This is a genomic window from Halobellus litoreus, from assembly GCF_024464595.1.
GTDB classification, from domain to species: Archaea; Halobacteriota; Halobacteria; order Halobacteriales; family Haloferacaceae; genus Haloquadratum; species Haloquadratum litoreum.
Map to the genome: position 1 here is coordinate 56,784 of NZ_JANHAW010000005.1, position 57,671 is coordinate 114,454.

Sequence of the window (57,671 nt, forward strand, 5' to 3'; positions counted from 1 at the left end):
CAACATCATAGACATCCCAGGGATTGACCTCATACAGCTCGGCAGTTAGCTGTTCGATCGTGAGTTCGATTTCACCGCCAGTTTCACGGATGTCTCTGAACCAGTCACGATTCTCCTTCGCTTGCGGGATGTACCAGACGTGGGGAGTCTCCGGTTCGTCGATTGCGTTTCTTCTCAATTCGAGAGGGAACTGTTCTGCCTCCGAGAACCCCACGCCGATCCGGTCTGCAGCAGCACGGACGACCTCTCGGAGGTGTCCTCCGTCGTCCCACCAGACGACTCGAACAGCTGTCGCGTAGTCGTCAGGAAATTCATCTTCTAGATGAGCTTTCGCCTGGTCTTCGAGTGTCGTCGTCGGTTGCGATTTCATCGGTCTGCCTCCTCTGTATCGATAACCACAATAGTACCCTCACCTGGTTCGGTCACATCTGCCCAGAGCTCGTCGACAGATGGTCCGTCGTCATCTTGGCCATCATCGTCTTCATCATCCTCATCATCATCGTCCGTTGACTGGAGCTTTGCATCGGCCTGTTTCACCAACGCTTCTGCTCGAGACGGTGTGACGAGGTCTGGTCCACTTAGCGCACGCTTCACCTGCTTCGTGATGAACGCCTCAGAATGTTCTGGGTTGAGTTCCTCGTACCGAGATTCGAGCTGGTTGTAGAGTGGACCATCTGGTTGATCCTCAAGTAGTCCTCGTGCCTCCTCAAGCTGGCTAGCTTCGCTGACTGCGTTCCCGGATGCGATATCGGATTCGGAGATTTCATCCGCGGATTCAGCGATCTCATCGAGTTCTCTGAGTGACTCGAAATTCACTCCTGGAATCGTCTCGGTGACGGTGTCGATTTCCACGATTATGTCTTGATCCAGTAACGCTTGCTCGACCGCTGAACAGAGCTCCGAGATCGAATCCGCTTCAGGTGCGGTTCCCGTGAGAAGGTGGTAGAGTTCACTAATCTGTGAGGTACGGAAGTCCTGAGCCTCTGTCTGGTGCTTAGTCAGGCTCTCCTTGGATGGGATGCGCGACCCATCGACGGCGTCCTCCATCTTGTAGGTAATCGCAGCATCTGGGTACAGTGATCGCATCGTCTCGAGTGTACTGTTGAACTCATCCCAGAGCGGCTCCTCGCCCTCGAATAATGGTTCAGCTTTGTGAAACCACTCTGCCTGCGTTGGTACTGGCGATTCAGTCAGTACTGCATCGTCGAGTTCGCTACCAGCCATCCCTGGTTCTAACGCGTCACGGAGCGCATCCAGCGTGATTTCTTCGTCAAACTCGAGATCCACACGAGCACAGATGTTCCGAATACCCGAACTATTCTTTTCTGCCCATGATGCGAGATTGGAGAGCCAAGCGGTCGGATCGTTCCCTTGTGGAGCGAATCCTCGGAGAGACTGATAGACCGCTTTTAGATTGCTACTTCCCTCAATGTCCACGGGATCGAATCCAATATCGATGTCACGGATATCGGAAAGACGTCGCATCACGCGACCGATTTCGCCCGGGTCTTCGATACGGACCCCATCACGTCTGATCTCGATTTTGTTTGCTGCGGCAAGCGTGATCAAAAGCGCCGCCAGTGCCTCGCGTGGCGTCCCGAGATATTTCCCCCGTCGACCAGCGATTTCTTCGAGGACAGTCTCTCCACTCACTAATTCCTCTCCAGCGTAATCGTTGAGGAACTCTTCAGCCCACCCGTCACTAATCTCTCTCGGAACTGTCTTGACCCCGAGCATTTCTGCGTCGTCGCTTGAGAACGGCCACGTACCATTCCCGTTGAAGAACTCGAAGAGGGTCCGAGCGTCGTCAACCTCCTGCAGCCGTGTATCGAGTGTTTTCCTGTTCTCGAATTTCTCTCTGACAGCATCAGCGAGCACACTATCGATGTTGCTTAGATACGTCCCTCGCGTCGTGTTATGGTCCGGCGTATAGAGCTTCGCGCCATAGAGGAGTTCCTCGATCTCATCTTCGACGGTCTCCTCCTCCTGTTGTTGCTCGATACGGAGTTCTGCGCTAGCCCCCGGCTCCAATAACTTATCCAACGCAATCAGATGCCGAATACTCTCGCGAAGGCCCTCTGAAAGCTCAATAACGATAAGGACGTCTTCAACGCCTTGGTCACCAACGTTCGCCTCCTGCCATCTTGTTCGTGACTCTTCTATTGTATCCGGGTCAGCCGCTAGTACCCTGGCAACTACACCATCGAAACGAGGTTCCGGTGAGGAGTCGACTTGGTCTAATACAGTGTAGCGGAACGTATACGGGGCGTCGGAGATCCCATCGATATTCCGCGTTCGGAGTGAATCATCCGCGGTCAACCGACCACGATCCGCCTCCCGAAGAATGTCCTCAATATTGTACCGGACTTGATGTTGAGGAAGCCCTGCTGCCTCCCGGTGAATCTGATCCCAGAACTCGACAATCTCCTTCGACAGGATTCTATACGTCTGCGGTTGGACACTCTCGTCGGTTCGAACGAAGTTGTCCTCCATCAGCGCTTTGAGGGCTTCCTCAACATCGCTTTCGAGCTGATCGATGTCAGTATCTACTGAGCTAACCAGCAGCCGTGTGATGTTCTCCTTCGTTGTTGGGACGGCGTCGACCTGACCAAGGAGATAGAGAACTTTCGCGACACTCACCCCCATCTCGTCAGTCGTGTTCTCGACTTTCTGGATCTGGTCCTTTGCCCACCCCGGAATGTCCGTTGTTTCGCGCTCAATCAAATCATAGATTTCATCCCACGCAACGACCGCTCCAGGCTCTTTCTGGGACCAATCAAAGCTGGTGAAGAGAGAACGAACGAGAATCAGCAGCGCTCGTCCCTGAACATACTCTCTGTCCACTTCCAAGTCTTCTTTCTTAAGACTCTGCATGACCTCGCGGAGCAACCAGAGGTCGTGTTCACGGAAGGGATACGCCTCTACGGGCTCTCCGACGTCGGTGTATTCTGAAGCGTCGGCAAGTTCTAACTCGAAGTCAGGAGCCCGTTCGAGCAAGTCGTGTACTGTGTTCGCCCCGGAATCTGACTTTCGGAGCCACCGCTTTCTGACTATGATCTCGGTATCGGCACCCCGGAGCGGAATTTCGTTCGTGTACCACGCCTCAGGATCGACCTCTCCCATGAAATCCTGCTGCATGTCCCGCAGCGACCACTGTCCTGTTCCCAAAATTGGGGGGTTAATGTCGGCGATGAGTGTGTCGACCGTCTCCAGGAACTCTCGATAGCGGTGTTGCTGGTCACCGACGTAAATGGCGACTTCGTCGAGCCCGATGAGGAACTCGTACGTTTCGCCTGATTCCTGTAAGTAGCGCTTCGTTCGGTCCAGCCGTTCTACGAGTTCATCGGGTGTGAACGCCTCAGTACTGATCCGTCCCGTGGCTTGCTCGATTGATTCCCTGACGCCATCTTTTGTTGCATAGGACGTGCCGTCAGTCTCGTCCATCTCGGGAAGTGCTTCATAGAGCCATGGACGGAGCGCAGCCTTGTCTTGTGCTGCTTCCTCTATCGACATTCCATCGTGTTCTACAGAGCGTACGGCTTCCCAGAGCCCATGCTCGATCTCTAGTGTCCACGCCCACTCGAGTAACCAGAGTGGGTCAGTCGGGTAGTTGAGCTGATTCCCCAACTCCTCGTAGATCAGGAGCGAGAGCGTTGAGTCACGAACCTTGTCCCGGTCGAGAAGGTTCATGAACAGGGGGACCAGGTGGTCGATGTGGGACGAATTGAGCCGGTCTCTGAATTCCTTGAACCCAGAGAATTGGCTCGACAGCTTTGGAGCGACCGTTTCGAGCCCCTCGATCTCGCCGGTCGCGATTCCGATCAGCTTCAGAAGGTGCGTTTTCCCGGATCCGAAGGTGGCATGGACATACCGGAAGCGTGGCTGTGATCCTGTACTGTTGACGACTTCTCCAAGTTCTGTGAGTACCTTTCGAGCGCTATCAGTCTCGTAGAACTCGTCGATGTCGCGTTCGGCTTGGCCGATTTCGTTGACTTTCTGTACTTCTTCGAGTTCTCGCGTCGGCGAACGAGCAAACAGTGATTCAAGTGTCGTATCAGTCATCGAGATACACCTCGGTGATTTTCTCGTCAATTCGGTGGGCCGGGTAGTAGTGGCGTGCGTCCTCGTTGAAGAAGCTCAATTTCCCGCCTCTAATCGAACCCGGGAACGGGATTCCGATTGTAGTATTCACGTTTCGGCGGTCCATCTCATCGAGCAGCTCTGAGGCGCGGGTGAACGGATAGAGGCTTCCGAGGTTCACCAGCAGAAGGATATGCTGCTGCGCGTTCTCGCCTTTGAGTTGTCCTTCGACGAGTTTCCCGATGAGTTCGTCAGCTAGACTCGTTTCGAGTGTCTCCGTTACTGCGTTCGTGGTGGTCCGCTCAAGAGGCCCGAGATCGAGTGTGGTTTCGAAAACACGCGTCTCGGGCATCAGGTGATCGAGCCGAACACACTCGACTGTGAGTTCGTTGCCGGCCTGGTTCTCGATGCCAGCCCAGTTCGTCAGTGTATCTGGTGTTTCGGGGTCTGCCCACTGAACTAACCGTTCCGTCACCCGGTGTTCAACAGATGGTTCGACTGGCACCATGACGAAGGGATTTCGAATTCCTCGCCGTTCGCCACTTGCGAAGTCGACCAATTCCTCGGTAAATCTCTTGAGCGGGTTTCGCGTCGACGTCATTTGATAATCACACCTCCATCGATCTGTTCGATCGTCAGCTTCCTCGACTTCACGAGACGCTCAAATTGGCTCTTGAGTGCAGACTCATCGCCGAATAGCACACCTACGCCTTCGATTTCCTCGGGTCGAGTCCCACCGACCAACTGCTCTACAGTCTCGTACTTTTCTCGATACGTGTCGACTCGGTCCTCAGTGAGGCTGTCCCAATCCGTCGTTGAGGATACCGTCCCGAGCGCTCGTTTCAATGTGCGTTCGTCATGAGTTCCTGGTTCCCGGTTCGTTAGCGCACTAATGCAGGCTTGGATGCTTTCATGTGTATCTTTGAAGTGCCGAAGTGGGCGGAGATATCCGGACTGGAATCCATCGTGAACGCTGTGCTCAGGGAGCTGTAGGGGCGGGATCAGCCATTGATGCCCCTCGAGTTCCGTCACTAGCGATTTCGCGTTGGTCTCTGCCACTTGAGCCGACCAATCCTCTTCAAGCGCTGAAATTGCAGTCAATCGGGCATCCAGTGACTGATCAAAGGACTGCCAGCCCTCCTGCATCCACCACTCCCGACCAGACTCGTTTTCGAGCTGTTGGCTCAGTTGGTCCAGTGCGTCGTAGAACGACTGGCTAAGCCAGTCAATCTCCAGCTCTCTGAACCGCAGTAGCCCGTCGAGTTGTAATAGATAGGATTCTCTGGAATCCCATCGATCCTCAACCGCAGTCAACCACTCTTCATCACTCGCCACTTGATCGATTATCTCTTCCCAGTCCGTATCGTCAGCAGCGATTGCGTCGGCGCGAGATTCTGCGCTATCCGCCAGTTCAGAGAGCGCATTGCTGAATGACGCAACCAGAGAGACGAGTGCATCGCTCTCTATTTCAGTCTCTGTACTGACTTCTGTCGTCTCTGCAAGCGTGCGCGCTTGCCTCTTGACCGACTCATTCAGTTCTTCAAGGGCAACGATTCCCTCGTCGACCGTTTGAATCGGGTCGATGATCCCAGCATCGATGAACTGTTCCTTGAGCGACGTCGACGACGGTGCCGTTCGCAGCTTGATTTCCATCTGCTGAGAGAGCGTCAGCAGTTCATCCGCAGCGAGAGCCTCTCCGTCCTCTGCAACGGGACGGAACTCTCCCGCACGACACAGCCCCCAGAGGACCGCCGTTACTGCCGGCTTGACCTCTCCGTAGAACGGCGTCTCCTCGGTGATTTTCTCGAAGAGCGCTGGCAGACCCATCTCGTTGTCATGGTCAACCAGCGTTCGACCGACGGCGCCTCGAATCTCTTTCGCAATCGTCCCCATCGTGGACACCTCCGCATCTGGTGTTGGGACATCGATTTTCTGTGCCCACTCCGGGTACTCCTCGTCGTCGTTGAGTCGCTTTAGCTCCGAGAGGTAGCTCTGGTCCACCTCGAGCATGACGGGATGGAAGAACGAGGGATAGGCACGGTTGATGCACTCTTTGACCGCAGACTCGAGACCACGTGGTTCCTGAGATTCAACCTTGTACGAGCCATCTTTGAGCGCGCTCGCGAGCTTACTTTTCACCCTGTCCGCTGCATCGTCGACGTCGCGGGCTATCGTATCGGGTGTTTCCGTCTCGGCCGTCGCTTCGTGGAACGACCACCACTCGATGAGCTGGCTTCGGAGATCATCCAATCCATCCTCCTTGACCGACCAGTAGATCGTTCCCTCGTTGACTTTCTTCGAGTCGACATCAGGTCGCACACCCCGGATAACCACAGTGGCTTCGAGGGCACCCTCGTGTTCGTCCGCCCCATCTAGTGGTTGTCCATCGATGGAGAAGTTGTACGAGATGGGGTAGTTGTCGCCGTCCCCACCGTAGGGAACCGACGTTGGGAGATTCAGACGAGGGCTGATGTCCGCCCAGAGTTCATTGTCGAAAGCGGTGATAATCTCGTCCCAATCTGGGTTCTTGCGGTTCTTGCGTGCCTCTTCGATGATCTCTCGTTCCTCTCGATCCGTGATTCGAAGGAGAGGACCGTCCTCGGCCGTGTTCGGCCTGATGTACTTGTCGAGGTTCTCCAGTGAATTCTGGACCTGGTTTCGGACGGTCGTCCGCGGCTGCCCGTTGAGGTCGTCCATTACCGCAACCGCGATGTTGGCGTCGTTCTGTGGGACTGAGTCGGGTACGTACGAGAGGAGCAAGACCGCTTTTGCGACCTTGAGATCGAAGTCAGTCGTGTCTTCGTCGGCTTCGATCTCTTCCAGGACTTCGATCTCGTTGGGGATGATGTCCTCGAGCTCGTACCGAATCAGGTCATAGAAATCGACGAGGCTGATGAGGGACAGCTCGTCTTTGCTTTCGTCGCGCATCCATCGGTCTCGGAGTCCGGCAACGATGGCGAGAATCGCTCTCGCTGTTCCAGAGAAGATCGACTTCGTCGAGTCGGCCAACTCGTTCCGAAGGTTCGAGAGTATCTCCAGGAAGAGCGCCGGCTGGTAGGGCAGGAGCGGATAGAACTGCACGAACTCCTTTTCCTTGACTCGATTGAGAGGGGGCTCCGTGTTCTGCCCGACCTCTGAGTAGACGAACGTAGATGTCGGATGTACCCGCGCCGTCAGTGCTTCTGACTCAACCCAGTCTGTTCCTTCTTCGGTCTTCTCGAGGAGGCGACGTTGAACGATTTCCCCGACGTGATGACTTGGCAAGTGGTACTGGTGGGGGAACCGGTCTTTGAGAATCCCGAAGTCGAGTTGCTTCGCGGCAAGTCCTGGTCGGACGTCCTCGATTTGGGACTGCGCTGTCGCGACCATCTGGATGTTCCCCTCGCCAATTGTATCGATACTCTCCGCGAGCGCGTTGAGTTCCGAGAGACGCTGGTAGTCCCCTCCGATGAAGAGCGTCACTTCGTCGACGAGGAGGACGATCTTTACCGGCTTCTCAGGCTCCGCCTCGAGATCTTGCCGATAGGACTCGACGGCTTCGACAGCCATCCGCTGACCGATATCCTGGCGTTGGATGTCCGCTAACCCATCTGCAGTTCCTGTCTCTCGTTCGACGAGCTCCTCTAGGACGAGATCAGAGAGGGTTCGGTACTGTTGGACGTCGTCCCACGAGTACTGATTCGCGTTGGGAACGCCTTCCTCTTTGAGGACCTCTTTCGTGAGTTCGTCACGCTGATCCCACGTTCCCTGATTCTGGTACCACTCCTCGAAGAATGCGACGTCGAGTCGGTTCGAGAGGCCTCGCGCCTGATAGACTGCTTGGAGGATAATCTCACTGAAGCTCTGTTCCCGGACGCTCTGGTACTTCAGGAGGTTGATTGGGAGGGGGACGAGACGGTACTCGTCGAGCATCGAGGACCATGTCTCGTAGAGGTCGCTGTAGGCGCTATCTGAATCCAACCGATTCCAGACCTCCTTTCTGTCTTCCTCTTCGAGATCTGCAGACGCGGTGAGGAGGTTGAGGACGGTCAGCAGGTGGCTCTTCCCGCTGCCGTAGTACCCGTAGAGCCAGTGATTGGCTCCTTTCCGCATCTCCTCGTCGTGGCCGTGAATTCGAGTAAAGAAGTCCCGAAGGAAGTTCTCTGAGGCATCTGTGATGTGGTAGGTGTCGAGGTAGTGGCGGTAGAGCTGATCGCGATGAGCGGCTCTGTCTTCGTCTTCCTCGAACTTCCGGTCGATACGAATCGACTCCTCGAAGGTCGCGTCGTTTTTCTCGAACAGGCCGTCGATGGAAGTCATGCTGAACCCTCTGCGAGCATCGTGTAGAAGTCGTCGACGGGTTCGAACCAGACGCGACTCCGGGCTTCGTGGTGTGTCCAGCCCTCATATCCTGCCAGACGCTTGCTCTGCGGTTCCCAGTACTCTTCGGACTGGAACAGGTAGAGCCAGCCAATCGGCTTCGTGAGCCACTCGTCGCCGTTCTGAGCCCAGGAGTAGTAGGCCGCAACTTGGAGGGGAACGTCGCCGACTTTTGGAGGTTGACCGGCGGTCTCGGTCTTCCCTTCAAGCACACCGATATCACGAAGGGCAGACCTGAGTCCCTGTATCCATCGTTTCTGTGTTGATTCCGAGTACTCTAGCGGCTCGCCAGCTTTGTCGCGGAACTCGTCGAGGATGTTGAGAACAGTATCCGTCTCAAAGTTGAGTGAGGAGGGCCCTTGTTTCATCAGTCGGCGGAGGTACTCGTGGACGACATAGCGGGCCAGTCCGTCGTGGTTGATGAGATAAAGGAAGAGGACCTGTGCCTGATCACGCTCGTTTCGACATTGGTCTAAGATCTCTGGAAGCACCGGGACCGATGGAAGTCCTTCACCTGCTGACTGAAGCCGTGCCCGAATTGCGATAAGTGGCTTTTCAGCGCTGTTCCGACTGCTTCGGTTCGCGACCCGTTCGTCGTACCAGATCTCCTTGACCGACGTCCAATCGAGTTCGTCCGCGTAGAGAGATGCGATATCGTGCGTTCTCTCGGCTTGGATCCCGCAATGAGTCAAATCCGTAGTGATCTTCGATTCGGGGAGTCTCCCAACGAGAGATGGAAGCCATGAGTCCAACTCCCCGTTTCGACCTGTAGCCATACTATGACGAGACCGTGGTATCTACTTAGAAGTTCTTGTGAAGATCTCTGGGCGAATTAACGGATGGCAAGGGAACTTTGATGTGGACTCATTATGAGGTAAGAGACAAGAGCGATACATCATGTCAGGACAATCTTCTCTTGAGGCGAAAGCACAATTGGACAAAGCAGAGCGTGAGCATCTCGAAGACGTTGTTACCAATTTGAGGAAAACCGTTGAGAAGGATATTGAGTATCAGCTTGAACATTCGTACGAGCTAAATAGCGAGGATGGGGGCAAAGGTCTCTCTGACGAAGAGGCAGCTACTAGAGCAGAGTTGGTTACTGCTGTTGAACGAGAGGATGGCGACAAATCTTGGGAGGTGAAATTTGAACGTTATGTGATGGGCGTTGGTTACACAATTGTTAACCGACTCACTGCCCTGCGTTGTATGGAGGTCCGGGGATTTATCGATCGCCCAGTCACTCAATTTGGGGATTCGGGGACGACTCCAGCAGCTGAAAGGCTTGAGACGGATGAATTCCTAGGGCCAAACGAGGCTATTATTGAAGCTTATGATAGGGAATGTGAAAAGCTATCCGAAGAAATCGAGATTCTCTTTGATTCTGACTCACCATACAGCATAATTGATCCTGATGTGGATATTTTTGAAGAGCTATGCCTTGCGCTTGATGATGTACCCGAGGAGCTCTGGCGAGCAGACGATGTTCTTGGATGGGTTTACGAATATTACAATACTCCTAAGCTCCAAGAAGTTCGAAAGAAAGCTCGGCAAGGAAAGCTAAAAGCGGACGATGTCCCAGCGGCGAATCAGTTCTATACCCCACATTGGGTCGTGAGACAGCTCACCGACAATTCACTGGGGAAAATGTATCTTGAAAGCAAAGATGAATTCCATTCAACGGTCGATCAACAATCTCATCTATCTATGTCGGAGAGAAAAAACCGAACTCCACATATTCAGGATTCACCATCGGTTTCGGATTATTGCACGTATTTGATCCCTTCTGAGACAAACCAGGATGTTACTGACTTCCAAAATGTAGAAGAAATCCGAGTAATAGACCCTGCATGCGGGAGTGGGCATTTCCTACTTTACGCATTTGATGTTCTAGAGCGTATTTGGCGGACTGAAACAGAGATACCACCTGAGGATATTCCCAGAAAAATTCTCCGGCATAATCTATTTGGGGTTGATCTAGACATGCGGGCTTGTCAATTAGCTGCATTTAATCTCTATCTTAAGGCAAGGACCCGCACCGAGGCTGAAGGAAAGTCTTCCTTTGAAATGCCAAATATTGGCGTTGTTTGCGCAGATGCACGAATTGCAAACTTCGATGACGCAAGGGAACTATTCGAGGAAGTGAGTGGTGAAAAAGATGAATTACATAAGGCACTCGAAAGTCTCATCGACCAATTCGAAGATGTTCATGGTATCGGGGGGCTCTTAGACGTCAGAGGGACTCTGTCCGAACAATTTTTGGAAACTCAATCAGATACGCTTCAGACTACATTTGAAGACGACTGGGACGCGGATCTAACTCTACAAAGCTTCCTGAATACACTTCAAGATGCTATAGACAAACGAATAAATGGAGACTCGTTTGCAGCCCAAGATTTGAAAAGTTTCGTGCGCCTTCTGTCAGTTCTTGCACAGGATTATGATGTTGCTCTTATGAATCCTCCATATGGATCAGCACAACGCGGTCGAATGCCTCAAACAGTCAAGTCGTACGTTGAAGATCATTACGACTATGCTCCTCAGTATTACCTGAACTTTTTCGAAGTCTGTGATCAGATATCAAAAGAAGACGGCCGAGTCGGTATGCTCGTCCCGCGATCCTTTATGTTCAGTCGGCGTTATCAGAGTTTTCGAGATGATTTTATTGGGAATAAAGGTTCGTTCGACTTTCTTGCCGAATTCGGAGAAGGAATCTTGGATAACGCCACTGTTCGAACTGTCGGAACTGTTGTTAGAACGAGTGGGACAGGAGGTAGTCAGGGAGACTTTTTCCGACTCCATGACATTCCTACAGAACAAAAAGAGGAGACTTTTCTTAATACCGCATTTGGTTCGGATATTTCTGATGATGTTCAACGTCATTACCGGCTTCCGCTGGAAGATTTTAGCAAGATCCCGGGATCACCACTTAGTTACTGGACTCCTGATGAAATTAGAGAATTTCACAATACCGAATTAAAGATAGATCCTGAAGCTGCTAAAGTCGATGGGGAAGCAGTATGTAGGGTCAAAACTGGAATTCAAACTGGGAAAAACCCAAGATTTGTCAGACGACACTGGGAAGTTAATGATGCCGAGGGCTTTGTTCCATATGCTAAAGGTGGTGAAGAAGCCTGGATTGCGCCCCATATCGATCGTTGTATTAATTGGTTTTCTGATGGTGCTGAGGTAGAGCGATACAAAGGTTCAAAAATTTATAATGAGGATTTCTTTGAGAGAGAAGGTTTGACTTGGACCTATAGTAAGGAAACAGGTCGAAGATTTGGTTATTACCCCCCCGGAGGGATATTCGATATTATGGGGTCAATGATATTCCCTCAAAGTGTACCTACTTGGACACTGATGTCGGCTCTAAATTCGACGCTCTATCATGGAATTTTCCTTTCCCTAACACCCGAAAGAAATTGGAAAGTAAGCGACGTAGGGCGGATTCCATGGCACAAAAAGTTTGAAGAACAGAACGATCTGCTAGAAGCTGCTTCTATCGATCAATATGATGTGTCTATTGCATCTAGTGAGGGTGACCCTACGAGTCCATTCTACGTCGCCCCTTCAGTCTATCCTGGTAATCGAGAGTATTTCTATGATCACATATATACGGAGGATTCCAGTCCCCAAGACAGGGAACTATCTTCGGATATGAGCTTGAGTCAGCTATCTAAGTCTGCAAAAATTACTAAGCTAAACCGAGAACAGACTCTGGAAGAGAGTGCGAGCGAGATTGACGATCTAATGTTCAGCGTGGCTGGTGTATCAGAGTCCACAAAAGAACAGTTACTCCAAGAAATCGCTCTAAGGACTTCTGAGGATCCACGAGATCGCAAACCTGACAAAGTTAAAAATGTTGAAGTTACAGAACAAGAAATACGCGCCGATATAAAAGAGCTCATTCATCACTTAGTTCTTGAAATTGTATCGGAAACGGAAGATGGAGTCGTACCTATCCATGCTTCCTCAGAGCTAAAGACTGTCCTTGACGAACTGGAAATAAAGTTTCAAGAAATCTTTGGAGACTATGCAGAGGAAAGATTAGCAGAAGCGGATCAGCTCTTAGGGGACCTTCCCGCGGGTGATTCTCCTTATCCGAATCTGGACCAATGGATTTCAGATAGTCTATTTGATTATCATGTTGGTAAATTCGAAAATACACCAATCGTATGGAAATTATCTACGAATAATTTGGTATCAAATCCTCTCACCGAAGGATTTGCGTGTATACTTGATTACCAACGTCTTGATTCGTCGGTTTTCGACCGACTTGAGACAAAGTACCTTGAGCCTGAAAAGTCGGAATTGAACGAGCGTAGGAACGCAGCCGAACGTCGGAGTAATAATGAATCGCTCTCTACTTCTGAGCGTGCAGAAGCTTCTGAAGAGTACGAGCGTTGCGAAAGCGCCCTTACTCAGATCAATGAGCTCCAAGAAGCCATGATGCAGTTGAGTTCACCCCACGTTCCGGATCGCGATCCACAGGTGGAAACAATTGCTGCAGATCTCAAACCTAAAGTTGTCCGATTCCGTGAACGGACTGTTGAAAGGCTCGAAACGCTTGATGCACTTGTCGAAGAGATGGACCCAGAGAAGTTTGATGAAGTGTTCAGTCCAAAATTCCTACAGCGAGTAAACGAAAATCGAGAGGACTGGATTGAGGCGCTAAAAATGTTGGAGACTGCATGTGCCGAATATAGTAAAGGACCCGAACACCCCGTTGAAACCCACTTGTATGATCTCTTCGTGTATGTGGATGATATTATCGGGTCCACGTATCATGGGAGTAATGACATCACGTTTATGAATCACTATTTCAGCAAGGGGAAAAGCTACCTTGAGGATGGTCGCCCCCAAGACGGGTTGGATAATGATATTCATTTGCTTGCAGAACTCGCTGCAGAGACGGATGAAGATGTTGAGCTCGGTAGAGACGTCAAAGGTGAATGTAATAAACTATCCAAGATGCTTCCATCTGACTGGAAGACTCGGACGAGGTCTGAAATTCTGACTACGGGATACAATCCGGTGAAAAAGTATGGAGTGGAAGTTAATATACAGCCACTAGCGGAGAAAAACATCGTTCCGGAGATCGTCGAGGACAAAATCCTCTGACGAGAACCCCATTTCTCCATATTGGTCCGATCAGAGAGCCATCTCCCTGAACTGGATGGGAACGATTTACAACATAACCGAGAAAACTATGCATTAAATGAAAGCCGCAATATTCACAGAAGGCTCCACAACAACGAGTGAGTCTACGGAGTCCTATTCGGACTACTTTGTGGGATCATTCCTATCTGTAAATAATCTCGCCGAGGAACTTTCTGTCTACTGTGATACTGAGATTCACATACTTTCCGAAGTACATGGCTACATCAGGGGGGAAGACTCAGTACATTCCAAGCAGTCTGTCGATTTTGACGAGTCGTCTAAGAATTTTAAAGAATCTTTTCTATCTCAGATCGGTGACCTAGATGTTGTTGTTATTCTCCTAACCACAGATACATTCAAGCATATTCTTGCTCCGAACTGGGACGAGACCCTCGAGCAATCAAAGCTTGACTCGATATGGTGCATCGGAACTTCCCGCAGCGGTTTGAACTCAGTGAATCTCGAAGCGCTGGAGAGCCAGCATCCCGTTCTCATCTACCAACGTCGGGGTGTTGCACGCGTCGGAACAGAAACTCGAGAGGAACTGATAGACCATATCCGTGCTCGGTTAGATGACTAGAGATTTCGAATCCGGAGACCGAATCAGACTCAACGGTGATCCAGCAGAGGTCATCCGTACGTACGAAGTCGGGGATCTTCCGTACCTCCGGGTCTACGTTGAGGGCGATGGTGCAAAGACGGTGTGCCTTGACCACGTCTCCGTCGAACCAAGCAGTGATGCACTCGATACCCTCGAGGATCAAGTAGCAGACCTCCACCCCCGACACGAAGCAGTTTCGTCAGAATGGTTCGACCTCCGGACCGAGGCGCTCCAGCTCAAGATGGCCCACGAGCAGGGGCAACTCCTGAGCATCTCGAACTCGCTCGTCCGCCTCGAACCCTACCAGCTTGCCTGTGTGAATCAGGTGATGCAGAAGCTCCGCCAGCGAGCACTCATCGCTGACGACGTCGGTCTCGGGAAGACCATCGAGGCAGGCCTCATCCTCAAAGAACTCGAAGCCCGAAATCGAGCCAACAGCGTCCTCTTCCTCGTTCCCGCGCACCTTCAGAAGAAGTGGATTCGGGACATGGAGCGCTTCTTCGACATCGACCTCACGGTTGCGGACCGCCAGTGGGTCGACGCCGAGCGTCGACGACTCGGCGAGGAGGCGAACATCTGGGACCAGGAGGGCCAGCGTCTGGTCACCAGCATGGCGTTCCTCCGTCAGGACGAGTTCCAGTCCGAGATCGAGAACGCCTTCTGGGACGTCGCCGTCATCGACGAAGCGCACAAGGCCAGCAAGCGGGGCGAGTCCCCCAGCAAGACCTCGCTTATGGCCGAACGCGTCGCCAATCACTGTGAATCCCTGCTGTTGCTAAGTGCGACGCCGCACGACGGGAAGGGGGAGGCGTTCCGATCCCTCATCAGCTATATTGACCCGTTCCTCGTCGCCGAGGACCAGGACCTCACTCGAGAGACGGTGAACCGCGTCATGATTCGGCGCGGAAAGGAGACCATCTACGACGATAACGGGGAGCGCATCTTCCCCGAACGAGATGTCCAAACGGCCACCGTCTCGATGTCGCCCGCAGAGGAGCAACTGTACGAGCGCGTGACCGAGTACGTCCGCGAAGTCTACAACCGATCTGACCAATTGAACGAGCCCGCTGTCGGCTTTGCGATGGCGCTCATGCAAAAGCGGCTTGTGAGCAGCGTAGGCGCGATTCGAGAGACACTCCGACGTCGCCTTCACGGGCTGCTCGAACCCGACGAGCGGGGTCTCTCGACCGATGCGACGGCCTACCTCGAAGGCGAGGACCTGGAGGACTCTGACCGTGAACAGGCGGAGCAGGAACTCGAACGGCTCACGGTCGCTCAGGGTGATGAAGCACTCCAGAAGGAGATCGACACGCTGCAGGAACTCGTCGCGATGGCCGAGGATCTGCCGGTCGACACCAAGGCCCGGAAGGTCAAACGCTACATCGAGCAGCTCTTCGAGGAGCATCCGGACGAGAAGCTCATCCTGTTCACTGAGTACCGCGATACGTTGGACTATCTCCTCGATCTCTTCGCCGATGAACCATGGGCAGACGAGATTCTGACCATCCACGGGGATGTGAGCAAAGACGAGCGAACCCGGATTGAAGACGAATTCAACTACGGGAAGTCCCGATTACTGATGGCGACCGATGCGGCCAGTGAGGGGATCGACCTCCAGCATAGCTGCCACATTATGATCAACTACGAACTCCCGTGGAATCCGAACCGCCTCGAACAGCGAATTGGCCGGATCCATCGCTACGGACAGGACAAGGAGGTCAAGGTGTGGAACTTCCAGTTCGATGGCACACGAGAATCCGAAATTTTCGATCTACTCCAAGACAAGGTTGAGGAAATCCGGTCGAAGGTCGGTGCGACGGCAGATGTCCTCGGGATGCTGGACGACGTCAACATCGACTCCCTCCTGATGAAATCTGTCCAGAACCAGGAACCAGCCTCCGCCACAAAAGAGGAACTCGAGGAGTTGATGGAAGAGCGTGAACAGACACTCCTCGAGTGGTACGAACGGAGTCTCATAGACTGCAGTACGTTCGACGCCGAGAGTCGACAGGAGATTCAGTCGATCGTCGACGACTCAGAGGACGTCTTCGGAAGTGAACAAGAGATTCGAGAGTTCTTCACTCGAGCTATCGAGGCATTCGAGGGCTCGGTTGAGAAGCGTGGAAACCAGTTGTACGAGGCAGAAGTCCCGCCTGAAGTGACTGACAGTGGACAGCCTGAGACGATGGAACCGTTCACATTTAGTCGCGATTTCGCCATCGATCACGACGGGATCGAGTACCTTTCTCCGGATGCAGATATTCTGCAGGCCCTCCGCGATCTGGTTCTCCAGCAGGAGCAAGACGCAGGGAAGGCTGGAATGAAGCTGCTGCCATTCGTCGATCAACCCGGCATCACATTCGTCTATAAGGTCGCCTTCGAAGATGCAACCGGCAAGACGATTCGGGAGCAACTTATCCCCGTCTACGTTGATCTCGCTGGACTTGACGCCCAGCGTTCGCTCGGCGAGCGAGTCCTTGATGCAGATACAATCCACGCTCGACCGGATGGAAGCACTGTGTCTCGGTTGCTCACACAACGTGGTGAACTTGAAGATGCTGCGGAAAGGTACATCAGTAGTCTCGTCGCCGAGATTCGTGAGGATTTACTCGAAACGCGCCAGCAGGATGTCCGGAAAGAACTCTCTGACTTGGAATCTTACGAGCAAGCAGAGCGAGATCGAATCCAGTCGTTCATCGATTCGTACGAACAAAAAGCGACAACAGGGTCAGATATGCGCATTGCGATTCGGAATCAAAAACAACGTCTTGAGCAGCTAGAAACCCGGATCGAATCCAGAAAAACGGAGCTGAGGAAACAAGAGCAGGTGATCTCACTAGCCCCAGATATCGAAGCATACTGTCTAACATTACCAGTCTAATCGAGGGGCTGTTACCTATCGTCGAGTTTTTTCGCCTACCCCATGCCCCACTCCATCCAATACTACGTCAACCCGAGCAAGAGCCAGACAGCGATCCGCCAGCATCTCCAACAACTCGTCGAGGAGGTCGAACTTCCCGAGGACCGTCGGCAGAACAACCTGCCATACAAGTTCTGTGGGATCAATGAGAGAAAGAGAGACATCAATTCCTTGACGATCACAAACTGCTGCGTGCTGAAGGGACGTTGCGGGATATTTACGACCAAGTCGAGAAGACGACCGAAATCAAGCGCTACGAGTCTACCCCCCGCCTCGAGCGGTGACCGCGCAAATGGAAGTGAAGGCGCGAATGATAGTAAAAATTAGTTTCTTCGGACTCAGAGTCTCAGAGTCTCCGTTCTCTGTTTCTCCAGACTCTTAACGAGGTCCTCGGGACTTGACCTCTATCCTTGGGATGCTTATCGGAAGGCCCTAAGAGGGGAGTGTTTCCCACAAATGGTGGGAAGTCACGAACGCCGAAGTCAATCATCCGTACAACCTCTCCGGCCCAGAGGGTGTGCTGGACGAGATCACTTCGGCGATTCAGCCCGTCGAGAGGAGCCCCTGACTGTGAATGGTCGAACCCGTGCTCTGGTTTATATACCAATACGAAGGAAGGGATGCGTGTAGAACGAAAATGACTGCACCCTCCAACGGGAACGGATCTCCATTCGACACCGTCCCAGACGCATCCTCCAGCGAACCCAAGTACTCGCCGATCTCCGTCTCCGCGCTCCACGCCGCAGTCGGGCAGCGAGGCCTCCCGGCCGAATACCTTCCCCTCTCTGTTCGTGCCCTTGACGAGCTCCAACTCGCGCTCTCATCCGCGCACAAGGGGAACTTCCTCACACGCCAACTCATCGGACAGGCAGACCGCTCGAAGTACCTCGATGTGCAACGCTACAGCCCGAGTGATGGCGACGATGACGAACCGGTCGGCTCCGGGCTCGACGCGATGGACGACGTCAACATGGGCAATCCATCAGCCGGTCGCGGCCCCGCCCACTTCGACGACATTCTCTTCCTGAGCGGGCCGTACGTGCGAACGCTCCTCGAGGATGTACTGGGATACGCCGTCCCCGAATTTGTCGGCCCAGTCGATCGCTACACACTCACGCCGTGGGCCGAACCGTCGAAACCGCCCCAGGAAGACATCCGAATCGAGTTCGTCCCCGCCGGCTCCGAACCCACGCCCGAGGAGGAGCTCATCGCGGGGATCGACACCTATGCCGTTCGCGCCGAAATCGTCAGGGTCGTCGTCGACGCCTTCGCCATCTACAGCAGTGAACCCGGATTCATGGATACCGTTGACTCTGTCTCCAGCCCGACGCTCGCCGTCCGTGCAGCACCCCACGACGACCTCGTAATGGAAGAACCGGGTCCGTACTCCGCGCCGATCCCCGGCGCGATCAGGCACGCCCCGTCTGATCGGGTGGAGTGAGTGAACGAAAACAGGATGACTACCGGATCGCCCATTTAATACCGCGCACGATTGCCCGGCCGACCACTCGAAGGACCCGTAGGGCATTGTGTTCGCCAACACCGTACTGACTCCCAGTCGGGTGGCCGTGGATACCGTCGTGACAGTACTGACAGACCGTCACGAGGTTCCCCAGGTGGTTCCACCCACCGTCGCGGAGTGAGATTAGGTGGTGCGCGTGGAGAGTCGCCCCGCCGTCGCCAGCGTGAGGTCCACTCCGTCGCCCACACTCTTGACACGTGTAGTTATCGCGTTCGTAGACGGCCTTCCGGCGAGCGTCCCAGTCAGGCGGATACTTCTCGTCGTGACTGCTGGGATCGTCGTATTTCGAGTTGATTCCGGAACTACGCCCAAACATCACTCGTTAGTCCTCGATCAATGTTTCCTGTTCCGGCTCTTCGCCGTCGACGTCGTCACCCTTGGCTTCGGCTTCCTCGAGACGCTCCTCGATCGTCTCCGCATCGAGCTCCGTCGCAGATTCGTCACCATCGAGGAGGTTCTGGAGCGTGAACGCCGCGACATGCGCGAAGTACGACCCATCATGGCCGTACTGTTCGCGAGCGAGTGCGGCTACCTTCGGGGAGGTCTCCTGCGCCGACTCGACACGCTCGAGTGTTCGCCGCGCTGCCTCGAATACCCAGATATCGCGCGTACTGATGTCGACGACCCCGACGTCCTCGGGGACGAGTGAGACATTAATCCTTCCGTCGTCGGTCTTGTACGTCCGGGGCTTGCCGATGACCGCGAGGAACTCGGGTGGCTGAATCTTCTTAAATTTCTTGAGTGCCTCATGCTGGTACTGCCCGGCGTACACCCAGAACGTCCCAGTCGGGTCGACGACACGCACTCGAAGGTACTCCTGGTCGTCGGTTCCGACATCCTCGACGTCCGTGACCGTTCCCATGACACACACTCGGTTCGCTCGCACTCCGGTAGGGAGTGCAACGTAAACCGGGGCACGCTCGTCTTGTGAGGTCTTGAACGTGTATGTCGCTTCGTTCAGCTCGGCGGCAAAGACGTGCTTCGCCACCTCGCGGTCTGGGACAGTCGTCCCCTGCTGTGATTGAGAGTCGCTTGTTGCCATCTTTTCAGTCGCCTCCAAGACCGCCCGCGTGTGCATCATACGAGCGCGGGAGGTCTTCGATAGACGCAGCCGTGAGCCCCGGCCCATCGTAGTTGTATTCTGCGAGCAGTTCCACGACTGCTTCTTCGTAGCCATCCGAGAACGCTCTCTCCGGAGTCTCTTCGACTTCTTCGATGAGGAGATACCGCCCGAGCAGGGGCCCTTCGACGGTGAAACGCCGCCCGATCAGAATGTCAGTGAAGCGGTCGGAGACGACGGTGAAATCCAGCGCGTCGGCCGCCAGCTCCTTGGCCTCCTCCAAGTCGATCCCCGTGACCTCCTCGGTGACGCCATGAGTGAACAGGCATTCCTGGGCCGTGTGCCCATCGTCGATGACCGCTTTGATACGCAGGTCGAACTCGCCGTCGACGGCGCCGTGTTCGCTGCACTCACCGCCCGTGACGACGCGAGTGCAATCGGAAGCCGAGCACCGCTTGATGAGTCCAGACTGCCCCTGGATAGCGACAAAGAATCCCTCGTGCGTCGTGATCATCGTCCCGACATCTGTCACGACTTCCGCGCTATCATGCGCGTGCTCGATAATCTCGCTACGCGAGTTGATTTTCACCGAATAGGAGCCTTCGTACTCCTCAACGACGACGTCTTTGAACGTGTAGGTCGTGTCTTCCTCGATGTCTGGTGGGTCCGACTTTGCCCACGCGGTAAACTTGAGCCGTCCGCTCTCATCGCCGATGAGGCCGACCTGGTGGATAGACTCGTGCTTCGGTTCCCAGAGTTCGACGACCTTCGCGCGAATTGTGACCCACTCGTTATCGGTGGTACACTCAGCAAGAGGGAGAGGATCGTCGGTCGTTCCCCGTTCACTATCGCGTTGAGCCGCCCAGAACGCGTCAGTGTCGATGCCCACCTCTTTGAGAACGTGGCCTCGAACACTCTCGAACGCCTGGGTCCTCGGCACTCGATACGTGTTGACGTAGGAGTCGAAGAGCGTTGCGAGCGCGTCGACGTCATACTCATCAACGCAGTCATCCGGCAGATGGGGAGCCAACTGGTCATGGAGTGACTGCGCGTCTTCTCGGAGGGTGCTCATATGATCTACGGCCTGAACTACGCTTTCTGGTAGTATAAATAAATCCAGCAAATTTGGGTGTCAGCGCTGTTTTTTGGGCCGATACCCCCGGAATCCCGCCACTCTTCAACACGTCACCTTACCGGCGTGTCGCCACCAACTGAAACAACGTCCAGACACGGATGGAGGTGTGAATGTAGATGCAGAATACACTTCGATAGCGGGGTGTCCCACCTTCGACTGCCGTCTCGCAGTCGAGAACAGGTCGACCCTCTACCGCAACCGCTCGATACACAGCACCGCGAGGGGGAATGAGTGCGTCACTGCTGTCCTACGTAACAATCTGTACGACTACAATACGAAGCGTAACGTAGGGAAATTCGCGATGTCACGTTCGCGCTGTGAGGTCCGGGCAGTATGGGATGAAGTGGAGAGGACCGATGGGTAAGAAGCGCTTCTACTGGTAGCCGATGGCCGAGTCGTCGGACCCGCCGTCATCATCTGCCTTCGAACGGACGGCGACATCCCGATCTCGAGGGTCGTCCTCGTCGTTATCCCCGTCGTCGATGGTCGGGAGATCGTCCGTCTCGGGTTCCAGCTCTGTCGCTATTACTTGGAGGTCCTCAGTCGATGGGAAGTCGTCACGAGTCAAAACGCGAGCATCGCGGTCAGCCGCGTTCCGTCGGGCCTCGTCGACGAGGTCAGCGAGATCCGCTCCCGTCATCCCAGCCGTATGCGTCGCGAGATTCGCGTACTCTGTATCCGAGAGCGACGACGGCACATCGGTCAAGTGCGTCCGGAGGATGGCGGTACGGGCTTCCTCGTCCGGGAGGCCAATCTCAAAGTGTGCAGCCAACCGTCCCGGTCGAAGGATCGCCCGGTCGATATCACCCGGTCGGTTCGTCGCCGCAACCACGATAGCCTCACGGTCCTCGTGAGTGAGCTGCGCGAGAAATTCGCTGGTCACCTTCCGGTCCTCAGCATGCGAACCCTTCCCTGAGTATTCGCGCGCTCCGAACAGATGTTCGGCTTCGTCGAGGAAGATGACACACGGCCCAATCTGTTTTGCCTCGTCAAACAGCGTCTTGACCCGGTCACTGCTCTCGTTGATCCACATCGACGTCACGTCCGCTGGAGAGAGCTCGACGAACGGGACAGTGAGTTCGCCAGCAAGCGCTCTCGCGAACATCGTCTTTCCCGTTCCCGGCGGACCATACAGCATGATGCCGCTCTCAGGCTCGACACTGAACCGCGAGAAGCGGTCATCCCCATCGCGATGCGCCAGGAGGGGTTCGAGGACACGGCGTTCGAGATCGGCCTTCACGTCATCGTAGCCGCCGATGTCGGTGAATCGCTGCGGCGGGTGCTGCCAGTCGTACGTCAGGTTCCGCAATTTGGCCTTGGACGGGCTACTCCCGGTCGAGGAATGAGTTCCCGGCGGCCCATCGATGGATACGTCCTCGGCGACGACAGCATCGTTGGCGTTGTGACTGCTCGGGCTCCGATCCCCATTCGCGTTCACGGTCGTGTTCCGGGTCGGGGAGTAGGTAGTTGGGCCGGAGGGGATTCGTTCTCGCTCACGCTGTTTCTCTTGGTTGTTTCGCCCTTTGTCTGTCACCGTGATCACAATGTACGTCCCGACGAAGATAGCGAGTGCGTTCCCCACGGCAAACGGAATATTGAGCGCGTCCGAAAAGTCAGAAACCGGCATGTTCAGGAGGAAAACGTTCACACCCCCGAGCAAGAATACCGTGATGATGAACAGCAGTCCACTCACCCCGATCGAGGGGAGCAGCGGTCGCCCGAGGAACCAGAACGCTGCGAATATAGGGATGGACAGCGGGCCGTACACCGCGAGTCCCCCGAGGCCCGTCCAGAAAGGGTCGAGGACGGCTGGTGCGACCAGCCACCCCCCTGCCATCACGACAGCTGCGACGATCGAGGCTTCGATGAGGCGGCCACGCCGACCGTACGTAGGGAACCGGTCGTCCATTCGGACGAATCCGTAGACAAGGTCGGCAGCGAGGTAGGCGATTGTCGCAGCGAGTAGGGACATGTGTCGATTCCGGTATTGTCTTGATTTGTTGAGATGAGGCGATCGGTTGTCGATTCAGCGTTTTTCGTGAGAAGATACCTGTGAACCGCGCGAAATCCGCAGTCGTTCAGAGTGAGTTAGGTAGTATATTCCGTGTTGCTATATAAGCCTGCGTACGAGTGAGCCGCTCACAGGGCCTAGGGGACGACCGATCGACGACCAGGGGGGGGGTGCTAACGCTACATCCCTCCGCTGTTGTCGCTGTTGCCTGTGCCTGTCTTACCTATCTCGCCGGTTTTGGACGCCTGCCCACCAGCTACACGGCCGAACTCTGAGAGTGTGTGGTTCGGGTTCTGGTTGGGGCCGCCCGAGCCGATCATCGGCTGCGATGCCCGGCGACCCATAGAGTGTGCGAGATACGAGTTCCCGCCGACACCACCGACCATTGCGGCTCCACCGGTCTTCGTCGCGAACTTCGCGCCCTTATAGACGGGGCGAGTCCCAGCCTTTCCAGCTCGGCCTACGCTTCTGGCCGTATCCACGCGTCCCTTCTTTTTTTGAATGCTGTCGATCTGGGACTGCGCCGCTTCGACCTCTTGGCCGGCATCATGCTGCTCGGTCTTCACGGACTTGAACTTCTGTGTGAGGTTGGCAGAGCGGGAAACCCCGTCCGTTCCCATATAGCTCATCTTCACGTCATTCGTGAGGGGGTCGGTCTTGAACTTCGGCGTTTGTCCTTCGACGGGCTGGGCGTCGAGAATCCCCTGCTCTTTCGCCTCGGCCATATCCATGTCGCGCGACGCCATTGAGTTCTGGAGGAACTTGGCCTGCGAAGCGGCCGCCTGTTCATCCTGTTGCGCCTCGTCCAGAGAGGATCTGGCCTCGCTAAGCTTCTGTGTCGTCCCGACGTGATCGAATTTCTGGGCTGCCTTCTTACCAGCGGTCTTCTTCGCTTGCCCTACCATACCCTTCGCTCGGGTCGTCATCCGACTTGCTAAGCCCGATCCACCTGCACCCACGTTCGCACTTCCGGCGCCTCCGGCACCTGCACTCGAGGCAGACGCAGACGCGCTACTGCCCGATGCACCTCCAGCAGTTCCACCGGCCGCCGCGCCACTACCGCCGCTACCGCCTGCTGCACTGCCGGCCGCGGACGCACCGCCGCCTGCTGCACCAACAACGGCGCCACCGACAGCCGCCGTGACAGCCATCGTCGTGACCGCAGCGGCTTCACCAGCCCCGATGGGCTGGCCTGCCCACGAAATGAGCTTCCAGATCGTCACGATGAGCAGGACCGGGAAGATCAGCATTAGCGCAAGTTCGGCAAAAAGAAGGCCGGCATTCCCAATAATGCCACTCTTTGCGGTCTGGAGAATCGCGCCATGCTCAATGACCTGGAACGTCAGCACAATAATGGCGATTACAGGTCCAGCCAACAGAGAAAACACACCCATCCGCATGAACGTCGCGCCGACGCTGCCGACGGACTTCAGCGGGCCTCGTCCTGCAAACCAGACAACCGCGAAGAACGGCGTCCCGATGTAGGCCATCCAAACCATGAACCAGCGCAGGAGCAGGAAGAATATCGACAGTATTAGCGCCAGGACTGCGAGAATCGCAGCGACTACCGAGACGATGAACTTCAGCGCCCACACGCCGGCTGTAGTGGAGCCTCCAAGAAGCCCGTTCCCGTATCCGTAGTTCACACCCGGAGCACTTGGGTCAAGATCTAGGATGGCGACCGTTACAGCGTTTGTTGCATCAATCGCGAACCCCCATGCCGGCTGGGAGATGCCGATAAACAGTAAGATCATCACGACACGGACGACGAGGTCCAACAACCCGGATTCACGATCTTCGCTGAACGGCCACGCGATGAGCGCGAGCGCGATCATTATCGGAAGCAAGACGAGCGATATCTCGAATATTCCAGTCCACGCGTTGGCCGCCGTCGCTGATTCATATGGGTTCGGGATCTTCAACAGACCCTTGATGAGTTCGTCCGTCAGTGCCGTCGATAGTTCGATCGCAATCGCTTCGGCCAAGTCCGCAAAGAACCCGAAAATCGCCTCCGCTATCGCCTCGGGAATGTCACCCAGCCCGAGTTGGAGCGGGACGAACGTCATCAGCAGGAGCGGTTCGACCGGTATCGCCATCGCCATTAACGGTCACCAGAATCGGATGTCAAGGAGTCCGTCGTGTCGTCGTCAGCGATACTCTCGGGCGGTTCCTGCGTCGTTCTGTCTTCTGCGAACGCACTCGACAGTTCCATGTCCAGCTCCCGATTCGACACCGGAGGCATTTCGGACGTCTCAAAATCGGGCTCCGCATTGGGATCAGCTTCACCGGGGCGCATCGGTCCCTCGATTTCCTCAATGTAGTCCCACGGGTCGAGATTGTCGTCGATCATGTAGTGCTCGAAGTCACCGGAATGGATCTCGAGACGGCGGCGCCCGTGCTTTGTCGTCGACAGCAAACATCCGGAGTATCCGGACTCCTGTCCACGTGGAGCCGATTGGAGGTACTTCACCTCAGCCGGAGAAAGATCGAAGTACTCCTTCGTCGCGTCCGACACAGACTGTGCATAGAACAAGAGCTTGATGTCGCAGTTCTCATAGATTTCGCGGCGAGCGTCCGTCCGCATGAACTCGTGAGCCGTCTGACTCATCAGGGTGAGGCCCGCGTCGTAGTGGCGTGCGTGCCTGATGAAGAGATTGATGAGATCCCGCGTCGATTCACGCCCCAGTAGGTAGTGGGCCTCATCGAAGGTCACATCGAAGCGATCTGGCGACCGTTTGGCCTCGAGGTACGCCCACTGGAGCATCGCATGGAGGATCAGCGGCATCTCGCCTGTATCGGCAAACGAACTCATGTCCATCACGACGAGACGCGAGTTCAGTTCGAGGTTTGTTTGGCCGTTCAGGTTCGCGTTGATACCACCTGGCTTGAACGACTCGAACTTTGGTTCCAGCGCCTTCGCGACCTCCTGGTGCTTCTTCGAGGGCGTGATTACTGCCATCGGCACAGAAATGTGCGTCTCCGTGACTGGGTTGCCGTCCTCGTCGAGAATGTCCAACTCCTGGAAGTGCTCGAGCACTGCCTCGTCGACGAGGTCCGATTCGAGCGCCTGCATGAAACCACCTTCTGTGATGATTTTCACACCCTGGATGAGATCGTCGATGATGGGTGATTCGTTCGCGTAGGTGTCGTACTCGCCAAGGATGATCCCCTTCGAGAGGTATGCGTAGTGCGTCGCTTGGATGAGCATACCCTCTTCCGCAGCAGGGAGCCCGCCACGGTCTTCGTAGTGGGTGTTCAGCATCTCTACCACGGAACGCACCGTGAGCGGGTAGGTGTCCTCGGACGCTCCAATCTCACCCGTGGATGCTGAGATGTCCATCGGATTGACTTTCTGCGACCCACCAAAGCGGATGACCTCACCACCCAGTTTCTTCGCGAACTGTGGATAGTCATCACCCGCCGGGTCGAACAGGATGCACTGCACCGTGGGGTCAGTCAGCAGTCGGCGGTAGATTTCGAGTTTTCTAGCGTAGGACTTCCCAGAGCCAGTTTTCCCCGAAATAGTCATCCCGAATCCGGAGTGGGCGTAGCGGTCGAGGATTACTGGGCGCGATGTATCGTCGAAACCCATCATGATACCGTCTTCGTCGTAGATCGGCGGCTCGACGAGGTTGAACAGCGTCCCGAGAGCCTCAAGCTGGATGGGGTGGACGTTCTTGATTGTGTCCGTCGCGAGAGGGACAATAGTCCCATTACCCTCGATCTGTTGGTGGTGTAGTACCGTTGTCTCGACGTCCTGTTCCGCGAGAATGGTGTCAACACGCTCGCGCATCTCGTCGAGTTCCTCGTGCGAGTCCGCGGCAAGTTCCATGTAGATGGCGATGTCAAAGACCTTCGTTGTCCCGCGAATCACGTCTTGAAGAATCCGTAGGAGGTCCTCGCGCTCCAATTCCTCTTGGTGGGTGTCCGTCCGACCCTTTCGGGACTTGAGCGTGAGCGCCGTCGTGGTCTGCGTGTAGCGGCGCTGGAGCTGTTTACGTGTCTTTGCCGGGTCTCGTGGTGTAATGTGTAGCGAGAGGCGGAGGTTTACGTCCGCGATAGTAAGCGGTACGAGCCACCCGAGGTTGACTTTCCGGGGGAAGGCCGTGACGGTCATGATTTGCGTGACCTTCTCTTCACGGACTTGGAACTCAGGGTGGCGCTCCATTGCTCGCGGCGCGACCAGCTTCTTATCAAGCGTCTCTCGCTCTTCGAGGGATTCTGTAGGAGAGACAAGCGGAACTTCTTCGGCCTGGAGCTGGTAGGCCGCCCACTCAATGTTCTTCCGGGTAGCTTCCCGATCGAGGAGTTCTAGGTATTCGAGTGCGACCTGGGTTTCCTTGCCGGAGAGATCGTCGATCGGAATACGTTCAGGCTCGTCTTCCTCGGGTTCGTTCTTTCCGAGGAGTTTCTCAAGGGGATTCATTTTGTAACCTCAGATTCATTTTCAGTCGTCCTGGGGTCCGTGGTGTCAGCGCCAGTATCAGCATCGGGGCCCTCTATATCGACGCCGTCGGTGTCGACCTCGACAACACCGATGTCAGTGTCACGACACTCATCGAGGTCAACGCCAGCGTCTTCATCGTCAGTGTCATCGACGGGGATGGAAGGAATGCCTGCGCCCCCACCGTCGGTCGCCACATCAGACGCGTCGGGGTCAGAAGCGACTACTAGGTTCGAGAGGTCCACCTTTTGTCGCGAACGTACCGCGAGGACGACAGCGATGAGCAGCGCGAAGATGCCCATCGCGTACACCTCAAGCGTGAACGTGGTCACGGCGGGATTTGAGTCCCAGTCTTGGGGATACGCTCCAAGGAACAGAGTGAGTGCATAGCCTGCCGCTGCGAGGCCGGCCACTCCGAGTCCCTTCGTTCTTCGCTCCGAAGGGAACAATACGACAAGACTCAGCACGAATCCAGGCAGACTCGCCGCAGCCGTCGCGAACGACACGGTCCGAGCCAGCCAATAGATGTCCGTACCGCGTTCGGCGATATTCATCGACCAGATGAACGTGCCGAGCGCCCCCACACTGAGTATGAGGCTTAGGAGGCCCAGAAACACACCCGCGTAGACCGCTCGCGGGACGACTGGGAGTGATCCATGTCCAATAGGCCCGATATTACGAGCGTACCAGCTCAGGATACGCGATTCTGCGACGCGCTCAACGGAGTCTGGGTGTGCGTACCCACCATCACCAACCGCTGCCAGCGGGTCGGAATCAAATTCGGAATCTGGTTCGGGTTCGATTTCGGGATGTTCGTCGGAAGCGCGGTCGAACTCGTAGTCACCATCCTCATTCGCCTCGGCCTGTGCCGCTTCTTCGGGAGTATAGGCTGCGTTGGCGACCTCCTGTGCCTTATTGGCCGGGAGTGAGAAGCTACCTTGTTCGAACGAGATAGGTGGCTTCTCTCCGTGATAGACTTCGTAGAGGACCTCAAGGACAGCCGGGCGAGTGTCCAGAATCTCGGCTTCCACCTGCGTCTGGGGGAGCTTCGACGCCACACGCTGGGCGCGGGCTTTCACTTCCTCGATATACTTAGCTTCGTCATCAACCTCAACGTCGTTCCCGCTAGGCATCAACGACTGGATCTGGGCCTTGAGGCCATCGTCAGCCTCCTCATCTTTAGCGACTGCAACCGCGAAGTAGAAGTCGCGGTCACGAATTTCCGCGACATCGACGACGCCCCGGAGCCACTCAGTGTGGTACTTTCGGCCGTAGTCGAGCAGCGGCGACTCATCCAACGGGTCAACATCTTCCTCGTCGTCGCCCGAGTTGATGAGCATATTTTCGGCTCCCTCAAACTGCTTGAGGTAGGGTTCGGGATCGTATGCCGTCGTCATCGAGAGGATCTGTGTTGGGAACTGAACCCCGCGCAGGAACGTCAAGAACGATAGATAGAGGCTTTCTTTGCGTTCTTCAGAGAGGATTAGCCAGTCTCGAGGCTGTATCTGCATCACCATCGCATAGGTGGTAGGCGTTTCCACGACGCCGCCGTCACGGACATTCTTGAAATCCATGAGGTCCAGCGTCGAACCGGCGTCTTCGTATTCAGTCATTTGTTTGTCCTCCATACGTCGCGATCGGCCAATCCGTGTCAAGGCCGTCGTCCGAGTCCGTTGGTTCGTCCGTCTCCGTCTCCGCACCTATCTCGTCAGCATCATCACGAACTCCGTCAGCATCGGCGACAACTGGCTTTGGGCGTCGCGTGATCCACGCCTCAAAGGGTTCATGATACGCGAGATCGTCCTTGTTAGGCTCCGGAGGCTTCCAGACGTAATCCGTTCGCCCACGCAGGTGCCGTGCCATCGCTGCTGCATATTGCAGAGGGCGCTGTCCCGGCGGAGTGCGGCTATAGATGAACAGTCCCACGAGGAATCCGACGAACACCAACGGGAGCGTCACCAGCAGCGGGAGACCGATAGTGTAGAGTATAAGCGGGAGAATAAGGGGCGGCCCCATCGATTCGGCCAATTTGCGGGCCGAGACACCGAACATCTTCGAGGCGAGAAGATTAGATGCCACCGGTACGTCCTGGCTCATTTCGCCACCTCGTCAATCTCGGAGTCACTGTCACTCTCTGCTTCGGCTTCGGTATCGGCCTCAACGTCGCGTTCCGCTTCGATATCGGCGTCCGATTGATCAGGGGCCGAAACCACATGCTGGGTTCGGAGTGCCGGCGGCCACGTTCGTTCAGCAGCGAGAAGTCGCTGTTCGGCTTTCAGCATCATCCCACGCCAGGTCAGCCCGAGACCTTTCCGAACCGAGTCTAACCATTCATACTCCTCTTGAGATGGGATATTGATTCGCGTATTGTAGTCCGAGGGACTCGACGGCCGACTCATCGAAAATCACCGCCGTATTCGTCAGCGTAGCCCTCGTAATCATAGCGCGGGTCGACGATATCCCACTCGTCGCGGTCGCCGGGGTGTCGAAGCACATCTTCGACATCCTCGTGTGCGTCCGCGGGGTGAAGTGTTTCGCCGCCTTCGGCGGCCTGTGCCGCTTGGGCATCCCAACGTTTGTATTCTCTTTCCCGGGTACGTTCGGCCGCAACCGACCGCTGCACATGGTTGGAAGAGGGGGTACGATTCTCCTGCACCTGAGCGACGGCAGCACTCACGTCAAAGTGCCCGGCATCCTCATCGTCACGGTTGCCCTCACTATCGACGTCACTACTGCCGTTCGCGTTAGCGTCCATATCCGTATCTGTGAAACCAGACAGTGGAATTTCGGTCGTTGAGCGAGCACGTTGTCGTTCGCGAATCTGCTCGTGCAGTTGCTCGGTGACATTTGTTCTCTCGGCAGAAACGCCAGCGTGGTCACCCGGTCGAGAGTATGCGAGTTCTGGGTGTAACTCAACGAGGGCTTTGAGGAGGTCTATACTTTCTGCGTGTTTGGCTCCCTCAAGGAGGACGCCGCGCCATATCATCCCGTGCCGATCACGGAGATCGCGTAGGCGGTCAGCTTCTTCCCGAGAGTACCAGTCGACTTGAATTTCAGGCATGGGAGGGTGCTCGCATTTCCAGGCTAGAGGAAGGGCCCTGTTTGGAGCTCACCGGACAGACGCAGTCACCCTCGCACGTATCGTCACGTGCAGGCGACTCGCGCTCGTCCTGGAGGGGCGAGCCATCACTCAACGTACCGGTGAGCGACTGGATTTTTGCAGGACTTGCCATCAGCCGTCATAAGCAGCAGGCAGTTAAGGACTTTTCAAATCTACAACAACTGTGGTGAATGTAGCGCATGTGGAGGGTGTGAGTAAAGAGAATATTTAGTCGCAGATAGCCTCAGATTAGCCACTCCAAGCGTCGTCGGCACCGCTGGCGATGACAGAACACCATCTCATGAACCCCCTCCAACTAGAGGCGCTTGAACTGTTTATCAACTGGCTCATTCCCGTCGGTGGAGTACTGTCGGCAAGTACCGATGTTGCCTATCTTACGGGATCATACATTCGAGAAATCACCGGCCCACTCGTACCACTCGGAGGGTATCAGGCCATCTCCACGTTCACGCGTATACTAGCAGAACTCGTCGGGTACAGCCACGGTCCCCTCCTATATCCTGTCGTTGATACTGCGGCGAGCGTACTCCTGTATACCGACACCCACACACAGCAGGCATCGGTTATCCCACTCCAGAGTGGCCCCGACCTCAGCACACTTATTTCCGATCTAAAGGCCGCTGTTACACTCCCTGGTTGGGTCGGGAGCGCACTCAAGTGGACGGGTCTTATCACGCTTGTCATCGGCATAATTGCGTACTTCATCAGCCCGTCCATCAACAACCGCCGTCGAGGGTTCGCGATGGCAACAACCGGGTTCGTCCTCACAATCATTGGGTTCGCCTTCCCGATCTTCATCAGCCTGATTCACTATGTCCTCTCAGGCTGATTCACGTCGGGACGGAGAGACTGGATCGGTACACGAGGACAGTTGGGCCGATAGGCTTAGAGGACGTATATACGCCTTCTACGCCGCGTGTGCAGCGAAACTCACTACCACAACTAGTGTGGGGATGAAGGCCACCGCGAACGCTTTCCGGGGCTGGTCACACGGATTCCGCATCCTCGTGACGGTACTTTTAGCGACCAGCCTCGTGATCGCACCCGTCACCGTTGTCTACGCTGCAGGTATCGGCCCAATCTATGACATTCCGAGTCCCGAGCCTGGCGTCGATAATACCTACGACGAAACCTATCGTGTCCTCGCGAACAACGACGTGGATGTCGATCCCGCGGATGTCAGTTACACCGGCTACTTCGAGAACGACTACCCGGCCTACCCAGTCGACCTCGGGCGGGCTACACTGTCACCCTCGCAATCGCTTCGGTATTCCACAACAAGCGATGTCTACATCACGGACCTCTCCGATTACAACGCGATTCCCATCCAGGATGAGTGGAAACCCTACTCCAGCATGCCGTTCTATACAGAAACGCAATTCATCAACGTGCATGAGAAGAACACCTACGACGGGCCAAAAAGTAACGACGGTGAGTGGTTCGTGCGTGCTACTAACCAGTACGGTGAGTGGCGGCCCGTCTATAACGCCGACGTGAAATGGGATCCAGACGCGGAAGAACTCTACGTCTCAAACCCTGACGACGCCCTCGTTCACCAGGCCAAGCACGAGAGCATCATCTCACGGAACCTCCACGCGGCCGAACAATACACGAAGTACGCACAGGACTCAGATCGGATCGCCATCCCGAAAATGAACGGCAGGGAGCTTTACCCCACCTCGAGCGGCGCGAGTATGTCCCGAAAATGGGGGCAGAGTGACTTCAATACAGTCCGCGAGTCATGGGTCGGCATCAACGACCTCTTTGGCGGTGCCTGGTATCGTGACAGATACGTTTCCGGGTCGACCCCAACCCGAGGTGCGTACGTTCCCTATGATCACCGAGCCGTTGCCCCAGCGGATTTCAGTCGAAGTGCAACGTGTACGAGATCGCACACGCACGGAAACAGTACTCACTCACACACCTACCCGAAGACCGAGTGGGCCGAATACGATCTCCTCAATTCGACGGCGAACGTCACGTCCGTCCGACTCGATCGTCCCGGATTCACGGGCGAGTCCGAATGGAACCGATTCGGTAAGGTAACCTGGATCGCGATTGAATCTATATCGAGTAAGAATCTCGAATATCCTCGAGGGGAATACACCCTGACGGCGACCCTCGAAGTCACCAGCGAAGTCGAAACTCGGTGGGGTGTCACCAGCTCGAAGTGCAGTGAATGGTCGCGAACGAGTGTGAGCACGAACACTCACACGACGAAATACAGCGTCCCCGTCACCATCACGGACTGGGATTCCCCGAATCTCGAGATCGATGTCGCTCACATCGACGGCGCTGGTCACGACCGCCTCGCCGTGAGGTGGAAGGGCAATCAAGACTTCCCGAGCGACCCCTGGAGAAGGATCAGTGTCAATATCGACAACAAAACCATCCACCTCACCTCTCCGTGGCGGTTCTACGGTATCTCCCGCAACGACGAGGTAGAAGTCCTCACCGGAGGCGGGTCAACCTCTCATAACGCGACGCACACCCACAACGACCGCTGGCCTGCCATCTACCGCTACGAGACAGGCGTCGCCAACGTCACCGCCGCTTTCCCACAGAAGGGTGAAGACAACCAAGTATGGGGATACACGAAAACCGTCGATAGCCAAGTTTCGACGACGCTCCCGGGAGCACCACTTCCTGCCAACGTCAACGATCCCGATAACGATCAGCCGACCGACCTCTACACACATCACGTCATCGACGTCAGATCGAGTGACCTCGACACAGGTGAAGCTGTCACCGTCGACGCCTCGAATCCGTTCGGTGCTCCACTCGACGGGAAGACAGTCTCCGGCGAAGACCAGCTCGAAGTCTATAGCCAACCATACGAGTCAACCGTCCTCCAGATGACAGATGTTAATGTCTCATCTACCGGCGCGGATCACGATGGCGTCCTCGTTCTCACGGACACTGACGGCAACTCCATCAAAAATAAGGAAATCACTGTCACCCAAGATGACGGAACGACATCGACGGTTACGACTGACAATAATGGCCGTGCCAAGATCGCGTGGGACGGATCGGTTCTCCGCGCTCGCTACGACGGCGACGTGTTTTGGTCACCCGGCGACCCCTACTACAAGGGTGACCGACTCCTCTATATCCTGCCGCCCTCACCCCTCGATTTCGAGGCCGTTGGCGCAGTCGGGGAATACATCTCGGCATCAATCAGTAATGTTCTCATCTTCGTCGAGTGGCTCGCCCTCGGGATCTTCGCCGTGTGGTGGGTGCGGATGCGTCGTCGCACCAGCAAGGGGAAATCAGGATGAGCAAGGTTAGTGAATTTACTGAGCCCACAATCGAACTCCTCGAAATCGCGACCATTATCGGGCGCTACGGAACCCTCATTGCGCTCGTCATCGGTATCATCGGCTGGTGGGGTTACGCGAAAAGTCCTCGAGCGATGGCCCGCTTCCGGGGGATGGCCGTCGGTGGCGGAGCCGGCTACATAGCGATCGTCGCTATCGACGTCATCTACGAGGTTCTCGTGTTCATCCTCGGAAGCAAGTTCCTCCCGGATGGGTGGCCCTACGGCGCCGTGACCGGCGTTCACGAAAGCAACCTCTCCCAGCTCGCCACCGCTCTCAGCATCGTCCTCCACAGCCTTGGCCTCGTCTTATTCATCATCGGTGTGACGTGGTGGGCGTTCGGCAGCCGCGATTCGCGTGCCGAGTCTCGCGGCCGTCGTGGGATCGTAATGGGGCTTACTCTCATCGGTGGAAGCATCGGAGGCAACGTGTTCAGCGTTTTCGCGTGGATTTTGCTATGACCGGCAACGGCCAACGCCCGGACGCCGGAAGAGATTGTGATGGAAATCTCGACCGCAGGCAAGAACAGGGATTTGATCAGGAGCAAGAAGAGTACGGCCCCACGAACCAACCGTTGCTCCCTGAAGACACAATCGCTCGGCGAATTGTTGACCGTCTCAAGAACCCCTGGGTCATCGCTATCCTCATCGTCGTTTTCGTACCGATGGTCGTATGGGTCGGCTATACTGTTCACGCAGACCTGACTTCTCCCGATTACGGGACTGCGACCATCTACGATGAGAGCGGCGACTACCTCGCGTCCGTCGAGGGAAATGTCGCCGCCACATGGCGAGAACAATACACCGGCCTCTCGAATACTGACTCCCTCGAAGATGGTCACGGGATGATTTTTCTCCACGACACAGAACGAGAACGCACCTACGTGATGCGGGACATGGCCTTCCCCATCGATATCATCTTTATCGACAAGGAGGGGCGGATCACCGTGATCCACCACGCTGAACTCAAAAACAGGGATCCCCTCACAGAGTACCGGGGCCAGTCGAAATACGTCCTCGAAGTCCCCTACTACTGGACCACCGAGAACGGCATCGACGTCGGTGATACCGTCGAGTTCCGGTGGGGCCCCCCGCGCACCGAAACAGGTGGGATATCGATAGCCTCCAGTAGCGGCCCTCACAACGATGTCCCGATCAATTCGAAACGCCGCCCGACGGCCAGCTCTCCGTAATACCGTGCTACGTCAGTGGGGAAAGGAAACCAGCGTGAAAAAGAACATGTTGTAGGTGGGTCGTTCGTCTCAGTCTGAGTCGCTAGGATGTGCGTCGGACATTGACGGAAGGTACTTGTTCTCGATCATTTCAGCCTGTGGGAAGTCGATTTTTTCAAGGATTTCGTTGATCGCTTCGTCGTACGACTTCTCTATCAGGGGGTTGTCGTTCTTGTAGGCGGTCAACCGCGTATGCGTATCCCGGTGGAGGCAGATGTTGATCGTCGTCTCGGGGTCGCGGTCGGTGTTATCACTCGAGGTGGGCTTGGAGCTGTTTGTTGGCACTGCAATCACCTATGGACAAGGAGGCACTGGAGGGTGTTCCAAGTCCAACAATTAGGTGTGCTATTGGTAACCACATAACTGTTCCGGTGAAAACCCCCGTAATCCCGCCCGTTGACACCCTGAAACCGCCGTTCTACATCTGCCACATTAGATGTAGTCTACTCTTCTTTATAATAGATTCTCACCTCTTCCCGGTGGGTAACATGAGCACCCTCCGAACAAAGAAACTCCTGAGAAAGCACAGCACATCCCTCGTCTTGGGAATCCTCGTCCTAGTCGTTTTCGTGGATCCAGTCGCCGCGCAGAGTGGGCCCCCAGCCGATTTCGAGGGTATCATGACCAATCTATACGACACCGTCCTGCTCGTTCTGAAGTACGCTGGCCTCGTGGCTCTCGCCTTTGGCGCGATCGTGTGGTTCACTGCCCGGAAAAACTCCGACCGCGCTGAGAACGGGATGTGGCTCATGATTGGTGGAATGAGCATGACGATTTTCTACTTCGGCGTCACGATCTTCGTGGCTGTCTTGGAGTGGATCGCCACCCCGTAAACCGTCTAGACGGGCTAGACGGTACGGACGCCTTCCCCGCTCGCCGCTCGTGTCCGAATTTCCAATTGTGGGGAGAATTAGGTCACAATCCAGTAGCGGCTGAATCAAACGACACAACACAATCCAAAATGACAACAAACAGTCCAATAGTGTGCCTATCTAACCGAATCGCCCGATGGGTTGGGACGCACTCGACCGTTGTACAGTGTCGGCGGAGGGGTGTGTCTACTCGCAAGAAGATGGTGGGCCAATGACTCCCCCATCCACGGACCCCAATCGGGACGATCATGAACAGGACACCCTCCACGATCGCATCAACTCTTTGTCGTCAACGCGCGGAGAAGACTCGACCGAATCGGGACGGGACCACCCCACTCAGAATCAGGAAGAACCGACCAACTTTGACCGCGTCCCTCCGACCGAGAACGAGGTCGATCAGGAGAACGAAGAGCGTGAGGAGCAACTCACTCCCTACGAGGTCAAGGGCACGACTGGGCCGGGAAAGAAACTCAATGATCCGATCGAAGCCCGGCCATATATCCACATCTCACCCGCCCGTGAGCAGGTCACACCCGGGAACGTCATCGCGGGGCTTTTTGGCTTGTACCGGGCGGGCGTGACGAGCACTTCGCGGTTCAATCTCAAAGCCAGCCTCGGCATCAAGGACTACAAGAAGACCTTTGAGTTTATCATCCACAAGCCGCGGAACACGAAGCGATTCGACTTCTATATCTCCGTGACGCCCTACGAGGCGACTGCGTTCAAGACGCTCGCCGCAAACGTCGCCGCGATGTATCCCGAGTCCTTCGAGTTCGAGATCGTCCCGTTCAACCCCGTCGCGGCGTTTGACTCAGAAGACGGGAACGCCCGCGTTGGCGGGCGACGTATCGCCTCGCTCGACGACATTATCGACCTCGAGAACCTCGCTGGCTTCGAGGACCCCGAGGTTTTTGTGGATCATAGTATTGGAAGCGGGCATGATCTTTCTTCCGAGCAGGCTGAAGAACAGCTCGTCAGGGAAGGCGTTCCGCTCCGTCCCGAGGAAGTCCGTGAAGAGAAGCGTCCCTCGCTCGTCCGGTGGAAAGGCATTGCCTCAAAAAAAGACGACTGGATGACGCTGCTTCGGCCGTTCAGCGATTTGGCTATCGACAGCGACGACCAGTATCGCTCGCCGCTCAGTGTGCTCCTTGAGCAGGCCGTCCACACCGACGATCCGTTCATCTTCCAGGCCACCTTCAGGCCACGCTCTAACTGGACTAGTGAGGCTGAAACCCACAAGCGGAACCTCAAAATGGGCAACCACGGGACGCTCTCCGCGTTTAAAAACGAGTTTGCCCGGCAGATGTTTGGAACATCCGACCAGGAACGCCGAAACATCCACCGTGGAGACATCTCCGAGCAGGTCGGAGGGTCCGTCAGCGCCGGCGATGATGACAAGATCACGGGGTCGCGGATGGAACAGATCGACCGCAAACAACCCACCACAACGTTCGACCTCACACTCCGAGCTGCTTGCGACGAACAGACTGTCCAGAGTATCTCAAACGCGTTCACGTCGCTCTCGGGGCCATATTATGGCATCGAGGGGGAACTCCTCGGGTTCAACAATAAAGAGTTCGCCCGCCTGTGCCACGCCCGTCAGGCCAGCATCAGCGGTTTTACCGGGCGCTTCAGTAAAGGTGACCCACTCATCTGTGCCTCTCCCGACGAACTCGCGAACTTCGTCGTCGTCCCGCACACGGACGCCCTCCCGCGAGCCTCGCGTGGGTCATCGGGCGGGTCACCCGACGCTCGATCGCCACTCACGGCAACAGATGAAGACCTGCTCTCGCAGTACGATTACGGAATGCACATTGGATACGCCGAGACCGCCGTCGACAACCGGCGAGACATTCCCATCCGTCTCAGTGCAGAGCAGCTGACGCACCACATTCTCCGCGCAGCGACGACGGGCGGCGGGAAGACAACCGCAATGGTCAACGATGCGCTGTCGGCCTATCAATCGTTCGACGGCCCCATCTTCGTCTTCGACCGGAAAGGTGGGACGATGGCCGACGAGTACAAGAAAGCACACTTCAAGCAATTCGGCAACCTCGATGACGTCCTCCACGTCCCCGTCCCGGGGCCGAACGACGAGGTGCTTGCTTTCCCGTACTTCGACATTCGACCGCAACTCGCTGCCGGCGTCTCACGCACGGTCGCCGTCCAAGAGAAAGTTGACCGCTACAACGAACTCCTCGTGTACGTGCTGGGCCGAGAAATGACCCAGCAGGCGTTCGTCGCCCAAGAGATCCTCAACAACCTCATCAAGGCGATGTTCGACCCCGTGTACGGCCGGGACGCATGGCCCATCCAAGACCTGTTCCAGGTTGCCTACGAGATGCAGCAGGGGCAACTCCCCGAAGTGAGCGACCGGACGCTTCGCCTCGCTCTCACGCGGCATCTCCACGCCGACGAGCAGCGGTTCCAAACGTCGATCGATGCTGTGATGAACCGCATCACGAAGCTCGCTGAGCGGAGCTTTGTCTGGCGTGTCCTCAATTTCGTTCCCGAGTGGAACGGCGAGAAGGGCTGCTACGCCAACCAATCGCCGATGTTCGACATCCAGGACGTCCTCGCCTCGAAGAAGGTCGTCCTCGTCGATACGGGTGACCTCCGGCCCGCCTCGAGCAATCTGTTTACCTTCATGCTGCTCGACTACATCTGGTCGGGCGCTCGTCTCCGTCATCGACTCAGGAACACCCCGCCGGTCGAGGATGGATACGTTATCAACCTCATCATCGACGAAGCTGCGGCGATGCTCCAGTCCGAACTGGTACGCGACGACATGATTCCTGACGGGCGTGAATTCGGTCTCTCCCTCGAAGTCATCGTCCACTTCGCAGAGCAGGTCAAGGCCGATGCCCTCGACGTCTCCTCGTACAAGGAAATTCTGCGGAACATCAATACGAAACTCATCGGGAAACTCGCCGTCGACGACGAGCTCGTGATGACGCTGTTCCACGAAGGCATCGAGGACGAGGAACTCGTCGACCGGATCACGTCGCTCCCGCGTGGAGAATGGGTCGCTCAACTCCCTGACACCGGGTTCATGACCGATATCCCCGAAATCGTGACGATGCTCCCCGTCGATATCCCCGACGGTCACAGCGATTCTGACAACCCCGTGATCAACAAGACCGTGTCGACGCAGGGTCATGTCTTCAGCGACATCAACGCAGAAATTACCCGTACAACGCGGCGTGACCACTGCCTGCTACCCGGAAGCAACACCGACGCTTCCGACGAGCAGCTCTCAGCCGAACACAGACGCGGCATCAACGGTAGTGAAAATAGCCAGAATCGTGACTTCGAGATTGGCGTGTCCGGCGAGAACCGAGACGCAAACGGCGAAGGCAAGAAGACTGGGTCCAACCCTCAGACGCAACTCGGCACGGGGAGTCCAAACACCCCCAGCACAGAGGGACAACCCCGATCGAACGAGCACGGCGAACAGGCCGAATCAGGAGCTAGTCGAGTTCCCGCAGACGACCTCACAGACGATCTCGGTTCACGCCGCCCGCCGCGAGAGACGAACGATGACAACGAGACCGATGGCGGGGTTCCACGATCAGCTGATGAAGGAGACAGTAATCTGGGAGATCGAGTTGACGGCTTTCTCTACGGTGGAGTTGACCCTAGCTCCGAGGATCCGTCCAAAACCGACGATGCAGACACCGACGAGGAGAGGGGAACAAGTGCCGACAATACAGACGATCAGAGTGCGTCTGATGCCCCCAACGAGAACGCCACTGAGAGTGCCGACAAAAAGGATAGAGAGACTCGAGAAGGTATAGATAAGAGTCTGACAGTTGAAGAACGCCATTTCCTGACCGCGATTGTCACCACAGTCAACGGCAACCACCCTGCCTACGACGTTGTGAACTCGATGGAGAGGATAAAGAATCAGTTTGATGAGGTAGACGAAGAGAAGCTCATCGAACTCGGCTACCTCGAGAAGCGGACCGAAAATCTGCGGGTCTACTACACTGTGACTCGCGACGGCCAGCGAGCGTGTGGAGCGAAGGTCGCTACCGGCGAAGATCAGGGCGATGTGAACGAGAAGACCTACCACAAGGTGATGGTAGAGGCGTTCGCTCGCACACTCGCCCGTGACCCGAACAATCACTATTTTGTTAAAAAATATACGCCACTTCACGGGACTGATGTGAAGCCAGACGTGGTCGGCTACGATGGCAAAGATCCCGTCATTATTGGAGAGGTCATCTCAAACGTCCATCCCTCGCTGATGGTCAAGCACTATGACGACTTCAACAGGTTCGACGTCGAGATGAAAATCTGGATTGTGCCCAATCTATCAGTCGCATGGGATATCACTCGAGCCCTCGCAAATGCTGGCCGGATCGACGAACTGCCCCCCAAGAGAAGTAAGCGGACCTACGAGAAGCTCACCGAAGCCATCTGGGGTGAAGATGGTAAGTGGACGTTCGTCGGCGCTCCAAATCTCCTCGATGATCTCGACTAGTCACATCCACGCATTCGCACAAAGTCCGCGCACGACGCGCACGAGCAGTACGGACGCTGTACCCCGCAAATCCGCCTTTTCTAACGCCCCTTCAGCGTCAGCACTTAGTGCGCGCGTTCAAGGCGTTTTAGAGGCTCTAAAACGGCATTTTGAGGTTCAAAGCGAAATCACCGGGTTTGCGGGGGTTTCGAGTGCTCGCAACTTCGCGCAAAATTCGCGTGTGACGCGCATCAGCAGTATGGGAGCTCTATCGTCAGAATCCGCCTTTTCTAACACTCCTTCAGCGTCAGCACTTAGCGCACGTGCGCAAAGCGTTTTAGACAGGCTATCAACCAACCAGATCGCTCCATTCGACACCTCCGGAGTGATTTTACATAGTATTGGATACGGGAGGGAGATCATTCGCTCACAATTCGTGTGCTGTCTGTTGGTTTTCGCCCTGAGTCGGGGAAAATCGACGAAATCGGTTTGTCTCGCCCGACGAAACGAGGCGACGAGGCGGACTGACAATAGGTAATATCCATGCCAAAAGTAGACGTAGCTAAAGACGGGATCCCGGACAAAATCCGCACTATCAGGAATTGGATTTGCTGGCGTGAAGGTATGCGTGACGGAAAATCTACCAAGATTCCGACTAAACCATATCGGACGAGTGGTGACATTAATGCCGACGTTACCAACCCCGAACATCGCCGAGACTTCGACACCGCCTGGGATTCACTCAACGACTCTCGCGTGAACGCCGATGGTCTGGGGTTCGTCTTCAGTGACGACGTCACCATCGTCGGTATCGACCTCGATAACTGTCGTGATTCTGATACTGGTGAAATCAAGGAATGGACGCAAACAATCATCGACAAGGTCGACTCATATACGGAGGTTTCCGCTTCCGGGACTGGTGTGCATATCCTCGCAAGTGGGAAACTTCCGCCCGGCGGAAACCGGAAGGGCCCTATTGAGATGTATGACTCCGGACGGTACTTCGCTACGACTGGTGCTCACGTCGAGGGAACCCCCACAGAAATCCGGAAGCGTCAGGATGAGATAGAGACCGTTCACCGCGAGTTCATCGAGGATGGCGTGAGACCAGGTGGACAGACGACTCTCACCAGAGGGACAGAAGTTGAAGATTCAGAAAGCAGAGGTGACGCGGATGGTCGCCGCGGCATCGAGGCCCGGGCGCAGCAGAGTGCGAGTTCGCTCATTGAGCGTTATGGAGACGCCTTCAAGAGCATCCACGACCCCGCAATCAAGGAGGCCCTCGAGCGGGTCGCGACGAAGTACCTTCCCTCCAAGTGTCCGAGTACGTTCGCCGACCTCGCGGGACCCGGTGTGGACCTATCAGATCAAGAGATACTCACGCGGATGTTCGACTCTCAGGGAGGTGACCGCAGGCAGCGTCTCTACGAAGGCGACGCCTCGATGTGGGGGTCCCATGACGCCGATTATCCAAGCCAGTCCGAGGCAGATATGGCGCTCGCTCACAACCTCGCGTTCTGGACGGCGAAAGACCCCAAACGGATGAACGCACTGTTCGAGGAATCCGGCCTGCACCGCGATAAGTGGGAGCGACGTCACTACGCGAGTGGCGCAACCTACGGCGATGTCACGCTCGCCCGTGCACTCCTCCGGGTGGACGATTACTACGAAGTCCCGAGCAAAGATGGTGTGAAGTTCTCGAAGGCCGATTCCAACGGCTCGGATTCATCGTCATCCTCGGGGGCGGACGACCACGATCTCCCGCCGATGGATTTCAAGATTGGCTCCGATTCCGAGCCGTCCGAGACTGTCAACGCCGCTACGGACGAGACAAACCCACTGCACAGCGAAGGGGCGAACGGGGGATCCCCCGCCGTCAATACCGATGTCCATCCTAACCTCGAGGACGACGAAGAGTTCATTCCCGTCAACCCCGACGAAGATGGCGACCCGGCAGCAGTCGCTGACGCCTACGCAACTAGGCAGGAACCGGAACAGGGGAACAGCCACGCCCGGGCCCATAGTCATGACGCCGCTTCGTCGACGACCACACCCAAAGGTTCCACGACAGCTGGGACAAGTGCTGATGATAGTCCTGTCTCAGGGCAGAGAACGGCCGGGCCAGGGGCCGCGCCGCCGACGACGGATGGTCGCGAACCCGCTGACCCGCGTGGGGTGGACACCGATTCCGACCTCGACGAGAGCACCCAGCGAATGATGGAAGCGTCCGCTCGCGACGCCGGGCCGGGATGGGAACGCACCGACCCGACGCTCAATGATGACGAGAAGTACCCAGCGGATTGGACCATCGGTGAGATCCGGGGCTACTCCGCGACCGACCAGGCAATGCGTCTCGCTCGTGAAGACCAGCGAATTCTCGCTCGGAAACTCGACCGGCAATCAAGGGAACTCGCCGAACTCAGCGAGCAGGGCGAGGAGAACGAACGCCTCCGGTTTGTCCTCAGGGTCTACCTCGAAACGATGGATGAGCTGATGGAGGAACGCGCTCAGTATCGTACGCAACTCAAGCACCTCGGGGAGCTCTCGAGAGACGCTGCCGAGCTCCCAGACGACCCCGTGAAGCGAGTCAAGCAGATTATGCGTCCGAAGATTCGGCGCGAAGACGCAAAGACGGCAAAAGAGACACTCACAGGAATCGACGCCGTCCTCCAAGAGTACGAAGAGGCGAACGAACGTATCAAGGCCGAAGAACGCGAACGACGCAAGAAACAGGGCTTCCTCTCGCGTCTCTTCAGGTAACGGCGCTGTTCCGAACTGTTCGGCCGGCGGGCTGATCGCGCCGTTCGTTCCGTGTGTACCCCCGCTCCTCGCAGCGTGAGTATTGGACCCCAAATGGGGGTGAGGGAAGTGAGATGTACGACAACATCAACCCCGATGAGCGGCGTATCGACAGCGATTTCAGCAGATCAGCGACCGAAGCCAAAATTGAGCCGCGAGAACCCGTGAGCGTTCAGTTCAAGACCGGCGATGGCCCCGAGTTCAGGAAGCCCCACCATGACCCACATGGCGAGACGTTCGCCGCGGTCAGCCATTCCTGGGCGTCGTGTGACGGTGGGTGTGGGATGTCGGGCCTGGTCCCGACCACGCTCCTCGAAGATGCCGACGGACTGACCGGGTGGCCGCCATTCGACATCCTCTGCGAGGCGTGTGCCGAAGCTCGCGATCGCGACGACTACACCTTCTAGTCGTCGAGGATGTGAACGCGATTCTGTACGTACTGCTTTCCGACTAGACGGCTCGGACGGGCAAAGTGCCTCTGTTCTCTCGGTTTCCCCAGCTCCTCGCAGCGTGAGTTTTGGTCCCCAAAGAGGGGTGAGGGAAGTCAGAGAGGGGCGCAGCGGTGACTGCGTTCATTCTCGCCGAGATCCGGGGTTCAACCTCGGAGTGAATCAGTCCATACGGCGGCGGTCGGGATGTCCCAATCGTCGCTTTCCGGTTATCCTGCTTGCGTCTCCCGTGAGTATTAGCCCCCAAAGGGGGTGAGGGAGAGCGGGTGGGGTGGGGCGCGACGGTCGAGTGCCCAGTCCCGAAGCCGTTTCTCAGAAATCCCCTCAGAGAGTGACAAACATGTGTGCAAACATTACCACAGACGTAGCACAGCGCGCGGAAGACATCAGCGGCGAGTTCGGCGAGATGGGCGTGGAGATCCCCGTGTCGAGCATTGAAGAGCGAATTGCGGCCATGCAGGAGTTCTCCGTTCCGATCGAGACGGCGGTCGAGACGACAGTTCGTAACGTCATCAACGACTACGACCTCGAATCCAACGACCTCTCGGACGGGGTCAAGGCGGTTGCCGGCTTCGTCGGCACCGGTAACAGCAGTTCCCGGGGCTTCGACCGGATAGCTCTCGAGGATATCTCGAACCTCGGTGACGAGGAATGGGTGGACGTCCGGGCGCAGATCGTCGACCTCTGGGAGCCGCACTCCGATTCCATGCGGCAGGTCGGCCTCATCGCCGACGAAACGGCCCAAATGAAGTTCGTTGTCTGGGCGAAGAACACTGACTCGCTCCCGACACTCGAGGAAGGCGTCACCTACGACATCACCTCGGCGGTCACGAACGAGTACGAGGGCAAGTACTCCATCTCGCTCAACAAGGCGAGCAGCGTCACGGAGTCCGAGGAGGCCGTCGAACCCACGGACGGGTCGATTCGCGCCACTGGGACGCTCGTCGGCCTCGATGAGGGTTCGGGCCTCATCAAGCGCTGCCCCAGCGAGGACTGCACGCGCGTCCTCCAGAACGGTCGCTGCTCCGAACACGGTGACGTCGATGGCGTGTTCGATCTTCGCCTGAAGGCCATCCTCGACGATGGCAACCGTGCTGTCCGCACGCTGTTCAACGCTGAGATGACTGAGGCAGTCTCCGAAGTGAGTCTCGATGACGCCATGGAGATGGCTTCTGAGGCCCTCGATCCCAGCGTCGTCGAAACGGAGCTCCGTGAGTTGCTCATCGGCAGGACGTATGATATCCGGGGCCCGGTCATCGGCGAGTACTTCCTCGTCGACGAGGTCGAGGAGATCTCCTACTCGGGAGAGAATGCCGGCCTCAGTAACGCAGCCCTCGCAGACGCCGCCACGCAGCGCCAACCTGCCAAGCGCGTGTTCGCTGAAGAGCTGAACATGGCGACCCACTCGTTCACCCGTCCAGAGGACGAGGGCGACGATCGTGCGCCAAAGTTCACGCTACTCCCCTCGGGTGAGGCGGTCAACCGCGTGCTCGTGGTCGGTGCTCTCATCGAAACCTCGGATGTCGGCGATGACTCCGAGTTCTGGAAGGGGCGCGTCATGGCAGGTGGTGAAGTTGTGAACATCTACGCGGGGCAGTACCAGCAGGAGCCGATGGCTGTGCTCCGCTCGGCCGAGACCCCGTCGTTCGTCGCAGTGGTCGGCAAGGTCCACCAGTACGAGACGGACGCCGGCGTGAACGTCTCCATCCAGCCCGAGCACATCTCGACGGTGGGCGGGGAGATTCGCGACTCGTGGATGGCTGAAACCATTAACGCGACCCGGGCGCGACTAGGCGCGCTCGAGAGCGGAGAATCGGATGCAGCGGACGCCGTTCTCAGCGTCTACAACAGTGATATCTCGGCCATCGAAGCGGCAGTCCAGGCGGCAGCCGAGGACCTCGCTCCTGCCGGCAGCGACATCGAGTCGGAGCCAGCTCCCGCCCAGTAAGGGCGGCGCGGGATATTCCCGTCCGGCTAGGGTGAACGTCGCCCTCCGGCACGCCGTCACTGTGCATCGAAAATCTGCCGAGTGCCCCCGGTACGACGGCGGTTCGCTGGTCTCAAGCGGTATGCGGTTGCATCGGCTCTTGACCCTTGACTAGCTTCTACCCATTTCTGGTTCCCTCTGGCGCTTCTTTTCTCCAGTTTTTGCCCCCTGAAGGAGGTGAGGGGCGATTCGACCATCTATTAGTGCTCGCCCCATCGATGAGGTCGGCTTATCACTGCCTTCGTCGAAGATCGCGGGCCTCACGACGATCAATCGCTAGCCCTCACCGACCGTTCGACTCTGTTTCCATCGGTTCCGTTCCCGGAGTCTTGGCACGAGTCCTGCCCGTGTCCACTCATAGCAACACTAGAAAGCAATCTGGCAACGCCACCGAACTCATCGCAGAGTCCCCGTCGAGAGTCACAGCCGACCCGACCATACGCTTGAGAGCGTGGTCCTTGGAGGTCGGCCAGTATTGCCAATGCCACGTCTGACGACGCACCTGGCTCTCGCATCGTCACTTTCTGTACCATTCGACCATCCGCCAGCAGTTTTCAGACGGATGCCAGTTCCGGCGCTCCGTTCTTGTCCTACGCAACACCAAACGGCATCTACGTTCGGACAGTAACGTAGGATTTGAGCCTTTCGTACGACTTCATCTCATCTGGAGATACCGTTAACGTCACCAATTGCGGTCAGAGCAACCCGCTACACATCGTGAAATGTGGCGGCTACATTGAATGTGGTTCGCGAAGAGTTATGCTTGCATTTCACTGCTAGTTCTGACTATGAACACCCACCAAGCTCCTTCCTCGGCATCGTGTGAGTAGTGGGCCCTGAAGAGGAGTGATGGAGATCGAAGAGGCGGTGTAACCGCTGTTCTCGGTCGATTTCGTTCATTCCAATCATGAACTCCAACAATACCTCCACGGACGCACAGCACTCGAACAGTACTCTCGGTCGCCGATCATTCCTCCAGGAGGGCGGTGCGCTCGCCGGTGCTGGAGCAATCACCGCGATCGCCGGCTGCTCCAGCTCTAGCGCTAGTGGCGGGACGAATGATGGTGGGGAGAGTTCGACCCCGACGCCTGACTCGGATGAGCCTGTCTTCCCGCTCACCGCCTCGGTTTCCGACCCGTACCATTTCTACCGGATCATTAACGAATACAAGGATCACACCGAATATCACGGCCCTGTCTGGCTTGTCGACCTTACCTTCGATCTGGCCGTCGATATCGATGACTGGAAGAGTTCCGACGAGTACGTCGTTCCGACGATGTATCCCATCAGAGTCTCGAAAAACGGTGGGAACCCAGAGTACGGACGCATCTTCCACATCAATAAGGACGAGGGCTGGTACAGAGTCGAGAATAAGTGGTTTGTCGAGCGGGCTCACTTCGTCGTCGACGAGACGGAGACCGAGTATCTCATCCTCGGCTACGGCGAAGATGACGAACCCGACGCGGACACGGACTACAGCGTGTACCTTGAGGATCGGACGAATCAAGACTTCCACGAACTCGTCTCGTTCAGGTACGACGGCGACCCCGCCGAGCGCAACCTCCTCGATGAAGAATTCCGAGAGTAATAGTGAAGTGCTACTACACCGCTTTGTTTGTGTCCTCCAACAGCAGTGGGAGAGCTCAGAGTTTCCCGTCTTGGCGATAGAATAATATGCAACTTTATTTTTGGCTATGCCGTTCAGGACCCCAATGTTGAGTAGTGCTTGGCCTGACAGGGGAGTGCAGGTGATATCTCATACGGGGGCTCGCTCTTCCATACGAACAGGTGAATCGGAACATCGGACATACCACGATCCAACGTGGGGAGAGAAAATTCAGAGAGGGGACACCCCTCCGGTTCCGTCGTAAGGAGAGATGGTCGGCCCCCCACGGGTTCCGACGTTAACACAAAGGGACACCCCAAGACTTCCGTCGTAAATGAAGGATAGATCGTATTAGCTCACCAGAGATCAAGATGAGATACCGCACCATTTCCGACGTTAGCATGTGAATCTACTCTCTTAGTATTAGAGCGGAACAAATAAGATGAAAAGACAGGTGGAGACTACCTCAGAACTCTCGTTGAGAGTGAATAATTCGGCATCCCACAAATGGAATATGAAAGTTAGAGACGAGAGTTATACTCGGGAGACTCTACCAGCCCACGATGGTTGACCCACACCCCTTCGGTTCCGGCGTTAGATGAATTGGTGACCGCCCAGATCGAGGATAGGATGATCAGACACACCCCACCGGTTCCGACGTTAGCGGCCACGAAAGCAGGTAACTAGACTGAAAATATTAGAGGTGATCCGTATCCTATCTCACGATAAAAATATGTAAAATTTGAGTTAGTTTACCCATAGCTTTATGCCAATACAGCTAAAACAATTCCGCAGGACAAAGTACTAGATATGCAGAAGCGGAGCGACTGATTTGTTCGAGACGAAATTCGGTAACAGATTGAAACGCAGAGAAACGCCGTAGAGGCGCGTTCTATCCTCTGGACCGTGATCGTACCTATGCTTCCTGTGAGGGGTACACGTTCATCGGTAACGACGGAACCGAAGGGGTGTGTGTGTTGGGGGTCTGTGGTTGTTCGGAGGCCGAGGTAGTCCTTCCACTATATTCTCTTCGGTGGTAGATTTACGTCGGAAGTCGAGGTGGGAATACATTTAAGTAATCAGGTTTCGTCGATGCCTCTATGTCAAACGGGACCTCGACTTCCGATGAAAGTCGAGATTTGGAATCTGCGTCTTCAGACGGTCAAGACGACCGATCTCGCGTCCAAACATCGGAACCGAAGGGGAGTCCAGACGAGAATGGAAAACCGCCATCAAGCGACGGGGACGGTACACAATTCAAAGTTGACGACCCGCTCTTTTCTCAACGGAAGGGAATTTTCCAAAATAAGGAGATGGTCCGTGTCGGTTGGGTACCTGATGGCGATCGAATTGTCGGACGTGACGATTATATTTCCACTATCAGCAGCTGTCTGAACGACGCTGTCTATGGTGGTGCCCCAAATCATATCTCAATTACCGGGAAAACAGGAACGGGAAAATCTCTTGTCTCCCGATACGTCACTCGTCGCGCTGTCAATGCATCTGTTGAGGATATCCGAATAGGTCATACGTATCTAGACTGTTCGAAATCCTCAACTGAAGTTCAAGTCATCTCGACAATCGGGCAACAGCTGAACGACGAGGATATCTATGACGAGGATGAAGACATCGTGAAAATGCCCGATACCGGGCTACCGAAAGACAAGTTCTACAAACGCCTCTGGCAGATTCTCGATCACTATGATTCGGCTATCATCATTCTCGACGAAGTCGACCTTCTCAAGAGCGACCACGTTTTGATGAGTCTCGCGAAGGCTGTCGAATCGAATGATACGTCGTGTCAAATTGGAATTATCGCAATAAGCAATCAAATCAATTTCTTCGACGAGCTAAACCCACGCACGAAGAGTGCCTTCCAGACCCAAGAACTCAATTTCGACCCATACAACGCAAATCAAATTCAAGAAATTCTTCGAGGCCGTGATGACGCCTTCCGTGATGGAGTCCTAACCGATGACGTTATTCCTCTTGTTGCGGCTTTCTCAGCACAGGAACACGGAGATGCGCGAAAGGCAATGCGATTATTCAGGACAGCGGGAGAGCTTGCTGATCGCGAGGGATCAGACGTTGTTGGAGAAGATCATGTGCGAAGCGCTCAGGACACACTTGAAAAGGATCGATTCCGCGACTTCCTCCAGGGAACCCCAACTCAAATGAAAGCCGCATGCCTCTCAATCTCTGCCAAGTCGCTCTACTCGCGCGACGATTATGTTATCACAGGTGAACTATATGATGCGTACCAGCAGATCACTAACGCAATAGATATGGACACGATCGGGATACGGCGGTTCCGGGATATCCTCGATGAGATGCAACTCAGTCAGGTAATTGAAACTAAAGAGGTAAATATGGGAAAAGGCGGCGGCCGCCATAACTCTCATCGGCTACTCCACAATCCTGAGACTATCCTTGATATTGTAATGGAGGATACTCGATTTAGAGAAATCTCTAAATCCTCGCTGAAACGGTTCGCCTGATTAGACCGCTTTGAGGTTGTGATAAAAGAATTTAGTGTAGTCCTCTGGAAGTATGATGAACCGGTAGGATCTATTTACAGTAAAAACCATATAGAATGTATTATTCACGCATAATGTTCTTCTCGGGAATATTTTATGCTAATCCTTCGGTTTGACCCCGCTTAAACTCACGTTTGCTTTGTTTCGTTTCTGGATTGGACGTCGCGACCAAGATCCGCGAAGTTCATTTCTGGCTTTTCATCCGCTTCGTCAACCGGTCGCGTCTCCAACACCGTGAGCGGGATGTCCTTCATGCGGACGCCCAACTCGCGCTTCGCGACACGCTCGCTCTCCTCGTGAGACTCTGCCAACATCTCGACGATAACAGTCAGTACGACCAGCGCAAAATCCGTCGTACAGAGCGCCGCCTCCATTTCATACCCACAGGAGGGACAGACGACATCTTGGACGAGGATCTCCGACGACCGGGCTTCTGTTGACTTCGTTCGCGTACCGACTTCCGCAACTGCGATGTTGATTGCGTCTTGGACGCTCTTCGCGCCGGCGACGACCCACGGGACCGACAACTGAATTTCGTACCACTGCTCATCGATACTCATCTCGTCGTCGCTGCGCCAGCTCGTCATCGCGATCGCCGACCAGTTACGCGGGCATCAACTGTGTATCGCCGTCTCCTATTCGCTGTCGATGGAGGTCTCGGTGTCATCGGTGGAGGGAGAATCCGCTCGATCCGCCCACGTCAATGACACAACGAGGGCCGAGCCGAGCCAATTCCGTGTTGTTGGAGGGTGTTTCGACCGGTCGCGTCAGCGGCCGGGATGACTAAACATCCCGGTTCGCAACCGTACCGCACCCAACGCTGTCACGTTATAAGATGATTTGCCGTTCACATTTACTGTAGCCTCACATCCGTCACATCCGTCACATCCCCCACATTCCACTTCTTTCGATATCGTCTCGATATCCTAAACATGGATGACTGCGAGATCGCGATCGATATCAAGACCGCTCGCTCTGTGGTCTGTGAAAAGGAAGGATTAGTTTTCTGAGTTCGTCGGGGGAACTCGGGTGGTTGTTAGGGTTCGTTACATTTCGGGGTGACAGTACGGAGACGGTATTCCGTCATCGAATCCATACCGAGGAGTACGCACTACGCGTGTACTCATGCAGTATCACCAGTCTGGGCAATGCGGGTGAGCTCATCGGCGATAAAGTCAGCAATCATCACTGGCTCGGGCCAGGAGACACAGACTTCACCGTCGAAATTCGCAGCCTCACTCCGGGGAACTGGTTCACCATCGTCAGACGGACTCGACGAACGACCAACATATTGCGGTCTGGCAGTCGTCGACGTCTGATCGGATGACTTGACAGGAGCGCGTTCGACAATCTCGATTTCAGATGCCCATCGTGAATCGAGCTTCGGTTGACCTTGGTACGTCTGCTTGGATCTCTGGCGTGGAAGCTTGAAATCCACCAGACGCACAGTGTCGCCCTCGTTCGGTTCGATGAGGGTCTTCTTCGAGATTAGGACTTCGCCATCGACATCATCGGGGTCAGCCGTTGACGCAGTCTCTTCGTATTCGCTGGACTCCCAGACGGAAACGCGGACCTCATCCTCGCGGCGGTTACCATCCTTTAGAATCATAGCAAACTTCAGGCTAGGAACTGGTGGATAGTAGATTTTCTTCACGACGCCCTGTGTCGTGACATAGCCTTTCGAGGACGCGAGATTCGCCTTCAAAATCGCGTTGATCCTGATGACGTTTCTCGGGTCGGTCTGCTCCTCTTCGACAACCGAAAGGAACGCGGTCGTGATGTCCGTCCCAGCCTGCACACGGCGTGCAAGTTGGGAAGCGACAGTGACCGGTGGTTTCCGAATTTCGTGCAGTGCATTCCCGTCAAGCAGTCTGCGTGTCTCGGCAAGAATTTCTTCACGAAGATCGGGATCTTCCTTACCCAGCTCGCGCAACGGAGCAGCTCGGTCGTAGATCTGCTGTTTGAACCGTTGTTCGAAGCTCCGCCGGTTTCGATCCCGTCGCTCAGGAAGCGTGCGATCGTGTTCCGTGCGGAAACGAGCAAGGATGTCTGTGTGTTGATTCAAGAGAGCAGCCACACCTGTCATGTGACCGTTTTCGTCGATACCATGAGAGCTCCGCTTGAGCTCTTCATCCAACGCTAGGCGGAATTCGATTCCGGTTATCGACGACCGAGAGTAGTCCTCGGGGTTCGGCACGACGCTCCGAAGGGAGGCAACTTCGCCATAGGGAAGCAGCACTTCTAATTCGGACGTCGTGACACCTTCTGATTCGCGAGGCGTCTGTTCATCGTTGGGGATGATCTTCAGCTCACGAAGCCGTTGAGTGTCTAGGTCGAGGGTTTCGACAGATTCGAGCTTCTGTCCCAACTGTACGGGGGCAGTAGACGAACTCGTGGGGATGTACTCTTCAAGACCAGACGCTGTGCCCGTCAACTGATCGCCAGTTGGGTCGGTCAGGCGGTCGTGGCCCATGTAGATGTACTCGCCAGTCGAGAGAGCGTCGGGTTCAGTGATCGCATCAGCCGGACGGCCTCTCGCGTTCATCTCAGCCCTCCGCTCATCACTACGGGATGGGACCATCGGTTGGTCGTTGTACCAGCCGTAGTAATCATCGGAACTCTCGCTCTCGAACTCGTGTTCGGAGCCAGACGTGAATTCAGAGATTGCGCCTTGCGACTCCACGCCGTCCGCATCGAGGCGACGCTCGGACTCATCGAGGCCAGCGTGCCAGCGGATAGTCGGCGACTCCACGTTACCGTCCAAGCGACGGCGTTCCTCGCAATCGAGGGAGCGGAGATCGTCGAACCACCCATCGTAGCGACGGGCAATGTGGGTCGGATTCTCATATTCGATTTCGGTTCTACCGTTCTTCTCGTGACCAGCCTCAGAGAGGTGGACACTGTCGGTGTTTCCACTCATAACAATGTGGGAAAGCGACCGTGCTTTCCATTCGCATAGACGCTCGAACCGTCTATAACTGTATCGCGCCTATCACCGCGCAGTAATGCGGTTTTCTGATGAAAACCCCCGAAATACCGCTCCCTTCTAACAGAGCCTCCGACTAGATCGCTCGCGCCAGCAACACTCATCGTCGCCCATAGCCTCTCAATTCGTCCTCACAGACCGTTATAGAACGTCGCAATCGCTCAAGAAGTGTGGAAGTGGAAAGACGAGAATCGCCTTTCCCACATTGTTATGATGAGCCGTTCAAGGCTCACTATTAGCTACTCAGGATATAGATATAATCGTATCGGCTACCGACCACCCAGTCCATAGCACAGTAGCCTGTCCTCGGACGTTACCCCTCATAATCCCGCCCGAACACGCTCATCGACTACCCCCAGCGAATGCGGGCGGGAACTGACCGGGGGACACCTGAAGACGTGACACGTTCCTAAAGACGCGATTGGCTAGCTTGCGCTCAGTTTTGGACCCCAAATGGGGCTGAGGGAGTGAGAGAGGGTCGACAGCAGCGCCGCTGTCGGTTCAGATCGCCTCAGACCTCACCCAGATGGAGTGACTACCAGATGACGTACTACCACAACGGAGACGACCAGCTCACGAACGGCGACGTCGAACAGGACGACCGGTTCGACGAACTCACCATGCGCGGCCTCTACGAGTCACCGCACCTCGAAAGCGACTGCCTCGGCATCCGCCTCGAGAACGCTGGCGAGCTCATGATGGCTGCCCGTCGTGAGCCCGAATACGACGAGTTCGGCCTCGAAATCGAAGGAAATGGAAACTACGAACTCGACGCATACTGGATCGGTGCGAGCCTTCGCACTACCGAAGGTCGCGACGTCGATCCTATCGACCTCGCCGACGAGGACCTCACTGGACTCCCACTCGAAGCCCAGGAACGCCTACACGGACTCCGTGAGGAACGCAAACGCCAGCGCGAGAAGGCCTTGGCCGCCCACGTGGTCGGCATCGACCGCGAGACACGATGCCGTAAGGAGCTCGTCGAAGAGCGCGAGGAACGCCAGTCCAAGCGCAACGAGCGCGTCCTCGGGGAGGGAATCATCCGCAACAACGCATTCGAAAATATCGACGATAACGAGGCTGAAGCTGTCCGCGAGGCCGCTGCTCGAATCGAAGACCACCTTATCACCAGCCCCGGTGACGAAGTACTCCGACACCTGCTCGCACGCAAAGTCCGGAGCGGTCAGGACGTCTTCACCGCTCAGTCCAACACGTTGGACCAGCTCTATCAGGAGGCGAGCGTCATCCAACCTATCTCGTCCGTGCCGATTATCCCCTCGAAGTACAACGTCGAGGCTGACATCCAGGGCGAAGTCACGACCCTCTGGCAACCCAAATCAGGGAGCCAACAGCAGGTCGGCCTCATCAAAGACGACGCCGGCGATACCATCAAATTCACCGTGTGGACACGCTCTCAACAGGGTGTCATCCTCCACGAAGGCGATCTCGTTCGGATTCGTGCCGGGAAAGTCGGGAAGTACCAGGGACAGGCCACTCTCGCCGCTGACTCCGAGACGCATATCGAAGTTCTCGAGCGTGGCGACGGACCCGCTCCCAGAGGCGACATCCCGAACGTAGACTGGGAGAAATACGCCAAGCGTCACCGCGAACAGGGCATCGAACAGCCCTTCCAAGTGCACAGCGCGTGTACGATTCCCCCCTTGGGCGCTCCCGGCGTCGAAGAAGTCTCCCGTCCCGTGCATGCTCCCGTCGACAGACTCGACCAAGAGAAGGGCGAGAAGCTGGACGCCCTCGAATGGCTCAAAGCCACCGAGATATTCGACGAGGACGATAGCAAGATACCACTCCCAACTTGGTGGCGCGAACAAGCGAACGTGGTCTCCCTAATCGTCGACGTCGACGCCAAAGGGGACGAGATCGGCGCGGCCATCCGGGAGGTCGTCTCGACGGGCCGTCCCGAATCCACGCCTGTTCCCGTTACTCCCGTTCCCCAGGGTAAGCGTCGTCTCTGGGCGCTTATCCGTGACCTCGACCTTTTCGGAACCGCCCTTGATGACGACAAGGAGGGAGAGGTAGAGACGGAGACAGCGGACGACACGAACGAGAGCGTACTCACTGGCGTTGCAACCCCCGACACCTCGGAGACTACCGTGGCGAGCGACGACAAGCCGGGTCTTGGACTTCCAACGACCACGTGCCGGTGTCCAGAGTGTGATCACGATCGAGCGCAATATCGCCTCGTTCAACTCCGGTCCATCGACGAACCACCGACGAGACTCCTCTCCTGTGTGAATTGCGGCCAGAGATGGCGCGAAGACAGCTAGTCGACAGAAGCAGCACTTCACTCCGTGCATCCAGTCTCACTATTCCAATAGAACGATGTCAACCAACAACTCCGACCACGGTCCGACGAACAGTCACAGTCAACCACTCACGAACGAGGAACTCACCGGCGACGACGATGTCGACTTCCATCTTGACATCGTCGACGGCGAAGATCCCAGCCGGCCCGTCACCGACGACAAGAACGAGTTCAACCCGTACCCGTCGGGACCCGGTCCCCTTCCAAGAACGATGCGGTTCGTCAGGCTCATCGACGGCACCTGGGCGTTCATAGAGCGCGGGAACGTCGGCGGCTGGATCAGTGCCGAGGAAACCATCAACCTCGATGAAGTCCGGTGAGTCGCGATCGGCCACCAATACCTGTGTTTTGGCTCCCCCAAGGGGGTGAGGGGAATCGGAGGAGGAGCAAACATCCTGGGTGCTGCTCCAGCAGCCGTCCTCTGGGCACTCCCACTCGAATCTCATCTTCTATCTAGTCTCGTTCACCCAGTCGAACCATTCCAGCCAGCGACAGCAATCGCGCCACTTCCAGAAAATGTCAAGCAACACAAAATCCGCAGAACTAGCCGTAACTGTCTCCGACACAGACCTCTCGGAGGCTGCAACCGGCATCCTCGAACAGTTCCCAGACGACCTTGATGGCGACCTCCCCAGCGTAGAGGAAGTCGCGAGCCGTCTCGAGAAGATGACCAACCAGTACAAGGTTCCTCTTGACGAGGCCCGCCGCGCCGCGGTCAGCCACTATCGCGACGTGTTCGGCCTCGAATACGATGACCTCGAGTTCCCTGGCCAGAGCGCCGGCGACGTCACCCTCGCCTCAATCAACCAGCACGAGCAGTGGGTGGACGTGACCGTAAAAATCGTCGAACTCTGGGACCCCACCCACGACAGCATCGACCAGGTCGGGCTCATCGGCGACGAGAGCGGTCGCCTCAAGTTCACCAAGTGGACGAAGGCCGAACTCCCAACCCTTGAGGAGGGTAGCGTCTACAAGCTTTCGAACGTCATCACCAGCGAGTACCAGGGGCGATACAGCATCAACCTCAACTCGCGCTCGAACATCGAACCTGTCGACGGCGACATCGACGTTAGAGCCGATATCGAAGATGTCCAACTCTCTGTCCCGATGGTTGCAATCCAGTCCGGGTCGGGACTCATCAAGCGGTGTCCCGACGGGGACTGCACGCGCGTCCTCCAGAATGGTCGGTGTGCAGAACACGGCGACGTTGAAGGGGAATTCGACCTTCGCATCAAAGCGGTCTTCGACGACGGTGAGACCGTCCAGTACGCAATCTTCGACCGCGAAGCGACTGAGGCCATCGCGGGTATCACGCTCAATGAGGCCATCGAGCAGGCGATGGACGCTCTCGATACCAGCGTTGTCGAGGACGCCCTCATCGACGCGCTCGTGGGCCGGTACTACCGTGTAGAAGGCTCTATTGTCGGTCGATATCTGCTCGTGAACGAGGCTGAACAGCACGGGTAACCTCGAATCCGAACCAGAACGCGACCCGAGTAGCCTGACTTTCGACTCCACAACCGTCACTAAACACTTTATGAGCAAATCCAACCCAGAAGCGACATCCAACAGCACCGACACCGAGAACAGCAATGCCGGCCGGCAAGGTCGCCAGGTAGCGAAGCGTGCCTTCGCCGCCGAAATCAACGACGCTACCCACGTCTTCAAACAGTCTGATGAGGAACGAGCCCCGAACTTCGCGCTGCTTCCGTCGGGCGAGGTCGCCAACCGATACTTCCTCGTCGGCACGATAACCGAAGTCAACGACGTCGGGAACGAGGACGAATACTTGCAGGCTCGCGTGGTCGACCCTACGGGCACTATGTTAGTCTACGCCGGGCAGTACCAGCCCCAGGCCGCTGCGCTCCTCTCCAGCCTCGAACCCCCGGCGTACGTCGCTGTGACCGCGAAGCCATCCGCGTTCGAGAGCGATGGCGAGACGTACGTCTCGCTCCGGCCCGAGACCACCACCCGCGTCGATAATGAAACCCGTGATCAGTGGGTTTCCGAGACCATCGAATGTACCGAAGCCCGACTCGACGCCTTCCCCGATAGTGACAGCGAGTTCGCCGCGATGAGCCGCGAGCAGTACGGCGACAGTCTCGACCTCGATAACTATCGGGAGGCCGTCAACGACGCTCGCGAGGACCTCGGAATTGACATGGACCACCGGTCGGACAGATCCAATAGTGAGACCACGACCGAGAACCAGAACGACGACGTCAGCATAGATGAAGACGGCGTCACCAAGGAAGCGACGGTTGAGGAGGCAGAAATCGCCGCTGCCGTCGCAAACGCCAGGTTCGAGGAGTAAGCCCAAGTAGGAACACCTCCGTTCACTCCCGGCCACACTTTCTAACGTGGTCGCACAACTCTCTCGGGAGGGCTTTCACCCCGCCCCACTCCGTCGTTCGTTCCTCCCCGCCGAAATCCACCTTCCCTGAGCTGTAAGTGCAGTTTGACTCTACGGACAACCTATTCTTACAATAACTGCGAGTGTCTGTTCGTCCTCTTCTCGCACCGAAAATCGAGGAATTACTCGTAGTAACTCAACCGTTCGACGACCTCGGCGAAAGCGACGTTTTGCCGTACATCGGTAATCTCAATTTTGACTCGCTCACTCTCTTTCGTATCCGGGACGATCACGACGAAACCACGTTCGACCCGAGTGATGCCATCACCCTGT

The 57,671-nt window shown here is 56.1% G+C and carries 38 protein-coding genes and 1 pseudogene (2 of these 39 cut by a window edge); 20 read left to right on the forward strand and 19 right to left on the reverse strand.

Annotation, left to right across the window (positions count from 1 at the left end; all coding sequences use genetic code 11):
- The 5 genes in view from pglZ to NO360_RS18280 are tightly spaced (each overlapping or abutting the next) and all read right to left on the reverse strand, a layout consistent with a single transcriptional unit that may run on beyond the window.
- Positions 1-370: the 5' end (the start) of a BREX-5 system phosphatase PglZ gene (gene pglZ, locus NO360_RS18260; protein WP_256309266.1), read on the reverse strand. It extends 1,757 nt beyond the left edge of the window; only the first 370 of its 2,127 coding nucleotides appear in the window; it begins with the start codon at positions 368-370; the stop codon falls past the left edge of the window.
- A complete protein-coding gene (locus tag NO360_RS18265; RefSeq protein ID WP_256309267.1) occupies positions 367-4,062 on the reverse strand; it encodes a hypothetical protein in 3,696 nt (1,231 codons plus the stop codon). The genes pglZ and NO360_RS18265 overlap by 4 nt, the downstream gene beginning before the upstream one ends.
- Positions 4,055-4,681, reverse strand: a complete 627-nt coding sequence (locus NO360_RS18270) for a BREX protein BrxB domain-containing protein (RefSeq protein WP_006093017.1) — start codon at positions 4,679-4,681, stop codon at positions 4,055-4,057. The genes NO360_RS18265 and NO360_RS18270 overlap by 8 nt, the downstream gene beginning before the upstream one ends.
- Positions 4,678-8,379 carry a hypothetical protein gene (locus tag NO360_RS18275; RefSeq protein WP_256309268.1) on the reverse strand — a complete coding sequence of 1,234 codons (3,702 nt, stop codon included), beginning with the start codon at positions 8,377-8,379 and terminating at the stop codon, positions 4,678-4,680. The genes NO360_RS18270 and NO360_RS18275 overlap by 4 nt, the downstream gene beginning before the upstream one ends.
- Entirely contained in the window at positions 8,376-9,215 is an 840-nt protein-coding gene (locus NO360_RS18280; RefSeq protein ID WP_256309270.1) for a BrxA family protein, read from the reverse strand. The genes NO360_RS18275 and NO360_RS18280 overlap by 4 nt, the downstream gene beginning before the upstream one ends.
- Before the next feature lie 121 nt (positions 9,216-9,336).
- On the opposite strand from NO360_RS18280, the gene pglX reads away from it, so the two are divergent.
- The 5 genes and pseudogenes from pglX to NO360_RS18300 all read left to right on the forward strand — a co-directional run bounded on the left by pglX (position 9,337) and on the right by NO360_RS18300 (position 18,561).
- Positions 9,337-13,560, forward strand: a complete 4,224-nt coding sequence (gene pglX, locus NO360_RS18285; RefSeq protein WP_256309271.1) for a BREX-5 system adenine-specific DNA-methyltransferase PglX — start codon at positions 9,337-9,339, stop codon at positions 13,558-13,560.
- A gap of 97 nt (positions 13,561-13,657) precedes the next feature.
- Positions 13,658-14,179: a hypothetical protein gene (locus NO360_RS18290; RefSeq protein ID WP_256309272.1), complete on the forward strand. Its 522-nt coding sequence runs from the start codon at positions 13,658-13,660 to the stop codon at positions 14,177-14,179.
- On the forward strand, positions 14,172-17,081 hold the full coding sequence (locus NO360_RS18295) for a helicase-related protein (RefSeq protein ID WP_256309273.1): 2,910 nt from the start codon (positions 14,172-14,174) through the stop codon (positions 17,079-17,081). Before NO360_RS18290 ends, NO360_RS18295 begins: the two co-directional genes overlap by 8 nt.
- A gap of 63 nt (positions 17,082-17,144) precedes the next feature.
- Positions 17,145-17,404: pseudogene (locus NO360_RS19035) on the forward strand (transcriptional regulator); the annotation flags it as partial.
- Between the two features lie 290 nt (positions 17,405-17,694).
- A complete protein-coding gene (locus NO360_RS18300) occupies positions 17,695-18,561 on the forward strand; it encodes a hypothetical protein (RefSeq protein ID WP_256309274.1) in 867 nt (288 codons plus the stop codon).
- 19 nt (positions 18,562-18,580) lie between these two features.
- On the opposite strand, the gene NO360_RS19040 is transcribed toward NO360_RS18300, so the two are convergent.
- The 10 genes from NO360_RS19040 to NO360_RS18345 form a co-directional block, all read right to left on the reverse strand.
- Positions 18,581-18,958 (reverse strand): HNH endonuclease, encoded by a 378-nt coding sequence (locus NO360_RS19040; RefSeq protein WP_345780225.1) that lies wholly within the window; start codon positions 18,956-18,958, stop codon positions 18,581-18,583.
- Between the two features lie 6 nt (positions 18,959-18,964).
- Positions 18,965-19,723 (reverse strand): DNA-binding protein, encoded by a 759-nt coding sequence (locus NO360_RS18305; protein WP_256309275.1) that lies wholly within the window; start codon positions 19,721-19,723, stop codon positions 18,965-18,967.
- Positions 19,689-20,774: a replication factor A gene (locus NO360_RS18310; protein ID WP_256309276.1), complete on the reverse strand. Its 1,086-nt coding sequence runs from the start codon at positions 20,772-20,774 to the stop codon at positions 19,689-19,691. Before NO360_RS18310 ends, NO360_RS18305 begins: the two co-directional genes overlap by 35 nt.
- A 436-nt stretch (positions 20,775-21,210) precedes the next feature.
- Positions 21,211-22,746: an ATP-binding protein gene (locus NO360_RS18315; RefSeq protein ID WP_256309277.1), complete on the reverse strand. Its 1,536-nt coding sequence runs from the start codon at positions 22,744-22,746 to the stop codon at positions 21,211-21,213.
- Between the two features lie 281 nt (positions 22,747-23,027).
- Positions 23,028-24,950 (reverse strand): hypothetical protein, encoded by a 1,923-nt coding sequence (locus tag NO360_RS18320; protein ID WP_256309278.1) that lies wholly within the window; start codon positions 24,948-24,950, stop codon positions 23,028-23,030.
- Positions 24,950-27,274 carry a VirB4 family type IV secretion system protein gene (locus NO360_RS18325; protein ID WP_256309279.1) on the reverse strand — a complete coding sequence of 775 codons (2,325 nt, stop codon included), beginning with the start codon at positions 27,272-27,274 and terminating at the stop codon, positions 24,950-24,952. The genes NO360_RS18320 and NO360_RS18325 overlap by 1 nt, the downstream gene beginning before the upstream one ends.
- Positions 27,271-28,920 (reverse strand): cell division protein CdpA domain-containing protein, encoded by a 1,650-nt coding sequence (locus NO360_RS18330; protein WP_251331497.1) that lies wholly within the window; start codon positions 28,918-28,920, stop codon positions 27,271-27,273. Before NO360_RS18330 ends, NO360_RS18325 begins: the two co-directional genes overlap by 4 nt.
- The gene (locus tag NO360_RS18335; protein WP_251331496.1) at positions 28,898-29,389 is read right to left on the reverse strand and encodes a hypothetical protein; all 492 of its coding nucleotides are present in this window, start codon (positions 29,387-29,389) and stop codon (positions 28,898-28,900) included. Before NO360_RS18335 ends, NO360_RS18330 begins: the two co-directional genes overlap by 23 nt.
- The gene (locus tag NO360_RS18340; RefSeq protein ID WP_199710303.1) at positions 29,386-29,574 is read right to left on the reverse strand and encodes a hypothetical protein; all 189 of its coding nucleotides are present in this window, start codon (positions 29,572-29,574) and stop codon (positions 29,386-29,388) included. The genes NO360_RS18335 and NO360_RS18340 overlap by 4 nt, the downstream gene beginning before the upstream one ends.
- 113 nt (positions 29,575-29,687) lie before the next feature.
- The gene (locus tag NO360_RS18345; RefSeq protein ID WP_251331494.1) at positions 29,688-30,353 is read right to left on the reverse strand and encodes a hypothetical protein; all 666 of its coding nucleotides are present in this window, start codon (positions 30,351-30,353) and stop codon (positions 29,688-29,690) included.
- A gap of 322 nt (positions 30,354-30,675) precedes the next feature.
- Here NO360_RS18345 and NO360_RS18350 point away from each other — a divergent pair, with 322 nt between their 5' ends.
- From NO360_RS18350 to NO360_RS18365, 4 genes are all read left to right on the forward strand, one after another.
- Complete coding sequence (locus NO360_RS18350) at positions 30,676-31,242, forward strand: hypothetical protein (RefSeq protein ID WP_251331493.1); 567 nt, start codon at positions 30,676-30,678, stop codon at positions 31,240-31,242.
- A 124-nt stretch (positions 31,243-31,366) separates the two neighbouring features.
- Positions 31,367-33,691 carry an Ig-like domain-containing protein gene (locus NO360_RS18355; protein ID WP_251331492.1) on the forward strand — a complete coding sequence of 775 codons (2,325 nt, stop codon included), beginning with the start codon at positions 31,367-31,369 and terminating at the stop codon, positions 33,689-33,691.
- Entirely contained in the window at positions 33,688-34,191 is a 504-nt protein-coding gene (locus NO360_RS18360; RefSeq protein ID WP_251331491.1) for a hypothetical protein, read from the forward strand. Before NO360_RS18355 ends, NO360_RS18360 begins: the two co-directional genes overlap by 4 nt.
- Positions 34,188-34,922: a DUF192 domain-containing protein gene (locus NO360_RS18365; protein ID WP_112077718.1), complete on the forward strand. Its 735-nt coding sequence runs from the start codon at positions 34,188-34,190 to the stop codon at positions 34,920-34,922. The genes NO360_RS18360 and NO360_RS18365 overlap by 4 nt, the downstream gene beginning before the upstream one ends.
- Positions 34,923-34,991: 69 nt before the next feature.
- Here NO360_RS18365 and NO360_RS18370 read toward each other — a convergent pair whose 3' ends face one another.
- Positions 34,992-35,246 carry a hypothetical protein gene (locus NO360_RS18370; protein WP_112077717.1) on the reverse strand — a complete coding sequence of 85 codons (255 nt, stop codon included), beginning with the start codon at positions 35,244-35,246 and terminating at the stop codon, positions 34,992-34,994.
- Positions 35,247-35,257: 11 nt separating this feature from the next.
- Here NO360_RS18370 and NO360_RS18375 point away from each other — a divergent pair, with 11 nt between their 5' ends.
- The 7 genes from NO360_RS18375 (at position 35,258) to NO360_RS18405 (ending at position 49,637) form a co-directional block, all read left to right on the forward strand.
- Positions 35,258-35,794 (forward strand): hypothetical protein, encoded by a 537-nt coding sequence (locus tag NO360_RS18375; protein ID WP_120083793.1) that lies wholly within the window; start codon positions 35,258-35,260, stop codon positions 35,792-35,794.
- 250 nt (positions 35,795-36,044) lie between these two features.
- Positions 36,045-40,319: a hypothetical protein gene (locus NO360_RS18380; RefSeq protein WP_256309281.1), complete on the forward strand. Its 4,275-nt coding sequence runs from the start codon at positions 36,045-36,047 to the stop codon at positions 40,317-40,319.
- 603 nt (positions 40,320-40,922) lie between these two features.
- Positions 40,923-43,058, forward strand: coding sequence for a phage NrS-1 polymerase family protein (locus NO360_RS18385; protein ID WP_256309282.1), 2,136 nt, complete (start codon positions 40,923-40,925; stop codon positions 43,056-43,058).
- Positions 43,059-43,171: 113 nt separating this feature from the next.
- Complete coding sequence (locus NO360_RS18390; protein ID WP_256309283.1) at positions 43,172-43,504, forward strand: hypothetical protein; 333 nt, start codon at positions 43,172-43,174, stop codon at positions 43,502-43,504.
- 448 nt (positions 43,505-43,952) lie between these two features.
- A complete protein-coding gene (locus tag NO360_RS18395; RefSeq protein WP_256309284.1) occupies positions 43,953-45,494 on the forward strand; it encodes a hypothetical protein in 1,542 nt (513 codons plus the stop codon).
- A 946-nt stretch (positions 45,495-46,440) separates the two neighbouring features.
- On the forward strand, positions 46,441-47,121 hold the full coding sequence (locus NO360_RS18400) for a hypothetical protein (protein ID WP_256309285.1): 681 nt from the start codon (positions 46,441-46,443) through the stop codon (positions 47,119-47,121).
- A 1,118-nt stretch (positions 47,122-48,239) separates the two neighbouring features.
- The gene (locus NO360_RS18405) at positions 48,240-49,637 is read left to right on the forward strand and encodes a Cdc6/Cdc18 family protein (protein WP_123124665.1); all 1,398 of its coding nucleotides are present in this window, start codon (positions 48,240-48,242) and stop codon (positions 49,635-49,637) included.
- A 167-nt stretch (positions 49,638-49,804) separates the two neighbouring features.
- Here NO360_RS18405 and NO360_RS18410 read toward each other — a convergent pair whose 3' ends face one another.
- The gene (locus NO360_RS18410; RefSeq protein ID WP_256309286.1) at positions 49,805-50,263 is read right to left on the reverse strand and encodes a DUF555 domain-containing protein; all 459 of its coding nucleotides are present in this window, start codon (positions 50,261-50,263) and stop codon (positions 49,805-49,807) included.
- 536 nt (positions 50,264-50,799) lie between these two features.
- The gene (locus tag NO360_RS18415) at positions 50,800-52,596 is read right to left on the reverse strand and encodes a hypothetical protein (RefSeq protein ID WP_256309287.1); all 1,797 of its coding nucleotides are present in this window, start codon (positions 52,594-52,596) and stop codon (positions 50,800-50,802) included.
- A gap of 608 nt (positions 52,597-53,204) precedes the next feature.
- Between NO360_RS18415 and NO360_RS18420 the strand changes: the two genes are divergently transcribed.
- From NO360_RS18420 to NO360_RS18435, 4 genes are all read left to right on the forward strand, one after another.
- Positions 53,205-54,947 (forward strand): hypothetical protein, encoded by a 1,743-nt coding sequence (locus NO360_RS18420; protein WP_256309288.1) that lies wholly within the window; start codon positions 53,205-53,207, stop codon positions 54,945-54,947.
- A gap of 55 nt (positions 54,948-55,002) precedes the next feature.
- Positions 55,003-55,305 (forward strand): hypothetical protein, encoded by a 303-nt coding sequence (locus tag NO360_RS18425; protein WP_114450771.1) that lies wholly within the window; start codon positions 55,003-55,005, stop codon positions 55,303-55,305.
- Between the two features lie 196 nt (positions 55,306-55,501).
- Positions 55,502-56,452 (forward strand): replication factor A, encoded by a 951-nt coding sequence (locus NO360_RS18430; protein ID WP_123124667.1) that lies wholly within the window; start codon positions 55,502-55,504, stop codon positions 56,450-56,452.
- A 70-nt stretch (positions 56,453-56,522) separates the two neighbouring features.
- Positions 56,523-57,299 (forward strand): DNA-binding protein, encoded by a 777-nt coding sequence (locus tag NO360_RS18435; RefSeq protein WP_256309289.1) that lies wholly within the window; start codon positions 56,523-56,525, stop codon positions 57,297-57,299.
- 221 nt (positions 57,300-57,520) lie between these two features.
- Here the strand turns inward: NO360_RS18435 and NO360_RS18440 are convergent, their stop codons facing one another.
- A protein-coding gene (locus NO360_RS18440) for a TRAM domain-containing protein (protein WP_112077703.1) crosses the window boundary here: on the reverse strand, positions 57,521-57,671 show its end. Its footprint extends 272 nt past the window's final position; only the last 151 of its 423 coding nucleotides appear in the window; its start codon lies off the right edge, out of view; its stop codon occupies positions 57,521-57,523.

Coding starts and splice junctions, on each gene's coding strand:
- NO360_RS18265 (WP_256309267.1), bottom strand. CDS start 4,062: ATGACTGATACGACACTTGAATCACTGTTTGCTCGTTCGCCGACGCGA.
- NO360_RS18270 (WP_006093017.1), bottom strand. CDS start 4,681: ATGACGTCGACGCGAAACCCGCTCAAGAGATTTACCGAGGAATTGGTC.
- NO360_RS18275 (WP_256309268.1), bottom strand. CDS start 8,379: ATGACTTCCATCGACGGCCTGTTCGAGAAAAACGACGCGACCTTCGAG.
- NO360_RS18280 (WP_256309270.1), bottom strand. CDS start 9,215: ATGGCTACAGGTCGAAACGGGGAGTTGGACTCATGGCTTCCATCTCTC.
- pglX (WP_256309271.1), top strand. CDS start 9,337: ATGTCAGGACAATCTTCTCTTGAGGCGAAAGCACAATTGGACAAAGCA.
- NO360_RS18290 (WP_256309272.1), top strand. CDS start 13,658: ATGAAAGCCGCAATATTCACAGAAGGCTCCACAACAACGAGTGAGTCT.
- NO360_RS18295 (WP_256309273.1), top strand. CDS start 14,172: ATGACTAGAGATTTCGAATCCGGAGACCGAATCAGACTCAACGGTGAT.
- NO360_RS18300 (WP_256309274.1), top strand. CDS start 17,695: ATGGTCGAACCCGTGCTCTGGTTTATATACCAATACGAAGGAAGGGAT.
- NO360_RS19040 (WP_345780225.1), bottom strand. CDS start 18,958: ATGTTTGGGCGTAGTTCCGGAATCAACTCGAAATACGACGATCCCAGC.
- NO360_RS18305 (WP_256309275.1), bottom strand. CDS start 19,723: ATGATGCACACGCGGGCGGTCTTGGAGGCGACTGAAAAGATGGCAACA.
- NO360_RS18310 (WP_256309276.1), bottom strand. CDS start 20,774: ATGAGCACCCTCCGAGAAGACGCGCAGTCACTCCATGACCAGTTGGCT.
- NO360_RS18315 (WP_256309277.1), bottom strand. CDS start 22,746: ATGGACGACCGGTTCCCTACGTACGGTCGGCGTGGCCGCCTCATCGAA.
- NO360_RS18320 (WP_256309278.1), bottom strand. CDS start 24,950: ATGGCGATGGCGATACCGGTCGAACCGCTCCTGCTGATGACGTTCGTC.
- NO360_RS18325 (WP_256309279.1), bottom strand. CDS start 27,274: ATGAATCCCCTTGAGAAACTCCTCGGAAAGAACGAACCCGAGGAAGAC.
- NO360_RS18330 (WP_251331497.1), bottom strand. CDS start 28,920: ATGGAGGACAAACAAATGACTGAATACGAAGACGCCGGTTCGACGCTG.
- NO360_RS18335 (WP_251331496.1), bottom strand. CDS start 29,389: ATGAGCCAGGACGTACCGGTGGCATCTAATCTTCTCGCCTCGAAGATG.
- NO360_RS18340 (WP_199710303.1), bottom strand. CDS start 29,574: ATGCTGAAAGCCGAACAGCGACTTCTCGCTGCTGAACGAACGTGGCCG.
- NO360_RS18345 (WP_251331494.1), bottom strand. CDS start 30,353: ATGCCTGAAATTCAAGTCGACTGGTACTCTCGGGAAGAAGCTGACCGC.
- NO360_RS18350 (WP_251331493.1), top strand. CDS start 30,676: ATGACAGAACACCATCTCATGAACCCCCTCCAACTAGAGGCGCTTGAA.
- NO360_RS18355 (WP_251331492.1), top strand. CDS start 31,367: ATGAAGGCCACCGCGAACGCTTTCCGGGGCTGGTCACACGGATTCCGC.
- NO360_RS18360 (WP_251331491.1), top strand. CDS start 33,688: ATGAGCAAGGTTAGTGAATTTACTGAGCCCACAATCGAACTCCTCGAA.
- NO360_RS18365 (WP_112077718.1), top strand. CDS start 34,188: ATGACCGGCAACGGCCAACGCCCGGACGCCGGAAGAGATTGTGATGGA.
- NO360_RS18375 (WP_120083793.1), top strand. CDS start 35,258: ATGGACAAGGAGGCACTGGAGGGTGTTCCAAGTCCAACAATTAGGTGT.
- NO360_RS18380 (WP_256309281.1), top strand. CDS start 36,045: ATGACTCCCCCATCCACGGACCCCAATCGGGACGATCATGAACAGGAC.
- NO360_RS18385 (WP_256309282.1), top strand. CDS start 40,923: ATGCGTGACGGAAAATCTACCAAGATTCCGACTAAACCATATCGGACG.
- NO360_RS18390 (WP_256309283.1), top strand. CDS start 43,172: ATGTACGACAACATCAACCCCGATGAGCGGCGTATCGACAGCGATTTC.
- NO360_RS18395 (WP_256309284.1), top strand. CDS start 43,953: ATGGGCGTGGAGATCCCCGTGTCGAGCATTGAAGAGCGAATTGCGGCC.
- NO360_RS18400 (WP_256309285.1), top strand. CDS start 46,441: ATGAACTCCAACAATACCTCCACGGACGCACAGCACTCGAACAGTACT.
- NO360_RS18405 (WP_123124665.1), top strand. CDS start 48,240: ATGTCAAACGGGACCTCGACTTCCGATGAAAGTCGAGATTTGGAATCT.
- NO360_RS18410 (WP_256309286.1), bottom strand. CDS start 50,263: ATGACGAGCTGGCGCAGCGACGACGAGATGAGTATCGATGAGCAGTGG.
- NO360_RS18415 (WP_256309287.1), bottom strand. CDS start 52,596: ATGAGTGGAAACACCGACAGTGTCCACCTCTCTGAGGCTGGTCACGAG.
- NO360_RS18420 (WP_256309288.1), top strand. CDS start 53,205: ATGACGTACTACCACAACGGAGACGACCAGCTCACGAACGGCGACGTC.
- NO360_RS18425 (WP_114450771.1), top strand. CDS start 55,003: ATGTCAACCAACAACTCCGACCACGGTCCGACGAACAGTCACAGTCAA.
- NO360_RS18430 (WP_123124667.1), top strand. CDS start 55,502: ATGTCAAGCAACACAAAATCCGCAGAACTAGCCGTAACTGTCTCCGAC.
- NO360_RS18435 (WP_256309289.1), top strand. CDS start 56,523: ATGAGCAAATCCAACCCAGAAGCGACATCCAACAGCACCGACACCGAG.